The sequence below is a fragment of the Mycobacterium asiaticum genome (assembly GCF_001673365.1).
Classification (GTDB): Bacteria; Actinomycetota; Actinomycetes; order Mycobacteriales; family Mycobacteriaceae; genus Mycobacterium; species Mycobacterium asiaticum_A.
Genome location: NZ_LZLS01000143.1, coordinates 1 through 50293, shown reverse-complemented (window position 1 = coordinate 50293; position 50293 = coordinate 1). Strand labels below are relative to the sequence as shown.

Sequence of the window (50293 nt, the reverse complement as noted above, 5' to 3'; positions counted from 1 at the left end):
CGAAGCTCACCGTCGTGATCGGCGGATCCTATGGCGCAGGCAACTATTCAATGTGCGGGCGCGCCTACTCGCCGCGCTTTCTGTGGATGTGGCCCAACGCGCGGATCTCGGTGATGGGTGGTGAGCAGGCCGCGTCGGTACTGGCCACGGTGCGCGGCGAGCAACTCTCCGCATCCGGCAAGCCCTGGTCGCCGGATGAGGAAGAAGAGTTCAAAGCGCCCATCCGAGCCCAGTACGAAGACCAGGGCAACCCCTACTATTCGACCGCCCGTCTGTGGGACGACGGCATCATCGATCCTGCTGATACCAGAACTGTTGTCGGGCTTGCGCTTTCGGTGTGTGCCCACGCTCCGCTGGAATCGGTTTCCTACGGCGTCTTCCGGATGTGAAATGTTTGACACTGTACTAGTGGCCAACCGCGGCGAGATCGCGGTGCGGGTGATCCGGACATTGCGCCGGTTGGATATTCGTTCGGTAGCCGTTTACAGCGACGCCGACGCCGGTGCCCGGCATGTGGTGGAAGCCGACACCGCGGTGCGGCTCGGACCGGCCCCGGCCCGCGAAAGCTACCTCGACATCGCCAAAGTGATCGATGCCGCGGTTGGTACCGGGTCACAGGCAATCCATCCCGGTTACGGATTCCTCTCCGAGAACGCCGATTTCGCCGCGGCATGTGACCGCGCGGGGGTGGTTTTCCTCGGGCCGCCGTCGAGCGCGATCAAGGTGATGGGGGACAAGATCGCCGCCAAGAACGCGGTCGCCGCTTTCGATGTGCCGGTGGTGCCCGGTATCGCCAAACCCGGACTGACCGACGACGAACTCGTCACCGCCGCCGATGAGGTGGGCTACCCGGTGCTGGTGAAGCCGTCCGCGGGCGGCGGCGGCAAGGGCATGCGGATGGTTCAAGGCCCGGCGCACCTGCGTGAGGCGTTGGTCAGCGCCCGCCGGGAAGCGGCGTCCGCGTTTGGTGACGACACTCTGTTCCTGGAGCGGTTTGTGTTGCGCCCCAGGCATATCGAGGTGCAGGTGCTCGCCGACACGCAGGGCAACGTGGTACACCTCGGTGAGCGTGAGTGCAGCCTGCAGCGACGGCATCAGAAGGTCATCGAGGAGGCTCCCTCACCGCTGTTGGATGCAGCCACGCGAGCGCGGATCGGTGCGGCGGCCTGCAACACCGCCCGCAGTGTGGACTACGTGGGCGCCGGCACCGTCGAGTTCATCGTCTCCGCCGATCGCCCAGACGAGTTCTTCTTTATGGAGATGAACACCCGGCTGCAGGTGGAACACCCCGTCACCGAGGCGGTCACCGGGCTCGATCTCGTCGAGTGGCAGCTCCGGGTGGGCTTCGGTGAGAAGTTGGCCTTCGTCCAGGACGACATCGAGCTATCCGGGCACGCTATCGAGGCGCGGGTGTACGCAGAGGATCCCGCACGGGGATTCCTGCCCACCGGCGGTCGGGTGCTGCAGGTGATCGAGCCGTCCGGACCCGGTGTGCGAGTGGATTCTTCGCTGCTGGCGGACACGGTGGTCGGCAGTGACTACGACCCGATGCTGAGCAAGGTGATCGCCCACGGCGCCGATCGTGCCCAGGCGATGGCCCGACTTGACCAGGCGTTGTCGCAGACCGCCGTCCTGGGTGTCCAGACGAACGTCGAGTTCCTGCGCTTCCTGTTGGCCGACGAGCGGGTGCAGGCCGGTGACGTGGACACCGCCCTGCTCGACGAGCGACTGGCCGACTTCGAGCCGCTGCCTGCGCCCGACGACGTGTTCGCCGCCGGCGGGCTGTATGTGCAATGGGCTTTGGATCGCCGTGCGCGCGGCAACCTCTGGGCCGCCCCGACCGGATGGCGCATCGGTGGCGCCTCCGCAGCCGTCCGCACCGCCATGCGCACGCCGCTGCGGACCGAGACGGTATCGGTCTGGGGCCTACCGGAGGCCGCGCAGATCCAGGTCGGAGATGGTGAAATCCATTCCGCGAGCGTGCAACTGGATCGTGACGAGATGCGGTTGACCTTGGACGGGGTTCGCCGCACCTACCGGTGGGCCGAGGCCGACCGTCATCTGTGGATCGCCGACGAGCGCGGCACCTGGCACATTCGCGAGGCCGAAGAGCGCAAGATTCACCGCGCGGCAGGGGAGCGGCCCGCGGAGGTGGTCAGCCCGATGCCGGGCAGCGTGATCGCGGTGCAGGTCGAATCCGGCGCCGAAGTTTCAGAAGGCGACGTCGTGGTAGTCGTCGAGGCGATGAAGATGGAACATTCACTGCCCGCGCCGATTTCAGGACAGGTGGAGGTGTTGGTGTCGGTCGGAGACCAGGTGACCTTCGAGCAGGTGCTGGCCCGGTTGGTCCCGACCGCCAACGAAGAAGAAGGAAAGCAAGGTTAGAGAAATCATGACGACAACAATTCCCGCGGGGACATTGCCGAAAGAATACGAGGATCTGCGCGATACGGTCGCCGAATTCGCCCGCACCGTAGTCGCCCCGGTATCGGCCAAACACGATGAGGAGCACAGCTTCCCGTACGAGGTCGTCGCCAAGATGGGCGAGATGGGGCTGTTCGGACTGCCGTTTCCGGAAGAGTACGGCGGCATGGGAGGCGACTACTTCGCCTTGGCGCTGGCACTCGAGGAGCTCGGCAAGGTCGACCAATCGGTCGCCATCACACTAGAGGCCGGTGTGGGGTTGGGCGCTATGCCGATCTTCCGGTTCGGCAGCGAGGAGCAGAAGCAAAAGTGGCTGCCTGACCTGGTCGCCGGCCGCGCGCTGGCCGGATTCGGGCTCACCGAACCCGGTGCAGGTTCCGATGCCGGTGGCACCCGCACCACCGCCCGCCTGGAGGGCGGCGAATGGATTATCAACGGCAGCAAGCAATTCATCACCAACTCCGGCACCGACATCACGTCGCTGGTCACCATCACCGCGGTCACCGGAACCATCGGGGACGACAAGAAAGAGATCTCAACGATCATCGTGCCCAACGGCACACCGGGATTCATAGTCGAGCCGACCTACAACAAGGTCGGGTGGAACGCCTCGGACACCCACCCGCTGAGCTTCGACGACGCCCGCGTCCCGGAAGAGTATCTACTGGGTGCACGCGGCAAGGGTTACGCGAACTTCCTGTCCATCCTCGACGAAGGCCGCATCGCGATTGCGGCGTTGTCGACGGGGGTGGCGCAGGGCTGCGTCGACGAGAGCGTGAAATACGCCAATGAGCGGCAGTCGTTCGGTCAACCGATCGCCTCTTACCAGGCGATCAGCTTCAAGATCGCGCGGATGGAAGCCCGCGCGCATGTGGCCCGCACCGCTTACTATGACGCCGCGGCAAAGATGTTGGCGGGCAAGCCATTCAAGAAGGAGGCGGCGATCGCGAAGATGATCTCCTCGGAAGCGGCAATGGACAACGCCCGAGACGCCACCCAGATCCACGGCGGATACGGCTTCATGAACGAGTACCCGGTGGCTCGTCACTACCGGGACAGCAAGATCCTGGAGATCGGCGAGGGGACCACCGAGGTACAGCTGATGCTGATCGCGCGATCACTGGGTTTGTCATGAGTGCGGCTTCGGAGCCGCCTCCCGCGGCCGAGAGTGAATCTGGCGACGCTGAATCGGCGAGTCGCGTCGCAGAATGCACACTCGGCGAGAAGGACGGCGGGAAAAGGGTTGTCCAGCGCGGCTTGTGGTTTGAGGAGTACGAGGTCGGTACGACTTACCTGCACCGGCCCGGCCGTACCGTTACCGAGGCCGACAACGTGCTGTTCACCACGATGACGATGAATACCCAGTCGCTTCATCTCGACGCGGCGTGGGCCGCCGAGCAGCCAGGCTTCGGCGGAGAACGGTTGGTGAACTCGATGTTCACCCTATCCACCTTGGTCGGACTGTCCGTCGCGCAGTTGACGCTGGGCACTATCGTGGCCAACCTCGGCTTCTCCGAAGTGTCGTTCCCCAAACCGGTATTCCATGGCGACACCCTCTACGCCGAGACGGTGTGCACCGGCAAACGTGAGTCGAAAAGCCGTCCCGGCGAAGGGATTGTGACGTTGGAGCACACCGGACGCAACCAGCACGGGGACGTCGTCGCGCGCGCGGTGCGTAAGACGTTGGTGCTCAAGCGACCCAGCCAGGAATTCGAATGAGCCTGCGCGAGGCCGGTCCTGGTTGGCTGTTCTGCCCGGCCGACCGCCCCGAGCGGTTCGCGAAAGCCGCCGCGGCTGCCGACGTCGTGATCCTCGACCTCGAAGACGGGGTCGCAGCGGCGGAAAAGCCGGCGGCGCGACAGGCTTTGCGCGATACCCCGCTTGACCCCCAACGCACCGTCGTGCGGATCAACGCCGCCGGCACCGACGACCAGTCCCGCGATCTGGAGGCGCTGGCGGACACGGCGTATACGACGGTGATGCTGCCCAAGACCGAGTCCGCCACCGAAGTGGACGCCCTGGCGCCGCGCGACGTCATCGCACTGGTGGAGACCCCGCGTGGCGCGCTGTTCGCCGCCGAGATCGCCGCCGCGGAACGTACCGTGGGCATGATGTGGGGGGCCGAGGACTTGGTCGCCACGCTAGGCGGCAGCTCCAGCCGGCGTTCCGACGGCGCCTACCGGGATGTGGCGCGTCACGTCCGTTCTCAGATCCTATTGGCGGCATCGGCGTACGGGCGGCTGGCTTTGGACGCCGTGCACTTGGACATCCCCGACATCGAGGGTCTGCGGGCGGAGGCGATCGACGCCGCGACTGTTGGTTTCGACGTGACCGTTGCGATCCACCCGAGCCAGGTCGCCGTGGTACGCGAGGCTTATCGGCCCGACGACGAGAAGCTGGCCTGGGCACGAAAGGTGCTGCACGCGTCCAGATCCGAGCGCGGGGTGTTCGCGTTCGAAGGGCAGATGGTCGACTCTCCGGTGTTGCGTCACGCGGAGGCGATGCTGCGTCGTGCAGGGGAGTCGATTCCTGACCTGTAAGCCGGCAGCCGACATCTGACATGTGGATCACCATCCTGGTCATGGCCATCGCGGTAAGCCTTGAGCCGTTTCGGATCGGCATGACCGTGCTGATGCTCAACCGGCCGAGACCCCTGCTGCAGCTGTTCGCGTTCCTGTGTGGGGGATTCGCGATGGGCATGACGGTAGGTCTGGTCGTCCTGTTCGTGTTCCGGCAATGGCTCGGTTCGTCGACTTACCTCACGTTGTCCAGGGTGCAGATCCTGATCGGCGCCGCGGCGTTGCTGGTGGGCGCGGCGCTGATCATCAGAATCGCCATGGCCAGAGGACGCGGGCCGCGCCGAGGGGAGTCCGCCGACCGCGACGCCGCTCCCGGAATGCTGCTGAGACCGCTCCAGCGATTCATGGACGGACGCTCGCTGTCTGTGGCTGCGGTGGCCGGCTTTGGGATCGCGCTGCCCTCAGTGGACTACTTAGCCGCACTGGCGGTAATCCTCGCGTCGGGCACTTCAGCCCTGACGCAGGTCGCGGCGCTGCTGACTTTTAACGTCGTTGCATTCGTGGCGGTGGAGATCCCGTTCGTGGCGTATTGGCTGGCGCCGGGGCCGACCAGCAACGTGATGACTCGGCTGAATAATTGGATCAGGTCGCGCCGCGAACTCGAGCTCGCAGTGGTGCTGGTGGTGCTCGGGTGCGTCCTGCTAGGGGTGGGTATCGGCGGAGCCAGCTGAACGACTCGGCGAAGCCAGGTGAACGACTCTGTCTTACCGCACTTGACGAACCCGATCGCCTACGTCGATCCGCATTTTGGCGGTGGTCTCTCGAACCGAAATCGGTTCCCCAAACTCGTTCTCGAGCAGTCTGCTGATCGACTCGTCAAGCGAGTCAAACGCCCCAGGCATTTCCAAACCCGAAGCCGTCCCGGCGGATCCGGTCAGGGCGGGATGGCTGCGCTTGGCGGGTGCGATGGCACGGAACGTCACCGCACGGGAGTATTTCGGTTGTACGTCGACTACTTTCACGCGTAGCTTTTCGGTCGGCAACTCTCCGATCACCGCGCCGGTTTCGGGATCGACGATTTGATCGCCGCCCTCGGTCAGCACAGCGAACACCATGTCGGCCTTCGTGCCGTGCTCAGCTCCGCGGTTGATGATCAAGGTGTACTGGTCTTCGACGCGCGCGACACTGCCTTCGATGTTGCCGTCGGTGATGGACCTCTGGGACCCCTCGTCGTCGAATCCCGGTGCTAGTGAAGTCCATTGGCGCGTTGCGTGCTCGGCAGTGCCCAACGCCAATTCGGTGGCGGTCTTGGCTCGCACGACTTCGATGAGCGCGCTGTCGTTAGCGCCGCTTTCCCAGTGGCGTTGTGCCTCTGCGAGCCGGTCGTCGACGTAGCGGACCGATCGCTTCAACTGCAGCGTGGCTTGCGCCGCGTGCGTCAGATGTTGGTTCAGCGCTTGTCCGCGATACCAGCGCGTTCCGCGGATGCCAAGTGCGATGCAAAGCCCGGGAACAAATGCGATGACGCATGCCTTCCCGAACGCGTTAGTGGGGAAGGCGAGAGCGCCGAGGACGCTCAGCACGGCGAGCCCGGCGAGTATCGCCAGTGTCTGCAGCGGGCTCGGCTTTGTCTCGACAAGGCGTGCGAGTCGGTTGATGAGCTGGGCCAGCCAGCTGCCCAGATGGGTCAGCCACGTGCCCACGTGGGTCAGGCCGTTGCCGAGGTGAGTTCCCCAGGTAGCGGCGTGAGTTTTCCAGACCGGCGGTGTCCCGACCGGCGGATCGGGCCGGGCCGGACCGGCCTGAGGTGCGGCGGGTTGCCCCGGTCCCGGCATAGCAGCCGGGCCCTCCGACGCGATGGGCTTGCCGGTGTCATCTGGGTTCGGTTCGGCGTCAGCCACTTTGACATCATCCCACTGCGATCCCACTGCACGACGCGATTTGAGCGCCGAAACCCTGCCGGACCGGATTCAAGCGCAAAGCAACTTTTCGGCAGACATGTTGACCAGCCGATTCCACAATTGTGCAGGCCTGGTGAGGCAGGATGTTGCGCACCGGAGGTGTCTTATGTCGTTTGTCCTAGTGGTGCCGCAGATCTGCTTGCAGGTGCTGGCCTTCCACGTCCAGTTTGCGCGAAACCTGCTTGCTTCGATCAGAGTGGTTGCCTTCGCTCGCGTAAGTCGAGTGTCACCGCAAACCGGCAGTGGCGGCGGGACGGTCGGTCAACCCGACGGAGTCGATGCCGCCGCAGGCATAGCGGGCTGACTTTGGTGGTCGGACTATCGCCCGCGCCAGCGCAACACGTCCAACGCGACCGCCACGTTGACACTCGTTTCGGCTAATGGACGGGGCAGCAATTCCTCGGCGCGGGCCAGGCGTCGCAGTAGCGTGTTGCGGTGGGTGTAGAGGCGTGCGGCGGCGCGCGAGGCGTTGCACTGTTCGTCGATGAATATCCTTACGAACTCCTGTATTTCGCGTCCCGCTCCTTCGAGATCGCCGAGTGTGCGATGGACGAATTCGTTGGCGCGATCGGCGTCGGCGGTGATCAACGCGACCAACTCGATATCGGCGAAGCGCGCGACGCGTTGCGGTGATCGCAGGCGGGCCAACATCTGTTGAGTGGTGATCGCGTCGAAATGACTGCGCCGGAATCCGTCGATGCCGTCACCGCATGGTCCGATCGCGACGCGGATATCGGGCATGGCGTCAATCGAATCACGCAGCGCCGCAACGTCTATGGACCGCGTCGGGGTCCACACCCAGCGGGTGGCGGTGCTGGCCAGGACGGTGAGCGGCCGTACCCCGGCGGCATGCCCCAGCGACTCGGCGGCGGAATCCAACCGGGCCATGTCACCGGCTGCGTCGTCGCTCCAAATGACCGCGGCGATGTGCGGCCCGGTCAAGGCGTAACCGAGTCGGGCTTCGGCTCGCTTCCGGGTGATCGGGGCGCCGTCGAGAATCAGTGCGATCGTTTCGAGCCGCTCGGCGTGGGTGCCGCGGGTGAGATCGTCGCGCTCTTGCTCGATCTGCGCGGCGATGCCAGCCAGCGTGCCGTCGATGAAAGCGCTGATCGATCGTGAGCACACGTCGAGCAACTCGTGGAGTTCGGCGGCATCGGAGGTCAGCTCGAACGCGATCTCCATCAGGCGGCGCCACGCCACGGCCTCCCCGATGCGGTAGGCGTCGAGTGTGAACGGGGTGAGTCCGCGCCGGGCCACTTCGCGTGCGATGTTCATCGGCTCGGGTCCAGTGTTTGGCGGGACCGGCGCCCCGGGATCGCGCACGTTGGCAGCGCACCAGAAATACATGTTGGCCCGGTTGCTGCGCCCGACCGCGGCGGCGAGTTCCGGGTCGGCAGCCAGCGCGGGGCTGGCCGTGAGCACCTCGGCATCGAGTTCTTCGAGCCATTCAGCGCGCGGGTTGACGGTGATCTGGGCACACTGCCTGATCAGCTCTCTGACCGGCTCCGACGGACGCTTCCACGACATTTAGCCACCGTAAGATATTGGTGCAAAGTGCACCAGGCGACCACCATTATTGGTCAGATCTTATCTTGGTGGGGACATCGAGGACCCGCGACGATGGAACACGACAACGCACCGACGCGTCAGGAGCCCCGATCATGTCCAGCAACTTCGTAGCCGGCCCCTTCGATGCAGGCATCGAGCACGTCGACGTCCTGATCGTCGGCGCAGGCATCTCCGGCATCGGCGCCGCGTACTACCTGCAGCGCGAGCACCCTGGCCGCAGTTACGCGATCCTGGAGGCACGCGGCGCCACCGGCGGGACCTGGGATCTCTTCCGCTATCCGGGCATTCGATCGGACTCCGACCTGCACACTTTCGGCTACGAATTCAAGCCGTGGCGCGACGACCACGCCATCGCCACCGCTGACAAGATCCTGGCGTACCTGCGCGAGACGGCCGCCGAGAACGACATCGACCGCAACATCCGCTTCCACCACAAGGTGCACTCCGCCAGTTGGTCGAGCGCCGATGCGCGCTGGATCGTTGACGTCGAGCGCTCCGACGTCGGAGCCCGGACCCAGATCAGCGCCAACTGGTTGTTCTGCGCCGGCGGGTACTACCGCTACGACGAGGGCTACACGCCGCACTTCGAGGGCCGCGACCGCTTCACCGGGCGAATCGTGCATCCCCAGCACTGGCCCGAGGACCTGGACTACACCGGCAAGAACGTCGTCGTGATCGGCAGCGGCGCCACCGCGGTCACCCTGCTGCCGGCACTTGCCGAACGTGCTGGGCACGTGACCATGCTGCAACGCTCGCCGACCTACATCATGCCGGTTCCGTCCAAGGACGCCTTTGCCAACGCGGCCAAGAAACTGCTGGGAGACAAGCTCGGCTACGCGCTGGCGCGTCGCAAGAACATCGGCCAGCAGCGCGCGGTGTACCAGTTCTGCCAGCGCTACCCGGCGCTTGCCAAGAAGATCATTCGCAACGTCAACGCCAAGCGGCTGCCCGACGGTTATCCCGTCGACGAGCATTTCAGCCCTGCCTACAACCCCTGGGACCAGCGGCTGTGCGCGGTACCCGACTCCGACCTGTTCCGGGCGATCCGCAACGGCAGCGCTTCGGTGGTTACCGACCGGATCGCCACCTTCACCGAGAACGGCATCCTGTTGGAGTCCGGGCGCGAAATCGATGCCGACATCATCGTCACCGCAACGGGTTTGAATCTGCAGGTGTTCGGCGGCATGTCGTTGACGGTCGACGGCGAGCAGGTCAACCTGCCCGACCACGTGGCCTACAAGGGCATGATGTTGTCCGACGTGCCGAACTTTGCGTACGCCATCGGATACACCAACTCGTCGTGGACGCTCAAGGTCGGGCTGTTGTGCGAACACTTCTGCCGGCTGCTGAGCCACATGGATGCCAACGGTTTGGACACCGCACGCCCCGTCCTGTCCGACCCGGACATGGCGACTCGGCCGCTGCTGGACTTCGCGGCGGGCTATGTGCAGCGCTCCGTTGACCTGCTGCCTCGGCAGGGCGCCGGTCGGCCGTGGCTGACGTCGATGAGCTACCACAGCGACGTGAAGCTGCTGCGCAACGACTCGGTGGTCGACACCGCGCTGCAACTGACGAACTCTGCCGACGTGCGCAGCCGTGCGGTGGTCCCAGCCTGAGCGATCGCTACGGCAGGACTAATAGCCCTTCGCGCAAGACCTCGCATTCTCAGCCCTTCTGAGCTGGGCATTTCATCGCTATTGCGGTATTCGTTCACCGCCCTTTGACAAAAAGGGTGGTGTAACAAACCAATCGGATGAATTCGAGGAGCGACATGTCTGGTTGGGCGCAGGCTCAAAATGCGGTGACACATCGATCACCTAAATCACACTGGCCACACTGGCCACACGAGGCGCCAAACACCACATCTGGTGCCCCCGGCACGACTCGAACGTGCGACCTAGGGATTAGAAGGCCCTTGCTCTATCCACCTGAGCTACGGAGGCAATGCGCAGGTCAGTCTATCCAAAGCCGAAAAGCGAAGCGGCTCAAGCGACACAACGTGTCCGAAAGACGTTTGAGTGAGCGAGAAATGGGCTATGGTGTGAGCCTCGACACACGTACAACATCGGCCGGTAATCGGCCGTGGACCGCAACGAGGCGTGTGCCTGACGTCGAGGGGTGTGCTTAGTTATGTGCTTGGCCGATGTCACTTCGCGGTGTTCGCGGGTGGGTGCTGAAGCTTTGCGGCAGGGTGCGGAACTCGCGGCAGGTGCGCGAGACACCTACCGGGCCGGCTCGCTGTTGTTGCGTGGATCGCCATTTGCTGTCGGTTGGGTTGCCAATTGGGTGGCCACCGAATTCCCTCCGCACGTCCTGACCGGGCATGCCTTATGCCGGGTTTCGCCGCAGTCGATAAACCGGGTCGGCACCACCTGGGCCGCGCAGCGCGCCGACCTGGCGCTTACCGCCGCGCTGGAAGCGTGCTTCGGACCCAGCTTCCGCGAGCAGGTGTATCACCCGACCACCGATCCAGCCGCCATCTCACGCCGCAGCCGGCTGCCCAAGCCCAAACCCGGGCCCCACCGCCGTTATGCGGCCAAAACTTCCAACATTTCCTACGGGCCTGGCGGCACCGAGCATCTGCTCGACATTTGGCGTCGGCCCGACCTGGCACCCGGGCACCGAGCGCCGGTGCTGATCCAGGTCCCCGGCGGCGCGTGGAGCGTCAACGGCAAGCGGCCGCAGGCGTACACGTTGATGAGCCGGATGGTCGAACTCGGCTGGATATGCGTCTCGATCAACTACAGCAAGAGCCCGCGCGCCAAGTTCCCGGCGCACATCATCGACGTCAAGCGCGCCATCGCCTGGGTGCGGGAGAACATCGGCGACTACGGCGGCGACTCGGACTTCATCGCGATCACCGGTGGCTCAGCCGGCGGCCACCTGGCTTCGCTGGCCGCGCTCACTCCCAACGACCCGACGTTCCAGCCGGGTTTCGAGCGCGCCGACACCACCGTCCAAGCGGTGGCCCCCTACTACGGCGTCTACGACTTCACCGACTTCGACAACATGCACGAGATGATGCTGCCGTTCCTCGAGCAGTTCGTCATCAAGGCCCGCTACGACCAGGAGCCGGAACGATTCGTCGAAGCGTCGCCGGTCTCCTATGTGCACGCCGACGCCCCGCCCTTTTTCGTGTTGCACGGCGAACGAGACCAGCTGGTCCCCAGCGGCCAGGCCCGGTCCTTCTGCGCGGCGTTGCGGGGGGCCGGCGCGGCCACCGTGGCGCACGCTGAGCTCGCCAATGCCCACCACGCCTTCGACATCACCCCCACGGTCCGCTCCCGGCTGGCCGCTGACGCCGTTGCCGACTTCCTCGGCGTCGTCTACGGGCGGCGGGAAAACTCGCTGCTGGGTTCGCTGGCCCTGTCTGCCTCTCCGGCCAGCTAGATCTCGACCGTCACTTCTGCAGGGCGTGCCCGCTGCGACGGTCCGGTAGACCGTGGCGGGGGTTACTTTCAACACCGCCAGAACGGGACTAGCGTTGAGTGGGCATTCTGGTGGCGGGTCCGGACAGCGGGAGGGTGGATCAGCGGTGAGAGGGTTGACGTGTCGAACCCGGCGCATTTGGGGTTGTGAGAATGGCTGAGTCCGACGGAGCTATCGGGATGTCCGACGAGCTCGGGCCGGTCGACTACCTGATGCACCGGGGCGAGGCGAACCCACGTACCCGCTCGGGGATCATGGCGCTGGAAATCCTGGACAGCACACCGGATTGGGATCGTTTCCGGTCTCGTTTCGAAAGCGCCTCCCGAAAGGTGCTGCGCCTGCGGCAGAAAGTCGTGGTGCCGACGTTGCCGACCGCCTCGCCGCGCTGGGTGGTCGATCCCGACTTCAATCTGGACTTTCATGTGCGACGGGTCCGGGTTTCCGAACCCGGCACCCTGCGCGAGGTATTCGACCTCGCCGAGGTGATGCTTCAATCGCCGCTGGACATTTCGCGTCCGTTGTGGACCGCGACGCTCGTCGAAGGCCTGCCCGACGGTAAGGCGGCAACCCTGCTGCACCTCAGCCATGCCGTCACCGACGGGGTCGGCAGCGTCGAGATGTTTGCCGAAATCTACGACCTGGAGCGGGATCCGGCTCCACGGCCCACGCCGCCGCTACCCATTCCCCAAGATCTGACGCCTAATGACCTGATGCGCGAAGGCATCAACCATCTGCCCATCGCACTAGTCGGTGGTGCGTTAGGCGCGCTGACCGGCGCCGTGTCGGCGGCCGGGCGAGCGGTGATGGACCCGCTTTCCACCGTGTCCGGGATCTTCGGCTACGCGACATCGGGCGCCCGAGTGTTGAACCGGGCCGCCGAACCGTCGCCGTTGCTCCGCCGTCGCAGCCTCACCAGCCGCTCCGAAGCCATCGACATTCGACTTTCGGATCTGCACGCGGCGGCCAAGGCGGGTGGCGGGTCCATCAACGACGCCTATCTGGCCGGTCTGTGCGGAGCGTTGCGCCGCTACCACGAAGCAATGGGTGTGCCGATCAGCACCCTGCCGATGGCGGTCCCGGTGAACCTGCGCGCCGAAGGCGATGCCGCCGGCGGCAACCAGTTCACCGGCGTGAATCTGGCAGCGCCGGTGGGCACTCTTGATCCGGTGGCCCGGATCAAGAAAATTCGGGCGCAGATGACTCAACGTCGCGAAGAGCCCGCGATGAACATCATCGGGTCCATCGCGCCGGTGCTCAGTGTGCTGCCCACCGCGGTGCTGGAAAGCATTAGTAGCTCGGTGATCGGCAACGACGTGCAAGCTAGCAATGTCCCGGTCTATCCCGGCGATACGTTCATCGCCGGTGCAAAGGTGTTGCGGCAGTACGGGATCGGCCCACTGCCCGGGGTTGCGATGATGGTGGTGCTGATCTCTCGTGGCGGATGGTGCACGATTACCGTGCGCTACGACCGGGCTTCGGTGAAGAAGGACGAGTTGTTCGCCCAATGCCTGCTGGAAGCTTTCGACGAAATCCTCGCCCTGGCCGGCGATCCGCCGCCGCGTGCGGTGGCGGCGTCATTCGATGCCGACCTGGCTGACTCGTCTCGATCGGTGACGGTCTCATGAGTGCCGCGGACGAAAAGGACGGCGGGGACCGTCAGCAGGGCAAGGATCTGCGGCTGCCCGGTTCGGTGGCCGAGATCATGGCCAGTCCGCAGGGTCCGAAGGTCGGCGCGTTTTTCGATCTGGACGGAACTTTGGTCGCGGGATTCACCGCAGTCATCCTGACCCAGGAGCGGCTGCGGCGCCGCGATATGGGCGTGGGCGAACTGCTCAGCATGGTCCAAGGAGCCCTCAACCACACCCTGGGACGCATCGAGTTCGAGGACCTGATCAGCAAGGCGTCCATGGCGCTTGCGGGACGGTTGTTGACCGACCTGGACGAGATCGGCGAGCGGCTGTTCAACCAGCGGATCGAGTCGCGGATCTATCCGGAGATGCGAGAACTGGTGCGCGCGCACGTAACTCGCGGCCACACCGTGGTGCTCAGTTCTTCGGCGTTGACCATCCAAGTCAACCCGGTGGCGCGCTTCCTGGGCATCACCAACACGCTCACCAACAAATTCGAGACCAACGAGGACGGGTTGCTTACCGGCGGCGTCGTCAAGCCGATTCTGTGGGGTCCGGGCAAAGCGTCTGCGGTGCAACGGTTTGCGGCCGAACACGACATCGACCTAAAGGAAAGTTACTTCTACGCCGACGGCGACGAAGACGTCGCGCTGATGTACCTGGTCGGCAACCCGCGCCCGACCAACCCCGAAGGCAAGATGGCCGCGGTTGCCAAGCGGCGCGGATGGCCGATCCTGAAATTCGACAGCCGTGGCGGGGTCGGTCTTCGCCGTCAGATCCGCACGCTGGCCGGATTCGGCTCCATGGTGCCGGTCGCGGCCGGTGCGGTGGGACTCGGTCTGCTGACCCGCAACCGGCGCCGTGGGGTGAACTTTTTCACCTCGAACTTCTCCCAATTGCTGTTGGCTACCTGTGGCGTGCACTTGAACGTCCTCGGGAAGGAAAACCTGACAGCGCAGCGCCCCGCGGTCTTTATCTTCAACCACCGCAACCAGGTTGACCCGATCATCTCCGGTGCACTGGTGAAGGACAACTGGGTTGGCGTAGGCAAAAAGGAACTCGAACGCGACCCGATCATGGGCACCATGGGCAAGCTGCTCGACGGGGTGTTCATCGATCGCGACGATGCGAACTCCGCGGTGGAGATGCTGCACACTGTGGAGGACCGGGCGCGCAACGGCCTGTCCATCGTGATCGCCCCGGAGGGCACCCGGTTGGACACCACCGAAGTCGGACCCTTCAAGAAGGGACCGTTCCGAATTGCGATGGCAGTGGGAATTCCCGTTGTTCCCATCGTGATTCGCAACGCCGAGATCATCGCGTCCCGCAACTCCACCACGTTGAACCCGGGCACGGTCGACGTTGCGGTGTTCCCGCCGATTCCGGTTGAGGACTGGACTTTGGAGACGTTGCCCGAACGGATCGCCGAAATTCGTCAGCTCTATCTCGACACCTTGGCCGACTGGCCGACCGACGGGCTTCCCGAGGTCGCCTTGTATAGCAAGAAACCGGCGAAGAAGACGGCTCCCGCTAAGAAGGCGCCGGCCAAGAAGGCTCCTGCTAAGAAGGCGCCGGCCAAGAAGGCTCCCGCGAAAAAGACGGCCGCCAAGAAGGCTCCCGCGAAAAAGACCGCGGCCAAAAAAACGACTGCCAAGAAAACGACTGCCAAGAAAGCTACCGCCAAGAAGACCGCGAAAAAGGCTGCCACGAAAGCAACTCCGAAAGCGACCGACAACGTCACGCCGCACGAATCCACCGTCGAGCTCAACAACGTCGAAGTAGCGCAGACCAGCCCGCAGCAGCCCGACTCCTCGACCCCGAAGCCCTGAGGGCGGCCGTGACAAAACCGGCCGCCGACACCAGCGCAGTGCTGACTGCCGAAGATGCACTGGTACTTGCATCCATGGACACGCCCGTCGAGATGGAGTTGGTCATGGACTGGGTGGGCGAGCAACGTGCCCGCCACCCGCAGACCAAGTTCGACGTGTTGAAACTGCCGCCCGACACCAACGCGCCGGGGTCCCTCACGGCCCTCGTCGAGCAACTCGGCTCGCAGACCAACGACGACCGGTCAGTGGTTCCGGTCCGCGTGTTCTGGTTGCCGACCCCTGACCGCGGCAAGGTCGCAAAGGTTGCGGCGCTACTGCCGGGCCGAGATCCCTACCACCCCAGTCAACGTCAGCAGCGGCGCATCCTGCGCACCGAGCCGTGGCGGGCCCGGGTGGTGGCCGGCGAGTCGGCCAGCGTGGCCGAACTCCGCCAGCAATGGCGGGACACCACCGTAGGCGAGAACGCCTTGGAGTTCGCCCAGTTCGTCACCCGACGCGCGTTGCTGGCGTTGGCGCGCTCCGAATACCGAATCCTCGGGCCGCAGTACAAGTCACCTCGTCTTGTCAAGCCGGAGATGTTGGCCTCAGCGCGATTTCGCCGCGGCCTGGAAGCCATTCCCGGCGCCACCGTCGAGGAAGCGGGCAAGATGCTCGACGAACTCGCTACCGGGTGGAGCCAGGCATCGGTAGACGTGATCTCGGTGTTGGGGCGGATGCTCAGCCGCGGGTTCGACCCGGAATTCGACTACGACGAATATCAGGTCGCGGCGATGCGTGCCGCACTGGAAACCCACCCCGCGGTGCTGCTGTTCTCGCACCGGTCTTACATCGATGGTGCCGTGGTGCCAGTGGCGATGCAGGACAACAGGTTACCGCCGGTGCACATGTTCGGCGGCATCAACCTGTCTTTCGGCGTCATGGGGCCGCTCATGCGCCGGTCGGGCACCATCTTCATTCGACGCAACATCGGTGACAACCCGCTGTACAAGTACGTGCTCAAAGAATACGTGGGTTACATCGTCGAGAAGCGGTTCAACCTGAGCTGGTCCATCGAGGGAACCCGCTCGCGAACCGGGAAGATGCTGCCGCCAAAGCTCGGCCTGATGAGCTACGTCGCCGACGCCTATCTGGACGGTCGCAGCGAAGACATTCTGCTGCAGGGTGTTTCGATCTGCTTCGACCAATTGCACGAGATCGCCGAGTACGCGGCGTACGCGCAGGGGGCGGAGAAGACACCCGAAGGCTTCAGCTGGCTGTACAACTTCATCAAAGCCCAGGGTGAGCGTAACTACGGCAAGATCTACGTACGCTTTCCCGAAGCGGTCTCGATGCGACAGTATCTGGGCCCACCGAACGGTCCGTTGGCACAAGATCAAGCAGCAAAACGCCTTGCGCTGCAGAAGATGTCGTTCGAAGTTGCATGGCGCATTCTGCAGTCCACTCCAGTGACGGCCACGGGTCTGGTTTCGGCGCTGCTGCTCACGACTCGTGGGACGGCGTTGACTCTCGATCAGTTGCACCGCACCTTGCAGGATTCGTTGGACTACCTCGACCGTAAGCAGACGCCGGTGTCCACCAGTGCGTTGCGGTTGCGCTCGCGCGACGGTGTGCGCGCGGCGGTGGATGCATTGTCCAACGGGCACCCGGTAACTCGTGTCGACAGCGGTCGGGAGCCGGTGTGGTACATCGCTCCCGAGGACGAGCACGCCGGAGCGTTTTATCGAAACTCGGTGATTCACGCATTTTTGGAGACGTCGATCGTCGAACTGGCGCTGGCCCACACCCGCAACGCCAAAGGTGATCGGGTCGAAGCGTTCTGGGCGCAAGCAATGCGGTTGCGCGATCTGCTCAAGTTCGATTTCTATTTCGCCGATTCGGCTGCATTCCGCGCCAACATCGCCAAAGAGATGGCGTGGCAACAGGATTGGGAATCACAACTCGCCGCCGGCGGTGAGGCGATCGAACGAATATTGCAGGCCAAACGACCGCTGATGTCCGAGGCGATGCTGCGCGTGTTCTTCGAGGCCTATGAGATCGTCGCCGACGTTCTGCGCGATGCCCCGGCGGATATCAACCAGAAGGACCTCACGGAACTGGCCCTTGGGGTCGGACGCCAGTACGTGGCCCAGGGACGGGTCCGCAGCAGCGAATCGGTGTCGACGCTGCTGTTCGCGACCGCGCGCCAGGTCGTCGCGGACCAAGACCTGATCGGCTCGGCACCAGAGCTGTCTGAACGTCGGGCCGCGTTCCGAAACGAACTGCGCGACATTCTGCGTGATTTCAGCTATGTCGGGCGGATCGCCCGCAGTCAGTTCGCCGAACGCGAAATCAAGGCGCGCCAGGAGCGCGATCGCTGAGAGTCCGCGGGACACGAGTTGTCCCCAGTTGCGACTTTCTCCACAGGTGGGTCGACACAGCGCAGTTGGCTGGTCCATCTCGTCGGCGGTGGCGAGCTAAATGGGCTCCAACACCAGCACGACCCCGAGACGAGAGAAAGTTGAGCCAATGTTCGAAACACCGCTGACCATCGTCGGACACATCGTTGCCGACCCGCAGCGCCGCCGGGTCGGCAACGAAGAAGTGATCAAGTTCCGGGTTGCGAGCAATTCGCGTCGACGCACCTCCGACGGTGGCTGGGAGTCGGGCAACTCGCTGTTCGTCACCGTCAACTGCTGGGGCCGGTTGGTCACCGGAGTCGGCGCCGCGCTGGCCAAAGGCGCACCGGTGATAGTGGTGGGTCACGTCTACACCAGTGAGTACGAGGACCGCGACGGCAATCGCCGGTCATCGGTGGAAATGCGGGCGACGGCGGTGGGACCGGACTTGGCGCGCACGATCGTGCGCATCGAGAAGCCGAGCTACACCGGCCCGAATCCGCTGGAAGCCCCGGCGGCCGAGGGCGCCGCAGCTGACCGCCCCGCCGGCGCCGAAGTAGGTGAAACGGAACCCGCCGAAGACGCCGTCGCTGTCACCAGCGCGTTGCCACTGTCGGCCTAGCCATTCCGGGCGGTGCATAGGATGGTCCGCGGATATTTCACGGAGAAATTTCTTTTCAAGACCAGAAAGGCAACACCGCGGCATGGCTGAGTTCATCTACACGATGAAGAAGGTCCGCAAGGCGCACGGCGACAAGGTGATTCTCGACGATGTGACGTTGAGCTTCTACCCCGGCGCCAAGATCGGCGTCGTCGGCCCCAATGGGGCCGGAAAGTCGAGCGTCTTGCGGATCATGGCCGGGTTGGACAAGCCGAACAACGGCGACGCTTTCCTGGCAAATAACGCGTCGGTCGGCATTCTGCTGCAGGAGCCGCCGCTGAACGAAGAGAAGACGGTTCGGGGCAACGTTGAGGAGGGCCTGGGCGAGATCAAGGTCAAGCTCGACCGGTTCAACGAGGTCGCCGAGCTGATGGCCACCGATTACTCCGATGAGCTGATGGAGGAAATGGGTCGGCTGCAAGAGGATCTGGATCACGCCGACGCGTGGGACCTCGACTCGCAGCTGGAGCAGGCCATGGACGCGCTGCGCTGTCCGCCGCCGGACGAACCGGTCACCAACCTGTCCGGCGGCGAGCGCCGCCGCGTTGCGCTGTGCAAGTTGCTGCTGTCAAAGCCGGACCTGCTGCTACTCGACGAACCGACAAACCACCTGGACGCGGAATCCGTGCAGTGGCTCGAGCAGCACCTGGCCAGCTACGCCGGTGCGATCCTGGCGGTCACCCACGACCGCTACTTCCTCGACAATGTCGCCGAGTGGATCCTCGAACTCGACCGTGGCCGCGCCTATCCATACGAAGGCAACTACTCGACGTACCTGGAGAAGAAAGCCGAGCGGATCGCGGTGCAGGGGCGCAAAGACGCCAAGCTGCAGAAGCGGTTGCAGGAGGAATTGGCCTGGGTCCGCTCGGGTGCCAAGGCTCGTCAGGCCAAGAGCAAGGCACGGTTGCAGCGCTACGAGGAGATGGCCGCCGAGGCGGAGAAGTCGCGCAAGCTCGACTTCGAGGAGATCCAGATCCCGGTCGGCCCCCGGCTGGGTTCGGTCGTGGTCGAAGTCGAGCACCTCGACAAGGGCTTCGAGGGTCGCACCTTGATCAAAGACTTGTCGTTCACGCTGCCTCGCAACGGCATCGTCGGCGTCATCGGCCCCAACGGTGTCGGTAAGACCACGTTGTTCAAGACCATCGTCGGGCTCGAGGAGCCCGACAGCGGCACGGTCAAGGTCGGCGAGACCGTCAAGCTGAGTTACGTCGACCAGACCCGCTCGGGCATCGACCCGAAGAAGACCGTGTGGCAGGTCGTCTCCGACGGACTCGACTACATCGAGGTCGGTCAAACCGAGGTGCCGTCGCGGGCTTACGTGTCGGCCTTCGGTTTCAAGGGTCCCGATCAGCAGAAGCCGGCCGGGGTGCTCTCGGGTGGCGAGCGCAACCGGTTGAACCTGGCGTTGACCCTCAAACAGGGCGGCAACCTGATCCTGCTCGACGAACCGACCAACGACCTGGACGTGGAAACCCTCAGCTCGCTAGAAAACGCGCTGGTGAATTTCCCGGGCTGTGCGGTGGTGATCTCCCACGACCGCTGGTTCCTCGACCGAACCTGCACGCACATCCTGGCCTGGGAGGGTGACGACGACAACGAGGCCAAGTGGTTCTGGTTCGAGGGCAACTTCGGTGCCTACGAGGAGAACAAGGTCGAACGACTCGGTGCCGAAGCGGCGCGTCCGCACAGAGTGACCCACCGCAAGCTGACACGCGACTAATGTCAGCACTGCTCTGTGACAACGCGGTCGCAACGATCGCTGTGGAGCGGGGCAGTAACCCAGCGGTATCCGTCGCGAGTTGGGAGCAATCGGAATGACGATCGATCCCGGACCAAAGGAAGACGTCGCGGCGTGGACCCCGGTCACGCACGGCGCCGATACACCCGACTGGGTGTTCGATGCCTACCTGGCCAGCTACCGCGGACCGCACGACGAAGGACCCGAGTCGTCGGCGAACTCTACTTCGCTGGTGACCCCGGCAGTCGTGGGTGCGCACACGCGACTCGCGCAGCATCGGCCGGCCGGAGAAAGCGCCGTCGCTGTCTACCTGCCCGACGACCCCTCGGGCTTCGGACCGGCACTGCAGGTGGTCACCGACCAGGGCAGCATGCTGATGGATTCGGTCACCGTGCTGCTGCACCGGCTGGGGTTGGCCTACACCGCGATCATGACCCCGGTCTTCGAGGTGCGCCGCGATGAGTCAGGGGAGTTGCAGCGCGTCGAACCCAAAGCCGATGACGCGTCACCTTACGTCGGTGAGGCATGGATCCACGTCCAGCTCTCCCCATCGGTCGATAGCAAGGTGCTCGCCGAGGTTCAGCGGCTGCTGCCCAAAGTCCTCACCGATGTTCAGCGGGTAGCCACCGACGCGGCGGACCTGATCGCCACCCTCGGCGAGGTAGCCACCGACGTCGACAACGACCCCGAGGGCCGGTATCAGGCCCCCGATCGCCAGGAGATCGCCGAACTGCTGCGCTGGCTGGGGAAGGGAAACTTCCTGCTGCTCGGCTACCAGCGAACCCGGGTGCAGGACGGTTTGGTGATCGGTGACGGGTCGAGCGGCCTCGGCGTGCTGCGCGCGCGATCAGGCACCCGGCCGCGGCTCACCGACGAATCCAAGCTGCTGGTCTTGGCTCAGGCCGCAGTCGGCAGCTACCTGCGCTACGGCGCCTACCCCTACGCGATCGCGGTCCGCGAATATGCGGACGGTCAAGACGCGGGCGAAGAGGGCGCGGTCTTCGAGCACCGCTTCGTCGGGCTTTTCACCGTCGCGGCCATGAACGCCGACGTCCTGGAAATTCCGACCATCGCCCACCGGGTCCGCGACGCGCTCACCCTGGCCGGCAGCGATCCCAGCCACCCCGGCCAACTCCTGCTCGACGTCATTCAGACCGTTCCGCGTCCGGAGCTGTTCACGCTCAGCGCCGAACGGCTGCTCGCGATGGCAAAAGCCGTGGTGGACATGGGCTCGCAGCGACGCGCGTTGTTGTTCCTGCGCGCCGACCGGCTGCAGTTCTTCGTCTCCTGCCTGGTGTATCTGCCCCGCGACCGCTACACCACCGCGGTTCGCCTGCAAATCGAGGACATCCTGGTCCGCGAATTCGGTGGTACACGTTTGGAATTCACCGCCCGGGTCAGTGAATCACCTTATGCGCTAATGCATTTCATGGTGCGGCTGCCCGAAGATTCCCAGCCGGGCTCCGTCGACGTCTCCGAACCCAACCGGATCCGGCTGCAGTCGATGTTGAGCGAAGCCGCCCGCACCTGGGGCGACCGCCTGATTGCCGCCGCCGCCACCACCTCGGTCAGCCATGCCGACGCCGAGCACTACGCCGCCGCATTCCCCGAGACCTATAAACAGTGGGTTACCCCCGTCGACGCCATCGACGAGATCGCCATCATCAACGAACTCAGTGACGACTCGGTCAAGTTGGTCTTCTCCGACCGTGACGAGGATGGCGTTGCCCAGCTGACCTGGTTCCTCGGCGGTCGGACGGCCTCGCTGAGCCAGCTGTTACCGATGTTGCAGAGCATGGGCGTTGTCGTGCTCGAAGAGCGGCCCTTCAACGTCACCCGGGCGGACGGGTTGCCGGTGTGGATCTACCAGTTCATGATCCAGCCGCACCCGACCATCCCACTGGCGGAGACCGAAGCGGAGCGAGATGCGGGCGCGCAGCGATTCGCCGACGCCGTCACCGCGATCTGGCACGGCCGGGTCGAGATCGACCGGTTCAACGAATTGGTCATGCGTGCCGGGTTGACCTGGCAGCAAGTCATGCTGCTGCGCGCTTACGCAAAATACCTGCGGCAGGCGAACTTTCCCTACAGCCAGTCCTACATCGAGTCGGTACTCAACGAGCATCCCTCGACCGCGCGCTCGCTGGTTGCGCTGTTCGAGGCGCTGTTCGATCCGGGCTCGGCGGGTAGCGCGCGCGACGCACAGGCCGCGGCCGCTGCGGTCGCTGCCGACATCGATGCCCTGGTGAGTTTGGACACCGACCGCATCCTGCGGGCGTTCGCATCGTTGGTTCAGGCCACGTTGCGAACCAATTACTTTGTGACGAGCGAAGGTTCGGCCCGCAGCCGCGATGTGTTGTCGGTCAAACTCAACGCCCAGCTGATCGACGAACTTCCGCTGCCGCGACCAAAGTTCGAGATCTTCGTCTATTCACCTCGCGTGGAGGGGGTCCATCTGCGTTTCGGTCCGGTCGCGCGCGGCGGGCTGCGCTGGTCGGACCGTCGCGACGACTTCCGCACCGAAATCCTCGGCCTGGTCAAGGCGCAGGCGGTGAAGAACGCCGTCATCGTTCCCGTCGGAGCAAAGGGCGGATTCGTACTCAAGCGAGCACCGATACCCACCGGGGACGCTGCCGCGGACCGTGAGGCCACCCGCGCCGAAGGTGTCGCCTGCTACCAGCTGTTCATTTCCGGACTGCTCGACGTCACCGACAACGTCGACCACGCGACCAAAGCCGTCAACCCGCCGGCCGATGTGGTCCGCCGCGACGGCGACGACGCTTACCTGGTCGTGGCTGCGGACAAAGGCACCGCCACGTTCTCCGACATCGCCAACGACGTCGCGAAGTCCTACGGCTTCTGGCTAGGTGACGCGTTCGCATCAGGTGGTTCCGTCGGCTACGACCACAAAGCCATGGGCATCACCGCTAAGGGCGCCTGGGAAGCGGTCAAACGGCATTTCCGGGAGATCGGCGTCGACACCCAGAGCGAGGACTTCACCGTCGTCGGCGTCGGCGACATGAGCGGCGACGTGTTCGGCAACGGGATGCTGTTGAGCAAGCACATCAGGCTGATCGCCGCGTTCGACCACCGCCACATCTTCCTCGACCCGGACCCCGACGCCGCGTCGTCCTGGGTGGAGCGGCAACGGATGTTCGACCTGCCGCGCTCGAGCTGGGAATACTACGACAAGTCGCTGATCAGCGAGGGCGGCGGCGTGTACAGCCGCGAGCAGAAGTCCATCCCGGTCAGCCCGCAGGTCCGCGATGCGTTGGGTATCGACGGCGCCGAAGCCGGGGGAGTCATGGAAATGTCCCCGCCGAACCTGATGCGGGCGATCCTGCAGGCCCCGGTGGACCTGCTGTTCAACGGCGGCATCGGCACCTACATCAAGGCCGAAACCGAGTCCGACGCCGATGTCGGTGACCGCGCCAACGATCCGGTGCGCGTCAACGGAAATCAAGTGCGCGCCAAGGTAATCGGCGAGGGCGGCAACTTGGGTGTGACGGCACGCGGCCGGGTGGAGTTCGACCTGTCCGGCGGCCGGATCAACACCGACGCGATGGACAACTCCGCCGGCGTGGACTGCTCCGACCACGAGGTCAACATCAAGATCCTGATCGACTCGCTGGTCACCGCCGGCAAGGTCAAAGCCGAGGAACGCAAGCAACTACTCGAGTCGATGACCGACGAAGTGGCCACGTTGGTGCTGCGGGACAACGAGGACCAGAACGACCTGATGGGCACCAGCCGAGCCAACGCGGCCAGCCTGCTTCCGGTGCACGCCGACCAGATCAAGTACCTGGTCGCCGAGCGTGGCGTCAGCCGCGAGCTGGAGGCACTGCCGTCGGAAAAAGAGATCGCACGGCGCACCGAGGTGGGGCTGGGGCTCACCTCGCCCGAACTGGCGACGCTGATGGCGCACGTGAAGCTGGCACTCAAAGAGGACCTGCTGAACACGGAACTGCCCGACCAGGAGGTGTTCGCATCCCGGCTCCCGGCATACTTCCCCAAGCCGCTGCGGGAGGGCTTCACGCCGGAGATCCGATCCCACCAGCTGCGCCGCGAGATCGTCACCACGATGCTGATCAACGACATGGTGGACACCGCCGGGATCAGCTACGCGTTCCGGCTCGCCGAGGACGTCGGTGTGCCGCAGATCCACGCGGTGCGCACTTTCGCTGCCACCGACGCGATCTTCGGTATCAGTCACATCTGGCACCGCATCCGTGCGGCCAATCTGCCGGTTGCCCTATCTGACCGGCTGACCCTGGACACCCGCCGATTAATTGACCGCGCCGGGCGCTGGCTGCTCAACTACCGTCCTCAGCCGCTGGCCGTAGGCGCCGAAATCAACCGGTTCGCCGCCAAGGTCAAGGCGTTGACGCCGCAGATGTCGGCGTGGCTGCGCGGCGACGACAAGGCCATCGTTGACAAGGAAGCAGCGGAGTTCACCTCCCAGGGAGCACCGCAGGACCTGGCGTATCGGGTTGCCGCCGGCCTCTACCGGTACAGCCTGCTGGACATCATCGACATCGCAGACATCACCGAGATCGAGTCCGCCGACGTCGCTGACACGTATTTCGCGTTGATGGATCGGTTGGGTACTGACTCGCTGCTGACTGCGGTGTCCGAGCTTCCGCGCAATGACCGGTGGCATTCGTTGGCGCGGTTGGCAATTCGAGACGACATCTACGCGTCGCTGCGATCGTTGTGTTTCGACGTGCTTGCGGTGGGGGAGCCGGATGAAAGTGGTGAGCAGAAGATCGCCGAGTGGGAACACATCAGCGCGTCCCGGGTCGAGCGGGCCCGTCGGACGCTCGAGGAGATCCGCGAGAGTGGTGCGACCGATCTCGCGACGCTGTCGGTGGCGGCCCGCCAGATCCGCCGCATGACCCGCACCAGCGGACGGGGCGCGTCAGGGTGAGTATCGGTTACGTCGCCTCCGTGCCGGTGCGGTGGTCGGACATCGACATGTACCAGCACGTCAACCACGCCACCATGGTCACCATCCTCGAAGAGTCGCGGGTCCCGTTCCTCAAAGAGCCGTTCGGCGCCGACATCACCACCATCGGCCTCCTGATCGCCGACGTCCGGGTGACCTACAAAGACCAGTTGCGATTGGTCGATTCGCCGCTGCAAGTGACGATCTGGACAAAGCGGCTGCGGGCGGTCGACTTCACCCTGGGCTACGAAGTGCGCTCGGTCAACGCCGACCCGGACTCCAAGCCCGCTGTCATCGCCGAATCCCAGCTGGCCGCGGTCCACATCGAGGAACAGCGGCTGGTGCGTTTGGCACCTCACCACCGGGAGTACTTGCAGCGGTGGCTCAGGGAATAACGCCGGGAACAAATGGCCCAGCCGAGCGCGGCTTGTGGCTGGGTCCGGACTCCGCGACGGCTCACCGCACCGATCTGGCCAAATTCGCCGATCACGCAACGCGGCTCGACGCTGCCGCGATCATCCGAATCCGCGCCCGCTCGGCTGGGTTGCTGACCGCTTGGGTAGCAACGGGTTTCGACGTTCTCGCCAGCCGGGTGGTGGCGGGCAAGGTGCGGCCCGACGACTTGTCGGTCGGCGCAGATGCACTGGTCCGGGGATTGGCTGCGATGGACAACTCGGGTTACGTGGATCCGGGTTACGCGATGGATTCAGCGTGGCGGGGCGCGTTGCCGCCGGAATCCGGGTTCATCCACCTCGATGACGTGCCCGCCCGGGTGATGCTGGATCTGGCCTCCCAAGGCGCGGAGCTGGCCAAGGAGCACAGCAGTTCCCATGGCCCTCCGGTTTCGTTGCTCGACCAGGAGGTCATTCAGGTGAGCTCGAACGACATTACCGTCGGGCTACCGATGCGCTGCGTATTCGCTTTAACCGCAATGGGTTTCCTGCCACAGTCGGCCGCGGCGGCCGACCCCGATGAGATGATCCGGGTACGGGTGCTGCCGACATGGTTACGGATCGATGCTCGGTACGGCTCGGTGTACCGGCGCCGCGGCGATCCCGCTCTGGTGCTGCGCTAGGTGCCGTAACTCAACCACAACGGCAACACACTGTTCAGGTAGTCCATGAATTTCTTGAGCCCGACTCGGTATTGCCCGAAGCCGTAGGGGTCCTCGGCGTACTCCGGATACGCGATGCCCAGCCCGAATAGCCCCGGCGCAATGATGCCGTTCTGCTGGTTGTAGTGCAGCTCGCCCCACTGTGGCGTTTCGGGAAGTTTTCTGCGTTCAAACCCGACGGTATAAACAGCAAGATCGCACGTTGCGAGCTGCTCCTCATATTCCGGACTGAACACCCAGCACCGTTCCAGCCGTTCTGGATACACCCCGTCGATATTTTCCCGGGCCCAGTCCGCCGCTCGGCCTTTGAGGCCGGTGTCGTCGAAGAGGATCCAATCATCCAGATATGCAGCATATTTGAGCGGGCTACGATAAAAGTTGATCACTTTCTTGACTGGATGGCGCAGCAGGTTAGGCAGCGCGATCATCGACGAGTGAGATGAACCGAAGACGGCAACCGTGGCGCCGGTGAGCGGTTGTTCAGCCAGTTTTTCCGGATCGAGAGCAACTTCCACCGGGATTTCGTCAAGCTGCGGATAGTCCAGTTTTTTCGGAATGGCGCCGACGGCGAGTATGACGTTCTCCGAAGAGATTGTGTGGCTTTCGGTTTCGATCCGCCAGCGCCGCTGCTCCAAAAAGAGTGTGGTTGCCATCGTCTGGAACACGCAGACCCGCTCACGCAACTGCTGAGTGATCCACAGCAACGGATCCGCTACCAGCGCAAGCTCGCACGTCTGTTCCGGGTCGACGTTCAGCAGCGGCATCGGGGGCACCTCTGAGAACCGAAAAGCTTTGGATCCGTTCAGGTATCCCAGAAAAGTGCCGGCAATGGTGTTGCTTGACACGGGCCGCCACTTCTGACCCAGGTCGCCGGCAGCGAATGCCGGATCAATCCAGGCGATCCTGTCCTCCGGGATGCCTAGATCGAGCAGCCGTCCCACCCCGGCGATGCCGGCAGGCCCGGCCCCGATCACTGTCCACGCGTAGGTCGCCATGCATCAGATATAGAGCAGCGCACGACAAAACGCGAAACGACGCTACGGGCTTCCTGTGGAACCGGGTTCCCCGGTGACGTCGCCAGCGCCACCCTTGCCGCCGCTGCCGCCGTTGCTGGCAGGACCCGTGCCGTTGCCACCGTCACCGCCATTGCCGCCGGTGGCGATTCCCGTCGACGTGGCATTCAGAATTCTTGCCTCGCCGCCATCGCCGCCGGTGCCGCCAGCGGTGTAACCGCTGCCGCCCTTACCGCCGCGGCCCCCGAAAGCGTCGCCGGGCCCGTAGTTGTACCCACCGCCGCCCACGCCGCCGTCGCCGCCCGCACCAGAGGTGCTGGCACCACCGGCCCCTCCGCGTCCACCGAAGGCGTCGGCCGCCTGTTCCTCGGGAACGACCACGTCACCGCCGGCGCCGCCCCTTCCACCGTTTCCGGTAGTGCCGCCGCCGCCGCTGCCGCCATCGGCAGCGTGGGTTAATCCCAGGCCGTAGTTGTAGGTCGTACCGCCCTTTCCGCCCTGCCCGCCGGTGATCCCGTCGCCGCCAGCTCCGGCGGCGCCGCCGGTCACGGTCCCAGTGGAAGTCACATTGAAGACACCTGCACCGCCGCCGTCACCGCCAGCGCCCCCGTCCTGGGTCGTGCCACCGCTGATGCCGGGCGCCCCGGCCCCTCCGGTCACATTTCCGGTGCCCTCGGCATATCCGTATCCGCCGGTCCCGCCGCGGCCGCTGCCCGCCGCGCCGCTGCCGCCGAGGCCGCCGCCGCCCCCGACGGCGTTTCCACTTCCGTAGGTACTCGCACCACCACCTGTTCCGCCCTGACCGCCGGCTTCGACGGTGCCCGTGCCGCCGACTCCGCCCTTGCCGCCGGTCGCATTTGCGGTTCCGTAGCTATACGAAAAGCCGCCGGCGCCGCCCTCGCCGCCGATACGACCGGTGCCGCCCTTACCGCCGGTACCGCCGGTGCCGCTGTCACCGGCGACACCGCCCGCGCCGCCTGAGCCCGCTGCGCCGCCGAGCCCGCCGGTGCCGCCCTGGCCGCCCTGACCTCCGGTTCCCGAGCCAGGACCGGTGTCGAGTCCTGCTCCGCCGTTACCACCGGTACCGCCCATGCCCCCGCTGCCGCCGCTGCCGTTTGTCCCACCGTTGCCGGCGCCGCCGTTACCGCCGTTTCCGCCGAAGCCGCCCATATAGCCGGTCCCGGCCGCAGCGTTGGGTTGGGCGTTGGTGCCGTCGCTACCCCTGCCGCCGATGCCGCCTTGACCGCCGGTACCACCGGTGCCCGCGGCGCCTGCGTCGGCGCCGGTCCCGCCGGTACCACCCAGTCCGGCGGCCCCGCCGGTGCCGCCTTGACCGCCCTTGCCGCCATAGGCGTCGGCTCCGTTGCCGGCGCCAACCCCGTCAGCGCCGAGGCCGCCGGCCCCGCCGGTGCCTCCGTCGCCGCCGGCACCGCCGATGCCGCCGACGCCGTGGCTGCCTGCTGAGCCGCCGAATAGTCCCCCGGCACGGCCGCCATCTCCACGTTCACCGCCCTGGCCGCCCGTGCCGCCTTGACCACCGTCGGCGCCGGTGCCGCCAACGCCGCCGTTGCTGCGGCCCTCTCCGGGCGCGCCGTCTGCGCCGGTTCCACCGGTACCGCCGACGCCGCCCATCCCGCCATCGCCGCCGACGCCGCCGTTGCCCCACAGGATTCCGCCGGCACCGCCGGCCCCGCCGGCGCCACCGATACCGCCCGTGCCGCCTTGCGCGCCGGCCGCGCCTGCCGTGCCCGCGAGGCCGATCCCACCGGCCCCACCCGCGCCACCGTTACCGAACAGGGCGGCATTGCCGCCCCTGCCGCCGGCCTGCCCGGGCGCCCCCGATCCGCCTTTTCCACCGTTGCCCCACAACATCCCGGTCGCGTCGCCGCCGGCTTGACCAGTACCCGGGGCTCCGTCGGTGCCGTCGCCAATCAGTGGGCGTCCGAGCAGCGACTCGGTTGGCGCGTTGACCACGCCCAGCAGCAGTTGCTCGATGCTCGTTGACTCGGCGGTGGTGTAGGAATTCGCGCCCGCCGCCAAGGTGCCAGTGAATTGGGCATGAAACGCCGCCGCCTCCGCACTGAGCGCCTGATAACTCAGGCCGTGCGCGCTGAACAGGGCCGCGATGGCCGCCGATACCTCATCGCCGGCCGCCGCCAGTACTCGGGTTGTCGAAGACGCCACTGTCCAATTTGCTGCGGTAATCGCAGACTCGATGTCGTCCAAATCGGCTGCGGCCGCTGCCACCCAGTCTGGCGATGCGATCACATACGACATTCGATGCTCCCGTGCGTGCGGGCGACCAGCCTGTCAGTCGCCAGCGAATGTTTTGCACCGGAGCATACGCTCCAAGAGCACGTGCTCCGTATAGATTTATAGGGCTCAAACCAGCCAGGCTGCGCTGTCAGCGGGTAATTGGCCGTTCGACACAGGCGCACTTGCCAGCAACAGCTCGTCGGACGGCAGCGCCATCGGCCCCGTGCCCGCGTTCAGCACGCACACCAGTCCGCCGCCGCGACGGCGAAAAGCCAGTGCGCCGCTCGGCACCGTCAGCCAGTCAATCTGGTGTCCCGCGAATTCGCTACGCCCCCTGCGCAATTCGAGTGCCCGCTGGAAGAACGACAACATGGAGCCGGGATCCGCAGCCTGCTTTTCGACCGTCAGCGGCGCCCAGTCGGCAGGCATCGGCAGCCAGGTGTCGGCGTTGGTGGAAAAGCCGAACGGGGGAGCATCGCCCGACCAGGGCAACGGGACCCGGCATCGGTCCCGGCCGCGTTCGGCGTGCCCCGAGCGTTCCCAAGTCGGGTCCTGCAGCACCTCGTCGGGCAGATCGACGTCGGGCAGACCCAGCTCTTGGCCGTTGTAGATGAACACCGCGCCGGGAAGGGCCAGCATCAGCATCGCCATCGCCTTTGCCCGGCGCAGCCCGATCTCGCCGCCGCCATATCGGGTGACCTCGCGGCCCACATCGTGGTTGGCCAGGGTCCAGGTCGGGGTCGCGTTCTGCAACGCCGCGGCGTCCAGTGAGTTCTGCACCGCCTGGTGGATTTCGGTCGCGTCGAACTCGGTGCGAGTGAGCCGGAAGTTGAAGCCGAGGTGCAGTTCGTCGGGTCGCACGTACTGCGCCCATTGCGCGTTGTCGTGCACCCATACTTCGCCGACGGTCACGGCTTGCGGGTAGTCATCCATGACAGCGCGGATGTCGCGGTGGATGGCGTGCACGTTAGGTCGGTTGAACCGCGGATCGTCATCGGTGTGACGCAGAATCTCGCTGCCCACTTGCGGTGCGTCCGGCAAGCCAGGCGGCTTGGCCATGCCGTGCGCGACGTCGATGCGGAAGCCGTCCACACCGCGTTCCAACCAGAATCGCAGCGTCTTTTCGAAATCGTCGAAAATTTCCGGGTTGTCCCAGTTCAAATCCGGCTGCTCGGAATCGAAGAGGTGCAGATACCACTGGCCTGGTTTGCCGTTCGGCTCAGTCGCCCGGGTCCAGGCTGGACCGCCGAACACCGACTCCCAGTTGTTAGGTGGCAACGCTCCGCGAGGACCGCGGCCGTCGCGAAAGAAGTATCGATCTCGTGCTTCGCTGCCAGGACCGGCGGCCAATGCCGCCTGAAACCACGGATGCTTGGAGCTCGAGTGGTTGGGTACCACGTCCATCGTGACCTTGATGCCGCGGGCGTGCGCCGCGGTAACCAGCCGCTCAAAGGCGGCCATGCCGCCGAACAACGGGTCGATATCGCGGGGGTCCGAGACGTCGTAACCGTGGTCGGCCATCGGCGAGACGGTGACCGGGTTGAGCCAAATGCCATCTACCCCAAGGTCTTTGAGATGGTCCAAGCGGTCGGCCAGGCCGTCGAGGTCACCGACGCCGTCGCCGTCGCTGTCGGCAAATGACCGCGGATAGACCTGATAGAACACCGCGGACTGCCACCACGATGCTTCGCCGCCCATCAAAAGGCGGAGTTGACTAGAGAATGGGCGGCCATTTCCAGGTATTGGAGCAACTGACGGCGGTGCTCGTCGTCCAGAGTCTGCGAGTCGATCGAGGCGACCGCGGTGTGCATGCAGCGCAACCAGGCGTCCCGCTCGATCGGCGTGATTCGGAACGGCACGTGCCGCATCCGCAACCGCGGGTGTCCGCGCCGATCCGAATAGGTGCGGGGGCCGCCCCAGTACTGCTCGAGGAACATGCGCAGGCGTTCCTCGGCCCCGCGCAAGTCCTCCTCGGGATAGAGGGGGCGCAGTATCTCGTCCTCGGCGACCTGCTCGTAGAAGCGCCCCACGATTGCCTCGAAGGTGTCGGCGCCGCCAACGGCGTCGTAGAAAGACTCTGTTGTTTGATCCATCGCAGTCCATTGTGGGCCACCTGTGGGCCACTCACGATTTGGGCCGCGAACGCTCCAGCTGTTCACCGTCTCGACACGGCGTGGCTGAAGGAATTGTCGTGCGATTGGCAGCAAATCGTGGTGGACTGTCGGCGGAGGATTTATGGCGCAGCGCAACAAACGCCGCAGCCACCGCAGTTCCGGTGCCGCGGCAAACGGAGTCGGGCCCGCGACCGCGTCATGTCTGCACAGTGTCGATTCACATCCCCCCACCCGCTCCGAGGCCGCTTCGATCTGGAGTCGCCGACGGGTGTTGCTGCTGAACTCCACCTACGAGCCGCTCACCGCGCTGCCGATGCGACGTGCCATTGTGATGCTGATCTGCGGCAAGGCCGACGTGGTGCACGACGACCCCGCCGGGACGGTCATTCATTCCGCGACCCGGTCGATCGCGGTGCCCTCGGTCATCCAGCTGCGCGCCTATGTGCGGGTGCCCTACCGAGCTCGGGTGCCGATGACGCGCGCCGCTCTGATGCACCGCGACCGGTTCTGCTGCGCCTACTGCGGAGCTAAGGCCGACACCGTCGACCACGTGGTGCCCCGCAGCCGCGGCGGCGACCACTCGTGGGAGAACTGCGTCGCGTGCTGCTCGACGTGCAACCATCGCAAAGGCGACCGACTTTTGGCCGAGCTCGGTTGGACGTTGCGGCGGGCGCCGCTGCCGCCGACCGGGCAGCACTGGCGACTGCTCTCGACGGTGAAGGAACTCGATCCGTCCTGGGCGCGATACCTCGGTGAGGGCGCCGCCTAAAGATTTTCTCGGTCCGGTGGGATACGGTTTGCGTCGTGAGCTCAATGGAGATGCACCTATACCTGGTCGGGATCCCGTTGGGGTTGTTGATCGTCCTCGGGTTGATTTATCTGACCCGCAAGGGGCCACACCCGGCGACCTACGACCTGTCCCAGAAGTGGACACATGAGCCGATACTGTGGGCTGCCACCGATGAGGCTGTCGGCGGTGCACACGGCGGCCACGGGTCAGAATTCACGGTCGGAGGTGGCGCAAGTGGCACATGGTGAAGTCGCGACGGTCGAACCTGCCGACCTGCCAAAGGGTTGGGTGCTCACCACGAGCGGACGGATTTCCGGTGTCACCGAGCCCGGTGAGCTCTCGGTGCGGTACCCATTCCCGATCAACGATCTCGTCGCCGTGGACGATGCGCTGAAGTACGCCTCGCGCGCATCCAGGGCGCGGTTCGCCGTCTACCTGGGTGACCTCGGCAGCGACACGGCTGCGCGGGCCCGTGAGATTCTGGCCAAGGTCCCGACGCCGAACAATGCGGTGCTGCTTGCCGTCTCGCCGGATCAGTCGGCAATCGAGGTCGTCTACGGCTCGCAGGTGCGCGGCCGCGGGGCTGAGTCGGCGGCTCCGCTTGGGGTCGCCGCCGCTTCGTCGGCATTCGAGCAGGGCCACCTGATCGATGGTCTGGTCAGCGCAATTCGGGTGCTCAGCGCGGGGATCTCGCCGGCCTAGCTGGGCCCATCAGCGCCACACCTGCACGGTGGATCATTATCGACGGTGGTTGCACAACGCCGCGCGTCGCGATATTGAGCCGGGCGTCGTCGTCGACATCGCCGAACACCACGGCATCGACGCCGCGGCGCTGAGTCTGCTCGATACGTTCGAGCAAATCACCGACTCGCACGGGAAGTCTTTCTTCCTCATTCCGGTCGGAACCAGCGCCGACCACGTACGCCGCGCGGCGCTGCTGACCTATGTGCTCAATGCGGGCACCGACTACACCGAGGCGGGGAAACGGCCCGGAGTGGTCAACGACTTCCTCGAGACCGCCTACTCCACTGCCGAGGTCACGCGAATCATCAACCGCCAGCGGGCGAATGGTTGGAGCTACGACCGGGACGTCCGGTTTGTTCACCGCAACGGCGGACGGTTGATGACGACGCCATACGGGATTCTGATGGGTGCCGGCGGCAACTGGCTGCAGCGTCTGTTCGCGCAGCGCGGCGGCACGACTTGGGGCGACATTTTCATGGTCAACACCGGCCGCGTGGCCGACCCCGCTGCCGTGCTGCGTCGCATCGTAAGGGCCGGGGACGGGCTCGCGTTGGCCCGGCTGCTGCATCACGAGGAGCGGCACAGCGCGCAGTGGGCCTCGCTCGGTTACCTGGGTATGCTCCGTTCCTATTGCTGGGAGTTGTTGCGCGAGTTGATCTTTCGCAGAACAAACCGGCTCGAGCAGCAGGCCGGTCTCAGTGACGGCGGCTACCGGTAATCCGGCGTGAGCATCGGGCTGGCCGGGTATGGCCGGGGTTTGGCCGGGCCGGCAAGCGACTAGGCGCTGCCGTCGAAATGTTGTGCGCGTAGCGACCGCTTGATGCCGGCCTGACCTTCTAGCACCAGTCGCCGCAGCGACGGCGGCACATCGGGATCCGACAGGAACCTGTCGGCAGCCGCGATGGCATCCTCGCTGATATCGCTATGCGGGTACAGGCCGATCACCACCGATTGCGCGACCTCGCTGCTGCGCCGCTCCCAGACTCCGGGAATCGCCTCGAAGTACCGTGCGGTGAACGGCTTGAGCAACTCGGCTTGTCCGGGCGCGCCGATGCCCCCGATGATCGCTCGGCTGAGTGCGTTAGCCAACGTGTCGTCCTCGACGACCCTGGTGAACGCTTCCTCCTTGACCGCGAGTTGCGGTCGCGCCGCCGACGCTTGTGCGCCGTGCCGCTTGCCGGCGGCCGTCGGGTCGTTGGCCACCTCGGTATCGATCCGCAGTGACTCCGGTCCGTCAGCGTCGATGGCGCCCGCGGTGGCCAAGGCGATCACCACCCGCCAGCGCAAATCGGTGTCGATATCCAACCCGGCCAATCCCTGTTCGGCAGGGTCGCCGTCGAGCAGGGCGGACAGCACCTGCACGTGTTGGGGTGACAGCACCGACGTGCACAGCGCATTGACGAAGGCCAGCTGGTGGTCGGAACCGGGTTCGGCGTTGCGTGCCAACTCCAGCAGCCGATCGGCCAGTTGAGGCCAACCCTGCTCACGCGCCCAGCCCCGCTCGGCGTAGGAACCCACCGCGGTCTGCGCCTGCAGCAGCAACCGCTGCAACACCGTCACCTCGGTCTCGACCTGGATCCCACCCAACACCAGCGCCACGAAATCGCGGGCGCGCAGTTCGGCCTCCCGCGTCATCTCCCACGCCGCCGACCACACCAACGACCGCGGCAGCGGCTCGGCGATGTCGGCGATCCGGGTCAGCGCGGTCTGTAGCGAGTCCGCATCCAACCGCAGCGCGCAATAGGTCAGATCGTCGTCGTTGACCAGCACCAGCTTGCCACGCGAAACACCAACCAGCGCAGGAACTTCGGTGCTCTGGCCGTCGATGTCCAACTCTTCCCGGTGGACCCGCACCAGCTTGGAAGAACCGTCGTCGTCATAGATGCCGATGGCTACCCGGTGCACCCGCGTCTCGCCTTTGCCGGGCGCGGCGCCGCTTTGGGTCACCGCGAACCGGGTGAACGCACCTTCATCATCGATATCGAAGTCCGCGCGCAACGTGTTGAGCCCGGTAGTTCTCAGCCATTGCTGACCCCAATTCGACAGGTCACGACCGGACGCTTTCTCCAGGGCGGAGAGCAGATCGCTGAACGTGGCGTTGCCGAAGGCGTGGGTTTCGAAGTAGTCCCGCAGTCCGGCCAGGAAATGATCCAAACCCACGTAAGCGACCAGTTGCTTCAGCACCGAGGCGCCTTTGGCGTAGGTGATCCCGTCGAAGTTGACCTCGACTGCGTGCAGGTCGGGGATATCCGCCGCGATCGGGTGGGTCGACGGCAACTGGTCCTGACGGTAGGCCCACGACTTCTCAACGGTGGCAAAGGTTGTCCACGCTTCGCTGTATTCGGTTGCCTCTGCCTGGCACAGCACCGAGGCGAACGTGGCGAAGGATTCGTTGAGCCACAAGTCATCCCACCACGTCATGGTGACCAGGTCGCCAAACCACATGTGCGCCATCTCGTGCAGCACGGTCTCGGCGCGTCGCTCATAGGACGCCCGGGTGACCTTGCTACGGAAGACGTAGTCCTCCAGGAACGTCACCGCGCCGGCGTTTTCCATTGCGCCGGCGTTGAATTCGGGTACGAACAGTTGGTCGTACTTACCGAACGCATACGGCAGGCCAAAGTTCTTGTGGTAGAACGCGAAACCCTGCTTCGTCTCGGTGAACAACCGCTCAGAATCCATGTGCGGCGCCAGCGAAGCCCGGCAGTAAATGCCCAACGGGATTTCCCCGTGTTCGTCGCCGTAAGTGTCGTTCCAGACGGCATACGGGCCGGCGATCAACGCCACCAGGTAGGTGCTCATCCGCGGGGTGGTGGCGAACGTGTGCACGCCGTCTTTCACCGAAACGGGGGCGCCGTTGGACACCACCTGCCAGTGTGCGGGTGCAGTCACCTGGATATCGAAGGTGGCCTTGAGGTCGGGCTGGTCGAAACAGGCGAACATCCGCTTGGCGTCGGCGGTTTCGAATTGCGAGTACAGGTAGGTCTCGTCGTCCACGGGGTCGACGAAGCGATGCAGACCCTCGCCCGTGTTGGAGTAGCGGCAGTCGGCATCGACCACGACGACGTTGCGATCGGCCAATCCCTGCAGCGTGATCCCCGTCGACTCGTCGTAGCCGGAGACGTCGATCTCCACACCGTTGAGGCTGGCGCTGTGAATGATGTCGGCGGCGATGTCGATGACCGTGTCGGCGCCGGCGAGCGCGTCGAAGACCACCGTGGTGGTGGAGCGGAAGTTGCGTTCGCCCGGATTGCCAGAACCGTCGGTGATGTCGAGGTTGATCCGGTAGCTGTGCACGGTGAGCAGCGCGGCGCGTTCGACCGCCTGGTCCCGGGTGAGGTTGGGAAGGGCCACGGGCTCCAACATATCGGCTCGGCATGCGACCGGCAGGTCGGCGGGAACACAGCGGGCGCGATTACGGTTGTGTCTGAGCGCACTGTCTTGTGTGTCGAGGAGAGGACCCCGTGATGGCCGAGAAAGCCGCCGAGAAAGCCGCCGAGAAAGCCGAAGCCGGATTTTGGTTCGATCCGTTGTGTCCCTGGTGCTGGATCACCTCACGCTGGATCCTCGAGGTGGAGAAGGTTCGCGACATCGAGGTGCGCTGGCACGTCATGAGTTTGGCGGTGCTCAACGAGAATCGGGACGACCTGCCCGAGCAGTACCGCGAAAACATGAAGCGAGCATGGGGACCGGTGCGGGTCGCGATCGCCGCCGAACAGGCACACGGTGCCAAGGTGCTGGAGCCGCTCTACACGGCCATGGGAACCCGGATTCACAACGAGGGCAACAAGGATCTCGACGAGGTCGTCAAACTGGCGTTGGCCGACGCGGGCCTGCCGGCTGAACTGGCCGAGGCCGCGAACAGCACTGACTACGACGAGGCCCTGCGCGAGAGCCACCACGCCGGCATGGACGCGGTGGGACTCGACGTCGGCACTCCGACCATCCACGTCAACGGGGTGGCGTTCTTCGGGCCGGTGCTCTCGAAGATCCCGCGCGGTGAAGAGGCCGGCAAGCTCTGGGATGCCTCGGTGACGTTCGCGTCCTACCCGCACTTTTTCGAACTCAAGCGGAGTCGCACGGAGTCTCCTCAGTTCGACTGAGCGGTCTAATGCACAATGTGCTTCCATGCGCGTCTACCTGGGTGCCGATCATGCCGGCTACGAGCTCAAACAACTGATCATTGAGCACCTGAAGAAAACCGGACACGAACCAATCGACTGCGGCGCTTTCAACTACGACGCCGAGGACGACTACCCGGCGTTCTGCATCGCCGCCGCAGCCCGCACGGTCGCCGACCCGGACAGCCTGGGCATCGTGCTCGGCGGCTCGGGCAATGGTGAGCAGATCGCCGCCAACAAGGTGCCCGGTGCGCGCTGCGGCTTGGCGTGGAGTGTCGAGACCGCATCGTTGGCGCGCCAACACAACAATGCGCAGTTGATCGGCATCGGCGGGCGCATGCACTCGGCGCAAGAGGCACTGGCGATCGTCGACGCCTTCCTGTCCACCCCCTGGTCCAATGTCGAACGCCACCAACGTCGTATCGACATTCTCGCCGACTACGAACGGACCCACGAAGCACCGCCGGTGCCCGGAGGTTAACGACGGGTGCCCGAAGGCCACACATTGCACCGGCTGGCCCGGCTGCACCAGCGCCGCTTCGCGGGCGCTCCCGTGGTGGTGTCCAGCCCGCAAGGTCGCTTTACCGATGCGGCCGCGGTCAACGGCAAGGTGCTGCGCCGCGCCAGCGCCTGGGGCAAGCATCTGTTCCACCACTACGACGGCGGTGCCGTCGTGCATGTGCACCTGGGGTTGTACGGCAGCTTCACCGAATGGGAACTGCCCGAGGGCGAGCTTCCCCCTGAGCCGGTGGGACAGGTGCGGATGCGCATGGTCGGGTCCGGGTACGGCACCGATCTGCGCGGCCCCACGGTGTGTGAGTTGATCGACGTCAGCCAGGTCGACGACGTCGTCGCCCGACTCGGTCCCGACCCGCTGCGCGCCGACGCCGAGCCCACTCGGCCATGGTCGAGAATCACCAAGTCGCGCAAGGCTATTGGTGCACTGCTGATGGATCAGACCGTTATCGCCGGAGTCGGCAACGTCTATCGCAACGAGTTGTTGTTTCGCCACGGTATCGACCCGTACCGCAGTGGCCAGAAGATCTCCGAGGCCGAATTCGACGCGATGTGGACCGATCTGCTGGCGCTGATGAAGGTCGGGTTGCGGCGCGGCAAGATCGTCGTGGTCCGTCCCGAGCACGACCACGGCGCACCCTCGTACGCACCCGGTCGGCCCCGTACCTACGTGTACCGGCGCGCCGGCGATCCGTGCCGGGTGTGCGGGGAGACGGTGCACACCGCGGTGCTGGAGGGACGCAACGTGTTCTGGTGCCCGACCTGCCAAACCTGACGGCTCCCCGGCCCAGCCCTGCCCAGCCCAACCTGCCCTGCCCCGCCCCCGAAAACCCGTCTAGTAACTCATGCAGCACCAAAACCTTCGGCAAGGTGTTGCAGCGATCACTTGAGCCTGAGCCGCGCAGCTGTCGAGAAATGCACTCTCGGCGGGATGGGGTTAGGCGGGGTTAGTCGGGGTTAGCTGATGGCCACCCCGAGCGTTCGGTAGACCTCGTTGCTCAAGGCGACACTGCGCGGGTCGGCGTTGGCCTTGCTGGCATCGAAGCGGTTGGACACGTACCCGTAGCCGATCCGGTGTTCGAGGTCGACGAACGCGAAGGAACCGCCCAGGCCGCCGTGGCCGAACATCCGGGGATTGGGACCGTTGATGCAACGCTGGTTGAGCATGTAGCCCAGGCCCCAGCCGTGGTCGGCGACCCGGGGCCCCAGCACCAGGTCGGGCTCGAACCCGCCCTGGCACACCCTGACCAGGTCCATGTGCTCGCGGCTGAGCAACTTTTCCTGGGCCAGGGCGTTGTAGAACGTCGCCATTCCCAGAGCGGACACCTGGCCGTTGGTGCCGGGGAACTCCAACTCGCGCCACAAGTCGAGGTTCTCGGTGTCCAGATCATCGTCGGCGAGAAACCCCATCGAGATCGCCATCCCGGCCTTGGGGTGTTCATCCAGCCTGGTCGGATCGCTGGGAGCCTGCAGGTCGGCCAGCAGCTGGCGGCCGGTCGGCTTATTCACCCGCTCGGCGCAGCGACGCTGCTCGAAGCGCGACAGGCCGATGTGGATGTCGGCGCCGATCGGCTCGGCGATCTCGCTGCGCAGGTACTGGCCGACGGTGCGGCCGGTGACCCGGCGGAACACCTCGCCGATGATGAAGCCGTAGGTCGTCATGTGGTAACCCTGCGCGGTGCCCGGCTTCCACCAGGGTTCGGCGCTGGCCAAGTGCTTGCAGACGTAGTCCCAGTCGCAGAGTTGTTCGGTGGTCACCCGGGTGCGCGGCCCGATCACACCGGACCGATGACTCATGACCATGGCCAGCGTGATGTCTTCCTTGCCGGCCTGTCCGAATTCGGGCCAGTACCGGGCCACCGGCGCATGCAGGTCCAGCTCACCCCGGTCGACGAGTTGGTGGACGCAGGTGGAGGTGAGTCCCTTGGTGCCGGAGAGCACGGTGGTCAGGGTGTCCTCTTGCCAGGGACGCCTCCCGGCCGCGTCGGCCGAACCGCCCCAGAGGTTGACGACCAAATTTCCGTCGACCCATACCGCGACCGCCGCGCCGACCTCGTGACGCAGCGCAAAGTTACGCTCGAACGCGTCGCGAACTCCGACGAAGTCCGGGGCGCATGAGCCTTGAATACTGACGTCTTCGAGGTCGCTCATGGCGCCTTTCTGGTCACGCAAAATGTTAGCTCAGAGCGGGCGACGGGAATCGAACCCGCGTAGCTAGTTTGGAAGACTAGGGCTCTACCATTGAGCTACGCCCGCGAGTATTAGTCGAGCCAGACGATACGTGGTGGCGGAGATCAAATCTAATCGACGCAGTCATGTGACCGCATTGTGAGCGCGCCTGGGCCTTCACCAGATCCCCGCCAGATCCCAGGAGGTCGGTGCGGAGCTGACGCCGTCGGGCCGTAGGATCGCGTGGTCAGCGCGGGGTGTAGCGCAGCTTGGTAGCGCATCCGCTTTGGGAGCGGAAGGCCGCAGGTTCAAATCCTGTCACCCCGACCAGCCCGACTGGCGCACGCAGGAACGACACAAACGAGGAGCACGCCGTGAAGAGCACCGTAAAGCAGTTGAGCCCTACCCGGGTTCGCATCAACGTGGAGGTGCCGTTCACCGAGCTTGAGCCGGATTTTCAGCGCGCCTACAAAGAGTTGGCCAAGCAGGTCAGGTTGCCCGGCTTCCGGCCGGGCAAGGCGCCGGCCCGGCTGCTCGAGGCGCGGTTCGGCCGCGAGGCACTGCTTGAGCAGGTCATCGAGGAAGCGGTGCCCAGCCGCTACGGCCAGGCCCTTACCGATTCCGACGTGCAACCGATCGGCCGGCCCAACATCCAGGTGACCAAAAAGGAGTACGGCGAGGAATTGCAGTTCTTCGCCGAGGTCGACGTTCGGCCCAAGCTGGAGATCCCTGACCTGGACGCACTGACCGTCTCGGTAGACCCGATCGAGGTCAGCGACGACGAGGTCGACGCCGAGCTGGAGTCGTTGCGGGCCCGATTCGGCACGCTGATCGGCGCGGACCGGCCTGTCCAGACCGGAGACTTCGTCTCGATCGATCTGTCGGCGACGGTTGACGGTGAGGATGTGCCAAATGCCGCGGCCGAGGGTTTGTCCCACGAGGTCGGCTCCGGTCGATTGATCGCGGGCCTGGACGACGCCCTGGTTGGGCTTTCCGTCGACGAGTCCAAGGTGTTCACCGCCAAGTTGGCGACCGGCGACCACGCCGGACAGGAGGCCGAGGTCACCGTCACGGTGAAGTCGGTCAAGGAACGCGAACTGCCCGAACCTGACGACGACTTCGCCGCGCTGGCAAGCGAGTTCGACACCATCGACGAACTGCGCGCCAGCCTTCGCGACCAGGTGAGCAACGTCAAGCGAGCTCAGCAGGCCGACCAGATCCGCAACGCCGCTTTGGATGCCCTGCTCGAGCAGGTCGACGTTCCGGTACCCGACGCAATCGTGCGGTCCCAGATCGAAGAGACCGTGCAGGCTGCCATGAGTGGTCTGAACCAGGACCAGGCCAAGTTCGCCGAGGTGCTCGAGCAGCAGGGCTCCTCGCGCGCGGAGTTCGACGCCGAAGCGCGCCTTGCCGCCGAGAACAACGTCAAGCGTCAGTTGCTGCTGGACGCGATCGCTGACGAGCTCAACGTCGAGGTCGGCCAGGAAGACCTGACCGAACGACTGGTGCTCACGTCTCGGCAGTACGGCATCGAGCCGCAGCAGTTGTTCGCGTACCTGCAAGAGAACAACCAGTTGGCCGCGATGTTTGCCGACGTGCGACGCGGGTTGGCCGTTGCGGCGGTGATCGACAAGGCAACCGTCACCGACAGCGAAGGCAACCCGATCGACACCAGCGAGTTCTTCGGCAAGCGCTCCGCGGCGCATGACCATGATCACGAAGGCCACGACCACGACCACGACCACGATCACGAGGACGAGGACTCGGACGTGGGTCTAGACCCCGTTCTAAATGAGGACGAAACAGCCGAGACCGAGAAGGCCGGCGAAGCCAGCTCGTGACGCTGTGAGCGAACGCGCCCTTTTCGAGTGGTCAAAGGGTGGGTCGGGTTGGTTAGTGTCGGTGCAACAAGGAAAACGAGAAAGCAGGTAACCGAGTCGTGACTGACATGCGTTCGAACTCGCTGGGTCTTAATCTCACGGACTCCGTCTATGAGCGCTTGCTGTCCGAGCGCATCATCTTCCTGGGTTCGGAGGTGAATGACGAGGTCGCCAACCGATTGTGCGCGCAGATTCTGCTGCTGGCCGCCGAGGACAGTGACAAGGACATCAACCTCTACATCAACTCTCCCGGCGGATCGATCAGTGCCGGCATGGCGATCTACGACACCATGGTGTTGGCGCCCTGCGACATCGCCACCTACGCGATGGGCATGGCCGCCTCGATGGGGGAGTTCCTGCTCGCGGCAGGCACCAAAGGTAAGCGGTACGCGCTGCCGCATGCCCGAATTCTGATGCACCAGCCGCTGGGCGGCGTGACCGGGAGCGCGGCCGACATCGCAATTCAGGCCGAACAATTCGCGGTCATCAAGAAGGAGATGTTCCGGCTCAACGCCGAGTTCACCGGCCAGCCGATCGAGCGGATCGAGGCGGATTCGGATCGCGACCGGTGGTTCACCGCGCAGGAAGCTCTCGAATACGGCTTCGTCGACCACATCATCACCCGCGCCGCCCACATCACAAATGGAGAAGCAAAGTGAACTCTCATATCCAGCCGCAGGCGCGCTACATCCTGCCGTCGTTCATCGAGCACTCCAGCTTCGGCGTCAAGGAATCCAACCCGTACAACAAGCTGTTCGAGGAACGCATCATCTTCCTCGGCGTGCAGGTCGACGACGCGTCGGCCAACGACATCATGGCGCAGCTGCTGGTGCTGGAGTCGCTGGATCCCGACCGTGACATCACCATGTACATCAACTCGCCCGGTGGTGGCTTCACCTCCCTGATGGCGATCTACGACACCATGCAATACGTGCGGGCCGACATCCAGACGGTGTGCCTGGGTCAGGCCGCTTCGGCCGCGGCGGTGTTACTGGCTGCCGGAACGCCGGGTAAGCGGATGGCGTTGCCCAACGCGCGGGTGCTGATCCATCAGCCGTCGCTGTCCGGCGTGATCCAGGGGCAGTTCTCCGATCTGGAGATCCAGGCCGCCGAAATCGAGCGGATGCGCACCCTGATGGAGACGACACTGGCGCGCCACACCGGCAAGGACGCCGCGGTCATTCGCAAGGACACGGATCGGGACAAGATCCTGACCGCCGAGGACGCCAAGGACTACGGGATTATTGACACCGTTCTGGAGTACCGGAAGCTTTCCGCGCAGAACGCCTGACTGGCGAACAGATGCAAAAGCACGCGCACGCACGCGTGCTTTTGCGTTTTCTGCCGCTGGTCTGGCGTAACAACCGCGACACGCCAGGGAACCTATTGCGCGTCTCGACGAGTGAGGGACGCCGTCGAGCGATATGTTGCATTCACAAGAATCACCCGCATCCAGTGATACCAAGGAAGCTATTCGGCGTTAACGGTCGCGGCGGGCCGGAACAACCGGGTAGCGTCGTGGGATACACGCGGCAAGCAAGAGGTACGGCAACACAGGAAGTAGGCCCTGAAGCATCATGGCGCGCATCGGAGACGGCGGTGACTTGCTGAAGTGCTCGTTCTGCGGGAAGAGCCAGAAGCAGGTGAAGAAGCTCATTGCGGGTCCCGGTGTGTACATCTGTGATGAGTGCATCGACCTGTGCAACGAGATCATCGAAGAGGAACTTGCCGACGCCGACGACGTGAAACTCGACGAGCTGCCCAAGCCGATCGAGATCCGGGACTTCCTCGAGGGTTACGTCATCGGGCAGGACACCGCCAAGCGCACGCTGGCCGTAGCCGTCTACAACCACTACAAGCGAATCCAGGCCGGCGAGAAGGGCCGCGACTCGCGCTACGAGCCGGTTGAGCTGACCAAGTCCAACATCCTGATGCTTGGACCCACCGGCTGCGGCAAGACCTACCTGGCCCAAACCTTGGCCAAGATGCTCAATGTCCCGTTCGCCATCGCGGACGCCACCGCGCTGACGGAAGCCGGCTACGTCGGTGAGGACGTCGAAAACATTCTGCTCAAGCTGATCCAGGCCGCCGATTACGACGTCAAGCGCGCCGAAACCGGCATCATCTACATCGACGAGGTGGACAAGATCGCTCGCAAGAGCGAGAACCCGTCGATCACCCGCGACGTCTCCGGCGAAGGTGTCCAGCAGGCGCTGCTGAAGATTCTGGAAGGCACCCAGGCCTCGGTCCCGCCGCAGGGCGGCCGCAAGCACCCGCATCAGGAGTTCATCCAGATCGACACCACCAACGTGCTGTTCATCGTGGCGGGTGCGTTCGCGGGCCTGGAAAAGATCATCTACGAGCGCGTCGGTAAGCGCGGCCTGGGCTTCGGCGCCGAGGTGCGCTCGAAGGCCGAGATCGACACCACCGATCACTTCGCCGAAGTAATGCCGGAGGACCTGATCAAGTTCGGCCTGATTCCCGAGTTCATCGGTCGTCTGCCGGTGGTCGCCTCGGTCACCAACCTGGACAAGGATTCGCTGGTCAAGATCCTGTCCGAGCCGAAGAACGCTCTGGTCAAGCAGTACACGCGACTGTTCGAGATGGACGGCGTGGAACTCGAGTTCGAAGAAGATGCGCTGGAAGCGATCGCGGACCAGGCGATTCACCGCGGCACCGGTGCTCGCGGTCTGCGCGCCATCATGGAGGAAGTCCTGCTGCCGGTGATGTACGACATCCCCAGCCGGGACGACGTCGCCAAGGTGGTCGTCACCAAGGAGACAGTGCAGGACAATGTGCTGCCGACGATCGTGCCCCGCAAGCCGTCGAGGTCCGAACGGCGCGACAAGACCGCCTGAGTCTTAGAAGTCCGACTCACAAATCTGCCTGGCACGGCCCAGCCACTGTTTCGTTAAGGCCTCTCTTAGGTATCGGCCCGGTAAAGTGACCAATGCCACAGTTTTTATTTCCGTCCCCACCCGCCCGTCGCTGACTTCGGCTTTTACCTGCGTACTCGCCGGTAACGAGCGTCCGCGGTCGGCCATAGACCCTTAGAGAAGTGTCATAATTGGTACCGCCAGTGACATAAAAACGTGACAGCGGAGAAGGCACTTCGGCGCGCGAAATCTTGACGCTGCAGCCTAGTGCCTGCCCGAATACAGATTGGAAGGCGGAGACGTGGATCCGAACGGCAATGGCGCCGCGGCAGAGTCTCACGAGAGGTCCGGCCGGCAACGCCTGGAAAATGTCGTTATCCGATTCGCGGGAGACTCCGGCGACGGTATGCAGCTGACGGGTGACCGGTTCACCTCAGAGGCCGCGATTTTCGGCAACGACCTGGCCACCCAGCCCAACTATCCCGCCGAGATCCGTGCCCCAGCAGGAACCCTGCCCGGCGTCTCGTCCTTCCAGATCCAGATTGCCGACTACGACATCCTGACCGCGGGGGACCGACCCGACGTTCTGGTCGCCATGAACCCCGCAGCGCTCAAAGCCAACATCGGTGATCTGCCACGCGGCGGAATGGTGATCGCCAACTCCGACGAATTCACCAAGCGCAACCTGACCAAAGTCGGTTATGTCACCAACCCCTTGGAGACCGACGAACTCGAGGAGTACGTCGTTCACGCCGTGCCGATGACCACCCTGACGCTCGGGGCCGTCGAGCCAATCGGTGCCACCAAAAAGGACGGCCAGCGCGCCAAGAACATGTTTGCGCTCGGCTTGCTGTCGTGGATGTACAGCCGCCCGATTCAGACCAGCGAGAACTTCATCAGGGAGAAGTTCGTCCGCAAACCGGACATCGCCGAGGCAAACGTGCTGGCGCTGAAGGCTGGCTGGAACTACGGCGAGACCACCGAGGCATTCGGCACCACCTACGAGGTCTCCAAGGCGTCGCTGCCTGCCGGCGAGTACCGCCAAATTTCCGGGAACACCGCGATGGCCTATGGCATCGTCGCGGCCGGAAGACTAGCCGACAAGCAGGTCATGCTGGGCAGTTACCCGATCACCCCGGCATCGGACATCCTGCACGAGCTGTCCAAACACAAGAACTTCAACGTCATCACCTTCCAGGCCGAGGATGAGATCGGGGGCATTTGCTCGGCCATCGGCGCTTCCTACGGCGGTGCGCTGGGAGTCACCAGTACGTCGGGACCAGGTATCTCGCTGAAGTCCGAAGCGCTCGGGCTTGCCGTGATGACCGAATTGCCGCTGATGGTCATCGACGTCCAGCGGGGCGGACCGTCGACGGGTCTGCCCACCAAGACCGAGCAGGCCGACCTGCTGCAGGCGCTATTCGGCCGCAACGGTGAGTCGCCGGTTGCGGTGGTGGCGCCGCGCTCGCCGTCGGACTGCTTCGAAACCGCAATCGAGGCGGTGCGGATCGCGGTGTCCTACCACACCCCGGTCATCGTGCTGTCCGATGGCGCCATCGCCAATGGTTCTGAGCCATGGCGCATCCCGGACGTCAGCACGCTGACGCCGATAAAGCACAAGTTCGCCAAGCCGGACGAACCCTTCCAGCCCTACGCCCGCGATCCCGAGACCCTGGCGCGCCAATTCGCGGTACCCGGCACGCCTGGCCTGGAGCACCGCATCGGAGGTCTGGAAGCTGCCAACGGCTCCGGCGCCATCTCCTACGAACCGGTCAACCACGACCTGATGGTTCGTATCCGTCAGGCCAAGATCGACGGCATCAGCGTCCCGGATCTCGACGTCGATGACCCGACCAACGATGCCGAACTGCTGCTCATCGGGTGGGGTAGTTCTTATGGCCCGATTGGTGAAGCCTGCCGGCGCGCGCGGCGCAAAGGAATCAAGGTCGCGCACGCCCATCTGCGCTATCTCAACCCGTTCCCGCCCAACCTGGGCGATGTACTGCGCCGCTACCCGCAGGTGGTGTGCCCGGAGATGAACCTGGGGCAGCTGGCCATGCTGTTGCGGGCGAAGTACCTGGTCAACGTGCAATCGGTGAGCAAGGTGCATGGACTGGCGTTCCTGGCCGACGAGGTGGGTCGCGTCATCCGCGCCGCGTTGGGCGGGACGCTGGCCGATATCGAACAAGATAAAGCGATGGTCGCCCGGTTGTCGGCGGCGACGGTTGAAGCGGGAGCCAGCGCATGACTCCGTCGGCGACGATGAAAAGCAACGAGGAGGATCGGCGCGCATGACCAGCGTGATCGGCACCGACCTTGGTGTCACCCCGAAATTGACCAAGAACGACGGGGTGCCCACCACAGATCAGCCGCAGAAAGGCAAGGATTTCACCAGCGACCAGGAGGTGCGCTGGTGCCCCGGATGCGGTGACTACGTCATCCTCAACACCATCCGCAACTTCCTGCCCGAACTCGGGTTGCGTCGCGAGAACATCGTCTTCATCAGCGGTATCGGCTGCTCGAGCCGGTTCCCGTACTACCTGGAGACCTACGGCTTCCACTCGATCCATGGACGGGCACCGGCGATTGCCACTGGCCTGGCGCTGTCCCGCGAGGACCTGTCGGTCTGGGTGGTCACCGGCGACGGCGATGCGTTGTCCATCGGCGGTAACCACTTGATCCACGCGCTGCGCCGCAACGTGAATATCACCATCCTGCTGTTCAACAACCGGATCTACGGTCTGACCAAGGGCCAATACTCACCGACGTCCGAGGTCGGCAAGATCACCAAGTCGACTCCGATGGGATCGCTGGACCACCCGTTCAACCCGGTGTCGCTGGCGCTGGGCGCCGAGGCGACCTTCATCGGCCGCGCCCTGGACTCCGATCGCGCCGGGCTGTCCGAGGTGCTGCGGGGTGCGGCTCAACACCGCGGTGCCGCTCTGGTCGAAATCATGCAGGACTGCCCAATTTTCAACGACGGCTCCTTCGACGCGCTGCGCAAGGAGGGCGCCGAGGAGCGGGTTATCAACGTGCGCCACGGCGAGCCGATCGTCTTCGGTGCCAACGGTGAATACTGCGTGGTGAAATCGGGCTTTGGCCTCGACGTGGCAAAGACGGCCGACGTGTCCGCAGACGAGATTGTGGTGCACGACGCGCACGCTGACGACTCGGCGTATGCCTTCGCATTGTCGCGATTGTCGGATCAGAACCTCGACCACATGGTGATGGGTATCTTCCGCGACATCAGCCGACCCACCTATGACGATGCGGCCCGCTCACAGGTGGTGGCCGCTCAGAGTTCGGCGGCCTCCGACGAGGCCGCACTGCAGTCGCTGCTGCGTGGGCGTGACACCTGGACCGTGGACTGAGGTGGCGGCACAGGTGCCTGACGAAGTTGCATCGGTTGACTCACTGGCCGGGGTTGTAGTCGCTGGAGGCGAATCCCGCCGCATGGGTCGTGACAAAGCGACGCTGCCGCTACCGGGCGGCACCGGCACGCTCGTGGAACACGTTGTCGACGTGCTGTCGCAGCGTTGTTCGCCGGTCTATGTGGTCGCCGCCCCCGGGCAGCGGCTGCCCGCGCTGTCGGCGCACATTCTGCGCGACGAGGTGCGCGGGCTAGGCCCCCTCCCGGCGACCGGGCGTGGATTGCGCGCCGCCGCCGAGGCGGGGGCGCGCTATGCGTTTGTTTCAGCGGTCGACATGCCTTCGCTGACAGCCGATTTGATCGACGAACTGCTTCGCCTCGCCGTCGAGACCCACGCCGAAGTTGTCATGCCGTGGGATGGCCGCAGCCACTATCTGGCCGCGGTCTACCGGACCGATCTCGCCGACCGGATCGACGGGTTGGTTGCCGCTGGGGCGCGCCGGATGAGTGCGTTGATCGACGCATCGGACGCGCAGCAGATCGTGCTGCCGGACTCCGGGTCGCTGACAAACATCAACACCTCAGACGACCTGCGCGCATTGGTCCTTCCCGCGCGCTGACGATATCTCCGCGCTCGCCATTCTGTCAGCTGTGGAACAGTTTGGGTTTATTGGTTTGTGATTGATTGCGGCGGTAACTTCGTTCATTCCTGGGATGGGTTCCGCGGTGGTCGAGTTACGTTGTCGCGCAGAGAATTCGGTGGTCGCCCAGCAGAAATGCATTGCGCGTAGCCTTACGCGGTTTGGACACCCGACGCAAGTGCCATCCCCTACCTGCGCCCGGAGTTGCGGGCACGAAAATTGTTGGTAACCAGCATAATTCGGTGCCGACGGCAAGCGTTCGATTGACTGATCGCGAAAGATGTTGTAGGGCTGGGCGCCCGGTGCGCCAGAGCCGCAAGTCCAATCGTCGACCAGTGCGGAAAGTGTTGCAGCGAAAGGCTTTACCTAGCTGTGTGCCAAGTCACTCGATAGGTATCGCGGCGGCGGAATTCCGCGCGTGTCAGATAACAAATTCCGTGGTCCAGCTCACAAAAAGTGCGTGATTAGGCTCACGAACTGCCAATGTGCTGCGAGGTCGGTATGAAGTTGAAATAGCCTGCTGACCTGCGGGGACTATTCGGCTGCGCTGCCGCGATCGGCGCGTTATTGAACAGATATAGGCGTCCGGGGGAGATGACGAATCCGAATTGTTATCGTACGGTCCCTATTAGCCCATTACGGGCGGCAATAAACAGATGAAAAATTGAATCCACGGACCCGCGTGTGAGCGGAGTGCGGGACGGCGCTCGATGCGAGGCCGCCCGTGGGTGTCGGTTAGCGCCGCACCGGGAGCTAGAGCCCTCCGCTGTCGTGCCGAAACGAGACGGCACGCCCTGAACCAGCGATTTCAGCGTCTTTATCGCAGCAATCACCACCCGACCCACATCTGTGGGCTGGTTTCAGCGCGCGCGCAACGAAAGGAACACTTTTGAAGAACGTCCGCAAGACGCTCATCGTCGCCGCGATTACAGGGACGCTCGTGACCGTGCCGACCACCGGCATCGCTCATGCGGATGTCCCGGGCGTGGACCCGAACGTGGCACCTGGCTTCGACCCCGGCCTGCCGGCACCCGACGCGCCGCCGTTCGACGCGCCGCCGGCCCCCGAGCCCGTGGGCTTCGACCCGAACCTGCCGGCACCCGACGCACCGCCGTTGGATGCGCCGCCTGTCGACGCGCCGCCCGCCCCCGAGCCTGTGGGCTTCGACCCGAACCTGCCGGCCCCGGACGCGCCTCCGGTCGACGAGGTCCCCGCGCCTGCGCCGATCAAGGCGTACAGCGTGAACTGGGACGCGATCGCCCAGTGCGAGTCCGGTGGTAACTGGGGCATCAGCACGGGCAACGGCTACTCCGGTGGCCTGCAGTTCACCGCCGGCACCTGGCGTGCCAACGGCGGCTCCGGCTCGGCTGCCGGTGCCAGCCGCGAAGAGCAGATCCGGGTAGCCGAGAACGTGCTGCGTACGCAGGGCATCGGCGCCTGGCCGGTCTGCGGCCGCCGCGGCTAGTAGCGCGAAAAGTACCCAGAAGCACCTTGGAGCTCAGGCTCCAAGGTGCTTTTGCGTCTCAGTGTCATGGTGACTTTGCCGCGTTGCGGTGGTTGGGTCTAGATCACTCGGTGTTTGGCTCTTTTTGCGTCTGTCGCCGTAAAGGT

General features: G+C 64.7%; 39 protein-coding genes, 3 tRNA genes and 1 pseudogene. 33 read left to right on the top strand and 10 right to left on the bottom strand.

Annotation, left to right across the window (positions count from 1 at the left end):
* From A5634_RS15380 to A5634_RS15355, 6 genes are all read left to right on the top strand, one after another.
* A partial coding sequence (locus A5634_RS15380) for a carboxyl transferase domain-containing protein (protein ID WP_301337113.1) occupies positions 1-389 on the top strand: 389 nt, incomplete at its 5' end.
* A gap of 1 nt (position 390) precedes the next feature.
* On the top strand, positions 391-2385 hold the full coding sequence (locus tag A5634_RS15375) for an acetyl/propionyl/methylcrotonyl-CoA carboxylase subunit alpha (RefSeq protein WP_065144900.1): 1995 nt from the start codon (positions 391-393) through the stop codon (positions 2383-2385).
* Positions 2386-2392: 7 nt separating this feature from the next.
* Positions 2393-3559, top strand: a complete 1167-nt coding sequence (locus tag A5634_RS15370; RefSeq protein WP_065144899.1) for an acyl-CoA dehydrogenase family protein — start codon at positions 2393-2395, stop codon at positions 3557-3559.
* A complete protein-coding gene (locus tag A5634_RS15365) occupies positions 3556-4143 on the top strand; it encodes a MaoC family dehydratase (protein ID WP_253861652.1) in 588 nt (195 codons plus the stop codon). The genes A5634_RS15370 and A5634_RS15365 overlap by 4 nt, the downstream gene beginning before the upstream one ends.
* Entirely contained in the window at positions 4140-4964 is an 825-nt protein-coding gene (locus A5634_RS15360; protein WP_065144898.1) for an HpcH/HpaI aldolase/citrate lyase family protein, read from the top strand. The genes A5634_RS15365 and A5634_RS15360 overlap by 4 nt, the downstream gene beginning before the upstream one ends.
* Before the next feature lie 20 nt (positions 4965-4984).
* On the top strand, positions 4985-5674 hold the full coding sequence (locus A5634_RS15355; RefSeq protein ID WP_065144897.1) for a GAP family protein: 690 nt from the start codon (positions 4985-4987) through the stop codon (positions 5672-5674).
* 33 nt (positions 5675-5707) lie between these two features.
* Here the strand turns inward: A5634_RS15355 and A5634_RS15350 are convergent, their stop codons facing one another.
* Positions 5708-6844: a hypothetical protein gene (locus tag A5634_RS15350; RefSeq protein ID WP_155769564.1), complete on the bottom strand. Its 1137-nt coding sequence runs from the start codon at positions 6842-6844 to the stop codon at positions 5708-5710.
* Between the two features lie 166 nt (positions 6845-7010).
* Between A5634_RS15350 and A5634_RS15345 the strand changes: the two genes are divergently transcribed.
* Complete coding sequence (locus A5634_RS15345) at positions 7011-7208, top strand: hypothetical protein (protein ID WP_155769563.1); 198 nt, start codon at positions 7011-7013, stop codon at positions 7206-7208.
* Positions 7209-7222: 14 nt separating this feature from the next.
* On the opposite strand, the gene A5634_RS15340 is transcribed toward A5634_RS15345, so the two are convergent.
* Complete coding sequence (locus A5634_RS15340; protein ID WP_065144894.1) at positions 7223-8431, bottom strand: PucR family transcriptional regulator; 1209 nt, start codon at positions 8429-8431, stop codon at positions 7223-7225.
* 134 nt (positions 8432-8565) lie between these two features.
* On the opposite strand from A5634_RS15340, the gene A5634_RS15335 reads away from it, so the two are divergent.
* Positions 8566-10089, top strand: coding sequence for a flavin-containing monooxygenase (locus tag A5634_RS15335; protein ID WP_155769562.1), 1524 nt, complete (start codon positions 8566-8568; stop codon positions 10087-10089).
* Between the two features lie 250 nt (positions 10090-10339).
* On the opposite strand, the gene A5634_RS15330 is transcribed toward A5634_RS15335, so the two are convergent.
* Positions 10340-10416: transfer RNA gene (locus A5634_RS15330), tRNA-Arg, on the bottom strand.
* 187 nt (positions 10417-10603) lie between these two features.
* On the opposite strand from A5634_RS15330, the gene A5634_RS15325 reads away from it, so the two are divergent.
* The 9 genes from A5634_RS15325 (at position 10604) to A5634_RS15285 (ending at position 26153) form a co-directional block, all read left to right on the top strand.
* The gene (locus tag A5634_RS15325; protein WP_065144893.1) at positions 10604-11863 is read left to right on the top strand and encodes an alpha/beta hydrolase; all 1260 of its coding nucleotides are present in this window, start codon (positions 10604-10606) and stop codon (positions 11861-11863) included.
* 191 nt (positions 11864-12054) lie between these two features.
* A complete protein-coding gene (locus A5634_RS15320; RefSeq protein ID WP_065144892.1) occupies positions 12055-13527 on the top strand; it encodes a WS/DGAT/MGAT family O-acyltransferase in 1473 nt (490 codons plus the stop codon).
* On the top strand, positions 13524-15359 hold the full coding sequence (locus A5634_RS15315; RefSeq protein ID WP_081290450.1) for an HAD-IB family hydrolase/lysophospholipid acyltransferase family protein: 1836 nt from the start codon (positions 13524-13526) through the stop codon (positions 15357-15359). The genes A5634_RS15320 and A5634_RS15315 overlap by 4 nt, the downstream gene beginning before the upstream one ends.
* Positions 15360-15367: 8 nt before the next feature.
* Positions 15368-17716 carry a glycerol-3-phosphate 1-O-acyltransferase gene (locus tag A5634_RS15310; protein WP_065144891.1) on the top strand — a complete coding sequence of 783 codons (2349 nt, stop codon included), beginning with the start codon at positions 15368-15370 and terminating at the stop codon, positions 17714-17716.
* Positions 17717-17864: 148 nt separating this feature from the next.
* The gene (locus A5634_RS15305) at positions 17865-18356 is read left to right on the top strand and encodes a single-stranded DNA-binding protein (protein WP_065144890.1); all 492 of its coding nucleotides are present in this window, start codon (positions 17865-17867) and stop codon (positions 18354-18356) included.
* An 82-nt stretch (positions 18357-18438) separates the two neighbouring features.
* The gene (gene ettA, locus A5634_RS15300; protein WP_065144889.1) at positions 18439-20115 is read left to right on the top strand and encodes an energy-dependent translational throttle protein EttA; all 1677 of its coding nucleotides are present in this window, start codon (positions 18439-18441) and stop codon (positions 20113-20115) included.
* 94 nt (positions 20116-20209) lie between these two features.
* Complete coding sequence (locus A5634_RS15295) at positions 20210-25060, top strand: NAD-glutamate dehydrogenase (protein WP_065144888.1); 4851 nt, start codon at positions 20210-20212, stop codon at positions 25058-25060.
* A complete protein-coding gene (locus tag A5634_RS15290; RefSeq protein ID WP_065144887.1) occupies positions 25057-25473 on the top strand; it encodes an acyl-CoA thioesterase in 417 nt (138 codons plus the stop codon). Before A5634_RS15295 ends, A5634_RS15290 begins: the two co-directional genes overlap by 4 nt.
* Positions 25470-26153, top strand: coding sequence for a hypothetical protein (locus tag A5634_RS15285; RefSeq protein WP_065144904.1), 684 nt, complete (start codon positions 25470-25472; stop codon positions 26151-26153). The genes A5634_RS15290 and A5634_RS15285 overlap by 4 nt, the downstream gene beginning before the upstream one ends.
* Here A5634_RS15285 and A5634_RS15280 read toward each other — a convergent pair.
* From A5634_RS15280 to A5634_RS15265, 4 genes are all read right to left on the bottom strand, one after another.
* On the bottom strand, positions 26150-27166 hold the full coding sequence (locus A5634_RS15280; RefSeq protein WP_065144903.1) for a pyridine nucleotide-disulfide oxidoreductase: 1017 nt from the start codon (positions 27164-27166) through the stop codon (positions 26150-26152). The two genes, A5634_RS15285 and A5634_RS15280, sit on opposite strands and share 4 nt — an antisense overlap.
* A 63-nt stretch (positions 27167-27229) precedes the next feature.
* Positions 27230-29482 (bottom strand): PE family protein, encoded by a 2253-nt coding sequence (locus A5634_RS29955; protein WP_065144886.1) that lies wholly within the window; start codon positions 29480-29482, stop codon positions 27230-27232.
* 105 nt (positions 29483-29587) lie between these two features.
* Positions 29588-31159 carry a glycoside hydrolase family 13 protein gene (locus tag A5634_RS15270; protein ID WP_065144885.1) on the bottom strand — a complete coding sequence of 524 codons (1572 nt, stop codon included), beginning with the start codon at positions 31157-31159 and terminating at the stop codon, positions 29588-29590.
* Positions 31159-31554 (bottom strand): globin, encoded by a 396-nt coding sequence (locus tag A5634_RS15265; RefSeq protein ID WP_065144884.1) that lies wholly within the window; start codon positions 31552-31554, stop codon positions 31159-31161. Before A5634_RS15265 ends, A5634_RS15270 begins: the two co-directional genes overlap by 1 nt.
* Before the next feature lie 142 nt (positions 31555-31696).
* Here A5634_RS15265 and A5634_RS15260 point away from each other — a divergent pair, with 142 nt between their 5' ends.
* From A5634_RS15260 to A5634_RS15245, 4 genes are read left to right on the top strand one after another with little or no spacing between them, the layout of a single operon-like run.
* Entirely contained in the window at positions 31697-32344 is a 648-nt protein-coding gene (locus A5634_RS15260; RefSeq protein ID WP_065144883.1) for an HNH endonuclease, read from the top strand.
* A gap of 44 nt (positions 32345-32388) precedes the next feature.
* Complete coding sequence (gene ctaJ, locus A5634_RS15255) at positions 32389-32613, top strand: aa3-type cytochrome oxidase subunit CtaJ (protein ID WP_065144882.1); 225 nt, start codon at positions 32389-32391, stop codon at positions 32611-32613.
* Positions 32600-33067, top strand: a complete 468-nt coding sequence (locus A5634_RS15250) for a DUF5130 domain-containing protein (protein WP_065144902.1) — start codon at positions 32600-32602, stop codon at positions 33065-33067. Before ctaJ ends, A5634_RS15250 begins: the two co-directional genes overlap by 14 nt.
* A gap of 28 nt (positions 33068-33095) precedes the next feature.
* Positions 33096-33827 (top strand): hypothetical protein, encoded by a 732-nt coding sequence (locus A5634_RS15245; protein WP_065144881.1) that lies wholly within the window; start codon positions 33096-33098, stop codon positions 33825-33827.
* Between the two features lie 59 nt (positions 33828-33886).
* Here A5634_RS15245 and pepN read toward each other — a convergent pair whose 3' ends face one another.
* Positions 33887-36463: an aminopeptidase N gene (gene pepN, locus A5634_RS15240; protein WP_065144901.1), complete on the bottom strand. Its 2577-nt coding sequence runs from the start codon at positions 36461-36463 to the stop codon at positions 33887-33889.
* Between the two features lie 113 nt (positions 36464-36576).
* Between pepN and A5634_RS15235 the strand changes: the two genes are divergently transcribed.
* The 3 genes from A5634_RS15235 to A5634_RS15225 are packed head-to-tail and all read left to right on the top strand — an operon-like array spanning position 36577 to position 38521.
* The gene (locus A5634_RS15235) at positions 36577-37212 is read left to right on the top strand and encodes an Rv2466c family mycothiol-dependent reductase (RefSeq protein WP_065144880.1); all 636 of its coding nucleotides are present in this window, start codon (positions 36577-36579) and stop codon (positions 37210-37212) included.
* A 25-nt stretch (positions 37213-37237) separates the two neighbouring features.
* On the top strand, positions 37238-37711 hold the full coding sequence (locus A5634_RS15230) for a ribose-5-phosphate isomerase (protein ID WP_065144879.1): 474 nt from the start codon (positions 37238-37240) through the stop codon (positions 37709-37711).
* Between the two features lie 6 nt (positions 37712-37717).
* Positions 37718-38521, top strand: coding sequence for an Fpg/Nei family DNA glycosylase (locus A5634_RS15225; protein ID WP_065144878.1), 804 nt, complete (start codon positions 37718-37720; stop codon positions 38519-38521).
* 182 nt (positions 38522-38703) lie between these two features.
* Here the strand turns inward: A5634_RS15225 and A5634_RS15220 are convergent, their stop codons facing one another.
* Positions 38704-39897 (bottom strand): serine hydrolase domain-containing protein, encoded by a 1194-nt coding sequence (locus A5634_RS15220; RefSeq protein WP_065144877.1) that lies wholly within the window; start codon positions 39895-39897, stop codon positions 38704-38706.
* A 34-nt stretch (positions 39898-39931) separates the two neighbouring features.
* Positions 39932-40002, bottom strand: a tRNA-Gly gene (locus A5634_RS15215).
* Between the two features lie 166 nt (positions 40003-40168).
* On the opposite strand from A5634_RS15215, the gene A5634_RS15210 reads away from it, so the two are divergent.
* From A5634_RS15210 to A5634_RS15170, 9 genes and pseudogenes are all read left to right on the top strand, one after another.
* Positions 40169-40245: transfer RNA gene (locus A5634_RS15210), tRNA-Pro, on the top strand.
* Positions 40246-40289: 44 nt separating this feature from the next.
* On the top strand, positions 40290-41756 hold the full coding sequence (tig, locus tag A5634_RS15205) for a trigger factor (protein WP_081290449.1): 1467 nt from the start codon (positions 40290-40292) through the stop codon (positions 41754-41756).
* Positions 41757-41848: 92 nt separating this feature from the next.
* A pseudogene (locus tag A5634_RS15200) lies at positions 41849-42454 on the top strand (ATP-dependent Clp protease proteolytic subunit); the annotation flags it as partial.
* A complete protein-coding gene (gene clpP2, locus A5634_RS15195) occupies positions 42451-43086 on the top strand; it encodes an ATP-dependent CLP protease proteolytic subunit ClpP2 (protein ID WP_065144875.1) in 636 nt (211 codons plus the stop codon). The pseudogene A5634_RS15200 and the gene clpP2, both read left to right, overlap by 4 nt.
* 286 nt (positions 43087-43372) lie before the next feature.
* Complete coding sequence (gene clpX, locus A5634_RS15190; protein ID WP_065144874.1) at positions 43373-44653, top strand: ATP-dependent Clp protease ATP-binding subunit ClpX; 1281 nt, start codon at positions 43373-43375, stop codon at positions 44651-44653.
* A 319-nt stretch (positions 44654-44972) separates the two neighbouring features.
* A complete protein-coding gene (locus tag A5634_RS15185) occupies positions 44973-46919 on the top strand; it encodes a 2-oxoacid:acceptor oxidoreductase subunit alpha (RefSeq protein WP_155769560.1) in 1947 nt (648 codons plus the stop codon).
* 43 nt (positions 46920-46962) lie between these two features.
* Positions 46963-48042, top strand: a complete 1080-nt coding sequence (locus tag A5634_RS15180; RefSeq protein WP_065144872.1) for a 2-oxoacid:ferredoxin oxidoreductase subunit beta — start codon at positions 46963-46965, stop codon at positions 48040-48042.
* A 1-nt stretch (position 48043) separates the two neighbouring features.
* Positions 48044-48661, top strand: coding sequence for a molybdenum cofactor guanylyltransferase (mobA, locus tag A5634_RS15175; RefSeq protein WP_437339979.1), 618 nt, complete (start codon positions 48044-48046; stop codon positions 48659-48661).
* Between the two features lie 910 nt (positions 48662-49571).
* Complete coding sequence (locus A5634_RS15170) at positions 49572-50147, top strand: transglycosylase family protein (protein WP_065144870.1); 576 nt, start codon at positions 49572-49574, stop codon at positions 50145-50147.
* Positions 50148-50293 lie beyond the last annotated feature (146 nt).

Bases quoted from the DNA above. Each gene is read 5' to 3' on its own strand.
- A5634_RS15375 (WP_065144900.1), top strand. From the start codon at position 391: ATGTTTGACACTGTACTAGTGGCCAACCGCGGCGAGATCGCGGTGCGG.
- A5634_RS15370 (WP_065144899.1), top strand. From the start codon at position 2,393: ATGACGACAACAATTCCCGCGGGGACATTGCCGAAAGAATACGAGGAT.
- A5634_RS15365 (WP_253861652.1), top strand. From the start codon at position 3,556: ATGAGTGCGGCTTCGGAGCCGCCTCCCGCGGCCGAGAGTGAATCTGGC.
- A5634_RS15360 (WP_065144898.1), top strand. From the start codon at position 4,140: ATGAGCCTGCGCGAGGCCGGTCCTGGTTGGCTGTTCTGCCCGGCCGAC.
- A5634_RS15355 (WP_065144897.1), top strand. From the start codon at position 4,985: ATGTGGATCACCATCCTGGTCATGGCCATCGCGGTAAGCCTTGAGCCG.
- A5634_RS15345 (WP_155769563.1), top strand. From the start codon at position 7,011: ATGTCGTTTGTCCTAGTGGTGCCGCAGATCTGCTTGCAGGTGCTGGCC.
- A5634_RS15340 (WP_065144894.1), bottom strand. From the start codon at position 8,431: ATGTCGTGGAAGCGTCCGTCGGAGCCGGTCAGAGAGCTGATCAGGCAG.
- A5634_RS15335 (WP_155769562.1), top strand. From the start codon at position 8,566: ATGTCCAGCAACTTCGTAGCCGGCCCCTTCGATGCAGGCATCGAGCAC.
- A5634_RS15325 (WP_065144893.1), top strand. From the start codon at position 10,604: ATGTGCTTGGCCGATGTCACTTCGCGGTGTTCGCGGGTGGGTGCTGAA.
- A5634_RS15320 (WP_065144892.1), top strand. From the start codon at position 12,055: ATGGCTGAGTCCGACGGAGCTATCGGGATGTCCGACGAGCTCGGGCCG.
- A5634_RS15315 (WP_081290450.1), top strand. From the start codon at position 13,524: ATGAGTGCCGCGGACGAAAAGGACGGCGGGGACCGTCAGCAGGGCAAG.
- A5634_RS15305 (WP_065144890.1), top strand. From the start codon at position 17,865: ATGTTCGAAACACCGCTGACCATCGTCGGACACATCGTTGCCGACCCG.
- ettA (WP_065144889.1), top strand. From the start codon at position 18,439: ATGGCTGAGTTCATCTACACGATGAAGAAGGTCCGCAAGGCGCACGGC.
- A5634_RS15295 (WP_065144888.1), top strand. From the start codon at position 20,210: ATGACGATCGATCCCGGACCAAAGGAAGACGTCGCGGCGTGGACCCCG.
- A5634_RS29955 (WP_065144886.1), bottom strand. From the start codon at position 29,482: ATGTCGTATGTGATCGCATCGCCAGACTGGGTGGCAGCGGCCGCAGCC.
- A5634_RS15270 (WP_065144885.1), bottom strand. From the start codon at position 31,159: ATGGGCGGCGAAGCATCGTGGTGGCAGTCCGCGGTGTTCTATCAGGTC.
- A5634_RS15265 (WP_065144884.1), bottom strand. From the start codon at position 31,554: ATGGATCAAACAACAGAGTCTTTCTACGACGCCGTTGGCGGCGCCGAC.
- A5634_RS15260 (WP_065144883.1), top strand. From the start codon at position 31,697: ATGGCGCAGCGCAACAAACGCCGCAGCCACCGCAGTTCCGGTGCCGCG.
- ctaJ (WP_065144882.1), top strand. From the start codon at position 32,389: ATGGAGATGCACCTATACCTGGTCGGGATCCCGTTGGGGTTGTTGATC.
- A5634_RS15235 (WP_065144880.1), top strand. From the start codon at position 36,577: ATGGCCGAGAAAGCCGCCGAGAAAGCCGCCGAGAAAGCCGAAGCCGGA.
- A5634_RS15230 (WP_065144879.1), top strand. From the start codon at position 37,238: ATGCGCGTCTACCTGGGTGCCGATCATGCCGGCTACGAGCTCAAACAA.
- A5634_RS15220 (WP_065144877.1), bottom strand. From the start codon at position 39,897: ATGAGCGACCTCGAAGACGTCAGTATTCAAGGCTCATGCGCCCCGGAC.
- clpX (WP_065144874.1), top strand. From the start codon at position 43,373: ATGGCGCGCATCGGAGACGGCGGTGACTTGCTGAAGTGCTCGTTCTGC.
- A5634_RS15180 (WP_065144872.1), top strand. From the start codon at position 46,963: ATGACCAGCGTGATCGGCACCGACCTTGGTGTCACCCCGAAATTGACC.